Raw genomic sequence first — 57671 nt, 5'->3', positions numbered from 1 at the left:
AAGAACGTCGCGGCAAGCATCAGCGAACGCTCGACCAGGCTCTCCCAGTATTCGAGCCGGGCCAGCAATGCTCGCCAGTCCTGATCCCGGGTCGGCACCATCAGCGCTGCGGCATTGGCCAACGTGTGCCCGCGCCATTCATGGTAGGCGGCGTGCCAATGATTTTCGCGCAGGTCATTCAGGGCCCAGGCCACCTTGGGCACCGGGATCCGAATACGTCGGTGGTTGCCATCCTCTCCCCGCTCGCCGTCGCGCCAACCGGTGATGCGTGCGTAGATTTCCTGGAACAGGTTGGGGTTGTCCGTCACCGTCCACTCCACCTGATCGTGCAGGGCTGTACCCAGGCTGGCCTGCAAACGCAGCGGGAGGTATTGCATCAGGCTCTGGCGATAACGGCGTCTGCGCACCCGCCCGGTCAGCTCTGCCGACAGCGCCTGCAGGCTTGCGAACTGTTTGAGCGGTGCCACCGAATCGTGAGGCATGTACAGGATAACCGGGCGAACCCCTTCGGTATCACCCGCCACTCCCCAGTACACACGGGCGCCGAATAACGGTGCGGACAGCAACTCCAGCGCCTTGATCTCGCAGGCCAAGGGCGCCACGGGCCGCTCCTCGAGATGAACGCCGGCATGGGCCAGCAACCGCTCGCCGGTAGTATCCAGGCGTCCGGCCAGCTTCGCTTCATAGGCATCATGAGCCAACAAGCTGCGTGCATAGGCCATGTAGGCGCTAGCCACGCCGGGAGTCTCACGGGTGATGCGCGGCAGCCTGCGTTCGAGCATCTGTCGATAAGCTCCGCCGACATCCATGTGCCGGCAGAGGTTGGCGAAACTGGCCGGAGTCATGGGCAATGGCGCGCTGTTCGACGGGGTATCCCCAAGGTGGAACTCGCCCGGCTTACCTTGGATGAACAGTTCGCCCTTCTTATCGAAATCTCCGCCGACAACGGCATCGGCGGGAGGATAGTTGGCCATGGCCGCTTCGATCACCGACAGCGACGGGTCGATAACGAAGGGGCCACGTCGCACCCGTGCCCGGCGTACGGCGTCCGCGACATGGCCGCGGCCATTCACCTGGCTCCAGCCCTGCACCTGCGGCTGGACCTTGAGCCGGTCCAGGGTAAAGACGTAAGGCGACGGCAAATCGACAAGCAACGCATTCAATGCGTCGCTGTCGCGCTGCAGTTGCCGGGTAAGCACCCTGAAGCGTTCCTGCTGGGGCCGCGTGGCCCGTTTCAGCCAGGCAGGTAGCCTGGACTGGATGAAATCGACGTGAGCGTCGAGGGTAGACATGCTGGACCTCCATCCTTGGGGGCTTGGTCATTCGATCTGTAACGTACGCTCAACGGCGCGCGTTCGATGCTCCAAGAAGTGGCCGCTTTTTGAAACTGTCCAACCGTTGCAAAGGGTTGCGGCTCGAAGCGACCGTCACACCACCAGCGTGGCCCACGCCGACACCAGCAATAATACCGCCATGGCCCGGTTGAACCGTCCCATCGCCACAGCCGAGCGGCAGAACCTGGCGGCGCCACGGCCCAGGCAGGCCCAGGCAGTCATGCAGGGAATCGATATCGCAAAAAACGCCAGGGACAGCCAAAGGACCCGCACAGTGCGGTCGGCCTCGGCGCCGGCAAAGACGCTGACCACCGCCAGCGCCATCATCCAGGTCTTGGGATTGACCAGTTGCAAGCCGGCCGCGCCCGCCAACCCCAATCGCGGGCCCTCGACAGGTCGATCCGGGTCAATGGCCTCGGCCGGTGCCCGGAAAATCTGCCAGGCCATCCAGCTCAACCAGGCGATGCCGGCCCAGGAAAGCAGGGTCTGGATCGTGGCATGGCGGGCAAGCACATCCGCCAACCCTGTCCCCACCAGCAGCACCAGCAACGCCGCCGCCGCGCAGGCACCGAGGATGATCGGCAGCGTAGTCGCCAGGCCAAAGCGTGAGCTGTGGCTCAACACCAGGATATTGGTCGGGCCCGGGGTGATGGAAGCGACAAACGCGAACAAGGCAAACGGCAGTAATTGGTCCATGGAGCAACGTCTCGGTGAAGGATCGTAGCCTGATCCTCCCCTGTGAAGCCGTGCTCAGTCTGGAACAATTGAGCAGCGCTTGCGGTAGTCCGCCGGACTCAGTCGATAGGCGCGCTGGAACCAGCGGCCCAAGTGGCTTTGATCGGCGAACCCGAGCAGAGCTGCCACGGCCACGGCACTCTCGCCGCTGGCCAGCAAACGGCGCGCCCGAGCCAGTCGCAGCTGGATCAGATAGGCATGGGGAGCCAGGCCGAAGGCGGCCTTGAACGCGCGACTCAGGCGGAAACGATCAACGCCGGTGACCCGCGCCAGATCATCCAGCCCGACGTCTTCACTCAAGTGACTGTGCAGGTAATCACGGGCCTGCTGCGCAACCAATGGCAGGCGTGGGTCGGGATTGATCCGTGCGCGCCAGTGCAGGTGCTGGGTCAGATTGGCCAGCAGGGTGTCCAGCGCCGTCTGGCGCACGATGCGGATTTCCTGGTCATGCAGGCTCTGGAACGCCAGGGCCGTCGCGCTCGCCAACCGGGCGTCGTCGGCCAGGGTGGCGGCAAACCCCAGCTGCCCGTGGTCGGGCGCAACCTCGAACAACGAACGCAGCTCGCGCTCCAGCCAGTGGGGTTCGAGGTACAAGGTGCGGTAGGTAAAGCCGCCGACCCGGGGCGCATGCCCGTCGTGGAGTTCGCCGGGCTCCAGCAGGAAGACCTTGCCCGGCGTGCTGTTGTGCTGCTGGCGGCGGCAATGAAACTGCTGCACGCCCTGCTCCGTCACGCCGACCAGATACGCGTCATGCCAATGGGGATCGTAGGCGTGCCCCTCGAAATGCGCGCGCACGGTCTCGATGCCGGACGTGGCGTCCTGCTTGAGATCGATCCAGTTGTGCGCCGTCATGCCTTGCCCCGTTTGAGTTCTCTGCCTGGGCAGATTAACCGCTCATGGCGCGAATTGTCTGGAAGATTTGTGCAATTGCTTTCTTGGGAGCGGGCGTGCTTAAACGTTTTCAGTGGATCCATTGGTGCGCTAATCGCCCATAAAAACCTTGAGAACATTGACATCTAAAATAGTTAAGAGGGTTAATGGATCCATAGACAAGAACAACATCCGCCTGGAGATCCGTCATGTACCCGAAAAACGCCTGGTACGTTGCCTGCACACCTGATGAAATCGCTGACAAGCCCCTGGGGCGCCGGATTTGCGGCGAAAAGATGGTTTTCTATCGAGGTCATGCAGGCAAGGTCGCGGCCGCGGAAGACTTCTGTCCCCACCGTGGCGCCCCGCTTTCCCTGGGCTACGTTGAAAATGGCAACCTGGTGTGCGGCTACCACGGCTTGGTGATGGGGGGCGACGGCAAGACCGTCGAGATGCCGGGGCAACGGGTGCGCGGGTTTCCTTGCAACAAGACCTTCGCGGTCGAGGAGCGCCATGGCTTCATCTGGGTGTGGCCCGGTGACCAGGCGCTGGCCGACCCGGCACTCATCCATCATCTGGAGTGGGCCGAAAATGACGAGTGGGCTTACGGTGGCGGCCTGTTCCATATCCAGTGCGACTACCGCCTGATGATCGACAACCTGATGGACCTGACCCACGAAACCTACGTCCACGCGTCCAGCATTGGCCAGAAGGAAATCGACGAGGCGCCGCCCGTGACCACGGTCGAAGGCGACGAAGTGGTCACCGCCCGGCACATGGAAAACATCATGGCGCCGCCGTTCTGGCGCATGGCTCTGCGCGGCAACAACCTGGCCGACGACGTGCCGGTGGACCGCTGGCAGATCTGCCGTTTCACCCCGCCCAGCCATGTACTGATCGAGGTTGGCGTGGCCCACGCCGGCCATGGCGGTTATCACGCTGCGCCGCAGTTCAAGGCGTCGAGCATCGTGGTGGACTTCATCACCCCGGAAACCGAGACCTCGATCTGGTACTTCTGGGGCATGGCCCGGCACTTCCAGCCACAGGACGAGGCCCTCACTGCGAGCATTCGCGAAGGCCAGGGCAAGATCTTCAGCGAGGACCTGGAAATGCTCGAGCGCCAGCAGCGCAACTTGCTCGACCACCCGCAGCGCAACCTGCTGAAACTCAACATCGATGCCGGTGGCGTGCAGTCCCGACGGGTGCTGGAACGCTGGATCGCCCGAGAGCGCGAGCCGCAGGTGCAGGTGATCGCCGGAACCCAGCCGCCACACCACGCGGAGCAACGGCCATGATTGAAGTCCAGGTCATGGCGCGGCACAACGAAGCCTTGGACATCTGCAGTTATGAGCTGACCCGTGTCGATGGGCAACCGTTGCCGGCGTTCACGGCCGGCGCCCACATTGATGTGCACTTGCCGGGCGGGTTGGTCCGCCAGTATTCACTGTGCAACCACCCCGAGGAACGGCATCGCTACGTCATCGGCGTGCTCAAGGATCCAGCGTCGCGCGGTGGCTCGCGCAGCCTGCATGAGCAGATCCAGCCCGGCGCGCGGTTGCTTGTCAGCGAGCCGCGCAACTTGTTCCCCCCTGCCGTTGATGCCCGGCGCAATCTGTTGTTTGCCGGCGGCATCGGCATTACCCCGCTCCTGTGCATGGCCGAGCATCTGGCCCAGAGCGGCGCGTTGTTCGAGCTGCATTACTGCTGCCGTTCCCGGGAGCGGGCAGCGTTTGTCGAGCGTCTGCGTCGGTCGCCCTATGCGGATCGGGTGTTCCTGCATTTCGATGAAGAACCGGAAACACGGCTGGACGCTACCCGCCTGCTGGCTACGCCCGCTGAGGACTTGCACCTCTACGTGTGCGGCCCCGGCGGGTTCATGCAACACATACTGGACACCGCCAAGGTCCAAGGCTGGCAGGAACCCCGGCTGCACCGCGAATATTTCGCCGCCGCTCCCGTCGACACCCGCGCCGACGGCAGTTTCCGGGTAAAACTGGCCAGCAGCGGCCAGGTGTTCGACGTGCCGGCGGACCACAGTGTGGTGCAGGTGCTGGAAAGCCATGGCATCGAGATTCCGATCTCCTGCGAACAAGGCGTCTGCGGCACCTGCCTGACCCGCGTACTGGAAGGCGTGCCGGAACACCGGGACATGTTCCTGACCGAAGCCGAACAAGCCTGCAACGACCAGTTCACGCCCTGCTGCTCCAGGTCGAAAACCCCGCTACTGGTGCTCGACCTTTAACCCCTGCCGAAGCAAAAACCCTCTAAGAGCGAGCTTGCTCGCGATAGTGTCAACACCGTCGACATCGATGTTGCCCGACACACCGCTATCGCGAGCAGGCTCGCTCCCACAGGTGCCAGGCGTCACTCGGAACGGAGGATCACGGTCATCCGTTCATCGGCCAACGCCGAGCCGAACACTTCGGCGTAGCGCAGGGTGGCATTGGCATGTTCGCGCATGATCGCCTCGGCGCGGCCGCTCTGGCGATTGATCAGCGCGTCGAACACCGAATGGTGCTGCATATGGGCATAGTTGAAGCGGCGAAACTCACCGGCCATGTTCTGGCGATCCACCGCCAGGGCGGTGACGGAAGCGAATGGCAAATGATCGTTCCGAGCCAGGGCGACCGCAATCGCCGGGGTGTGGCTGCCTTCGACGATCACCTGGTGAAAGCGCATGTTGAGGTCGTGATAGACCTCCAGGTCATCCTCGGTCACATAACCCTTGGCGAACAACGCATCGCCCTGCACCAGGCAACCTTCCAGCGTCGCACGGGCCTCGTCGGACAAACCGTGCTCTGCCGTCTGCCGTGCGGCCAGGCCCTCCAGCACGCCGCGCACCTCCACGGCGCCGGCGATCTCATCGGCACTGACCGAGCGCACCTGGAAGCCACGACCGCCGAAGCGCACCAACAGCCCTTCCTGCTCCAACGTCCGAAACGCCATGCGCACCGGCATGCGCGAGACGCCGAACAACTCGGCGGTGGGGATTTCCATCAGTCGTTCCCCGGCGGCCAACTGCCCCGAGGCGATCATCTTGCGCAGCGCAACCAGCACCGTTTGGCCGGGCTTACTCATCCAGGCAATTCCCGATAAAAAACAGCGCTCATAGTAGAAGGCTTGCAGCAGTGTGTCACCGTAACAAGCCGGCCGCGCAGTGGCCTCTCAAGCCCCCTGAGCGACAGCCCTACGCCAGCGCCTGCAGTTGCGCCAATGTCTGCTCGTCCAAGGTGATCCCGTGTTCGTTGGATTTGCTGCGCTCGCGATGCCGACGGTCTCCCGGCAGCCGCCGCAAACCGACACCGTGCATCTGCCTGACCAGCTCCTGGCTGCGCTCGGCAAAGCCCTGGCCAGCGGCCTTGCTGGGGTCGATCACAATCAGCAACTGGCCGGTCCATGGCGTCTTGGCGCCTGGATGATTGCTCCAGTCGAACTCGAACGAAAAGTTGCCGCCGGTCAGGGCTGCCGCCAGCAACTCGACCATCATCGACAACGCCGAACCCTTGTGCCCGCCAAACGGCAGGAGCGCTCCACCCTCGAGAATCGCCTTGGGGTCGCGCGTCGGCTGGCCGAGGCTGTCCACGCCCATGCCCGGCGGCAACAACTCACCCTTGCGCGCAGCGATCTGCACATCACCATGGGCAATCGCGCTGGTGGCCAGGTCGAAGACGATCGGCTCGCCATCCGCCCGTGGCGCAGCGAAGGCAATCGGGTTGGTGCCAAACAGCGGACGGTCCGCGCCGTGGGGCACGACGCAGGTCATGCTGTTGACCACGCTCAACGCCACCAGGCCTTCGTAGGCAAACGGCTCGACATCCGGCCAGAGGGCGGCGAAGTGGTGGGAGTTACGAATAGCCAACACCGCAATCCCGGCACTGCGGGCCTTCTCCACCAATAACGGACGCGCCGCCGCCAGGGCGGGCTGGGCAAAACCGTTGGCGGCGTCGACCCGCACAAATCCTGACGCGACATCTTCAACCACCGGCACGGCCTGACCGTTCACCCAGCCACTCTTGAGTGTCGAGACATAACCGGGAATGCGAAACACACCGTGGCTATGGGCACCATCGCGCTCGGCGCGGGCGCAGTTTTCAGCCAGGGTCCGGGCGACCTCGACCGAGGTGCCATGGCGCAGGAAAATCTTCTCCAGCAGACTCACCAAGGCCTCAAGGGACAGGGTGCAAGAACCAGCGTGTTCGGATAGCGCAGACATCTGAAGCTCCAGAGTGATTGTTGGAGGTAGCAACAGCGTAAGTCGGACCAGCCCATGATTAAACACCGCTTCCCGAGCGCACTGTCAACTACGCGATAACTATGTACCACCCTCACGCCGTCGTCTTTGCCCACGCTGGCCGCTTCATCCATGGATGCGCCGCCCGGCGGCGCCTTGATCGAGAAGCAACGATGACGACCGCAACCACGCCCCTGCTCTTTTCCCACGTATTGGACGCCCATCGCCTGGACCAACTGGAGGGCCCCCACGAATTGACCCAGGCCGACCTCGACTGGCTGCACCACGCGGCGCTGTCCACCCACAGCTTGCGCGCGGCGCAGACACCCGCGATGTCGGCCGAGATGATTCGCCTGCACGCCGAGGGCAAGGCCCCGATCCCGCTGGCCGGTTGTTTCACCCTCAAGGTCTTGCCCGATAAAAGCGCGTCAGGCAGCAACCCCGCGTTCCTCTATACGCCGTATGGTGGAATCAAGAAGTTCGCCAGTCCCGAAACGCTGGATAACGCGATCGAGGATCTGCTGAAGAACGCCGCGGAACGTGACGAGCTGTTTCGATTTCTGTCGATTCCCCAGCGCACCGAGCTGAAGGGTGCGTCCGTCATTACCACGTCCAGGCAAGTCATCAGCGATGATGTTTTCAGCACCCTGGTTGAATCCATCGAGCATGCCCAAGGCCTCAATGCCCAGGCCATGGTGGATGAGCTGGTCAGACTGCCCTCGCTTGCCACGATGCTTGATCGGGTATTGAACGACGGGTTGTCGAATCTTGATCACAGACAAACCCGTGTCGCCCTGACCGTGGATGGCGAGCCGGGAACGACTGGAGCGCGCCCGGTCACCCGGAACCTGTCCCTGAGCGACGCGGTTCTGGCGTTCTTTCACCATCAGGGTCGGCCCGCCGGGCACGATATCGCTTTCATCCACCCAGACGTCACACCGTCGCCTCACAACGCGCAGCAGTGGCAAGCCATACTGAAGGACGCCGCCGCAAACCTGATCCCCAAGCTCACCGAGCGCCTTGATGATTACTGGGACGCGATCACTCCTTTCCATACCTCGCGCCGGGACTTCCTTGCCCAGGTCATCAGCGATGGGTTTCGCGCCGCCATCCTCATCAAGCGGGAAAAACGCCAGCTGACCGAAACCCAATGCCAGGAACTGCTGCGCCTGTACCGCTCGTCGCGGCCGGACGAGCCGCTGCTGTTCGTGGAGTCGGTCCGGCTCTGGGAATACGCTCCGCTTTACGTGGAGCTGGCAGGCGCGTTGATGATCAGTGGCAAGCAGCACTACCTCTACACGCCCAGTCACGGCCTGCTGGGCATCGACAACCACTTGGGCTTCAAGCAAGCGCTGCTCGGTGCGCCAACCACGCTCGCCCGAAAGGAAGCGCTCTATAGCCTGCTGAGCCTGGAGGAGCGCAACCGCTTCCTGCGCCTCGACGAGCCGCAGTTGTCGGGAAAGTCGCTCACCTATCCGGTGTTCGAGTCCCTGGCCGAGGCAATCATCAACAAGCAAATGAACAACCTTCAGTACGCCATGGAGATGTCCCGCCAAGGCGATATGGATGTTCACGCATTGCTCGACAAGGCCCTGGACATCCGCAGCCTGATCAATGAAAAGCTCTTGAGTCAGCCGACCCATGGACACTGGAACACCCAGCCGTCGTTCTATGGGGAACTGCGACCGTCCAACTTCCTGGCCGATAAACTGGAACGGCAGGTCAACAGCTATAACAGCGTCGAACACGCCTTCAATGGCCTGTTCAGCCAGTTACCGAAATCCACCGACATTGCTCTGGACAATGAACTACGGGACCTGCTGCCCGAACTGACCCACGTGTTTTCCCAGGGGTTGCGCGCAGAGGCCGAGCTCAGGGAGCGCAACGGATCACTGCCGCCCGCCGCGCATGACCTTATCCGCACAGTCTTTGCCTTTGATTCCCAATACCCTGGCCGCACCCGGCGCTTGAGCGTCAGGGGCTTTCGACCGGATGTCTATTCGTTGCGACTGGCCTGCACCGCAGAGGGCGTCACGGCGTCCCTGCCCCTCGCCAACTGCTTTCTATTGACCGAGCGCGGTGGGCTGGATACACCCTATTCAGGCTTGGGGATTGTCTGGACACCTGCCGGCGGCTTGCAGGCTTTCACCTCGGTCGAGTTGGCCACGCAGCAGTTGAACCGCTACCTGCTGGACGCTCGGAAGCGCTTCATCCTGCTCGCCAACCTGCCTGCCGCACAGCGCAAGCCCCACGGGCGCTATCGACTCGAGGCATTCGAACTGATCGAGGACAACCCGCTGAGGAACCGGATGACCTCGTTCATCGGTTATTTTGAAGCCGAACATGGCTACCTGAGGAACCTGAAGGCCGGTGACTGGCGTCTGGCCGGCCCGGCACTGGTTGACAGTCTTCAAGCCCTGACAAGGCAAGGCGCCCCTACCAATCTGGTGCGTGCTGCGCACATCGCCAAGGCCGACCGGTGGCAGCAGAAACTGCCCGCCTGGCTCGGCACCGCCTCCCTTGAGGATCAACGCCTGCACGTTGATCTACTGGAGCAATACAAGAACAGCGTAAGTGACGGCAAGGACTATCTGGACGGCATCGAACCCTTGCATGCCTACGTGAGCACCAGGCTCAAGGTGTTATTGGCCGCGCGATTCCCCGATAAGAACCTTGACCCGGCCACGCTTCAGATCACGCCGAAACTTGCCCTGACGGGACCCGCCAGCCTGTTGACCGACTTTGCCCTGAATCACGTCAACATCACGGCCATCCCGGGCTTCAAGGTGTCCTCCACCAATGGGCAAACGCTTCCGGACAGTTTGAACGAAACAGCGATCCGGCAAATCCTGTTGTCGTTGGATATTTCCACCACCTATAAAAACACCGTGCTGAACAAGCTTTCTGACACTGGCGCGGACGTCGAGGAACGCCAGCGGAGGTTCCGTCGGCAATTGCCCTGGCAACTGTTGCAGCATGCTCACGCACGGCATTTGCAACAGCACCTTTCGCCCAAGGCATTCGACCTGCTTCGACAGGTGTTGGACATCCCCGACGGCCTGGCGCGCCAAGCGGTGGAAGGTGCCAACGCCCTGATGCGCCCGCTGGAGCTGATCAAGACCGCAGGCGCCACGGCGGTCAAGGCGTTGGGCCTGTATCTGATCGGGCCGGACGCCAGCGCCGCAGGGCCGCACATTGTGTACGCGCCCTATCATGCCACCCACAGCTTCATCGAGTTCAAGGACGAAGCCAGCGTCATCAGCGCATTCAACACCCCGGGAGCGCTTCAGGACTTGCTGATCCGGCGACTTCCGGAGCACCAGCAGGCCACCTTCAAGAACCTGTTCGCCAGCACGGTCGGGCGTCTGTCGGAAATCAGCCTGGCGTCTAATCCGATCCAGACCAACCTGCTCGACACCTTGTTCAGCGACAATCGCCAGCTGGTAACGCAGATGCTGACCGCACAAGCCGATAAGAACCAGCAGGTTGATTGGGAAACCGTCCTCCATCTGTTCAGCGCCGGGGTCAAGTTCATTGGCAGGCAATTGCAGGGCAAGCTGACCTTCATCGAGACGCTTTGGGAAAGCTACCAGGACTTCAAGGCCTCCTCCGAAGCCTTGCAAGAGCATGATTGGAAAGCCGGCCTGCACAACTTCATCGCCGGCGCGGCCGAGATGGTGTCGCTAGGAATGATGAATCGCGACGATACCTTCGGCCTGCTTGATCCTGTGGCGCCTGCTGCGCAGGACGCCCGTGCGCTGACCCCGCCCCGATGGCAGGACATCGCCTCCACCGCTGCAACACGCACCCATCTGCAAGTCTTCGAAGCCCTGGGTGTCAGCCTCGCGAACCTCAAGACCACCGCCATCGACGGGATCTACAAGGCCGCGGAGTCGGGCAGGTTCTATACTTGCCTGGCCGGCAAGGTATTCGAGGTGGCAAAGGCCAACCAGGCTTGGCGCGTGGTCCATGAAAACGGCGAGGGCCCGCTGCTCAAGCGCTCCCACGACCGAAGAACGTGGCTGATCGATCCACAGCGACACACCATCCGCTACGGAAAAGTGCTATCGACCCTGGCCAATGCCTACAGCGACCACAAAGCGGGCGAGGCGCTGAACATTGAAGCCCGGGGCATGAATGAGATACGCCGAAAATACCCACAGCATGCCAACGTCATTGTGCAGGCCCTGGAAACGGCCCGCTATTACTGCGCCAATGCCCTCAGCAACCTCGATCAAGTCAAACAAGGGGTGCCTTCGGGTGCTCGCCTGGATACTTATCTGAAGCGTTTTTTTGGGGTCTACAGTGTTGACGCGGCGCTGATCCGCAAAGTGCACACGGCCGTCTCGCCTTTATGCCAGGCATTGGCGAATCCCGCCTGGGCCTTGCAGAACGGCACGCGCATCGTGATCGGCGACCTCAGGGACAATGCCGACAGAGCCACGGCCTTTGTGCTCGAGCCTCAAGCAAAAGGCCGGATCTACCTCACCCAACTGTTCTTTGATGCGGGGCTGGAAACCTACAAAGCGCTTGTTCCGGACACGTTCAATGTCGATGCCCATGCCCAGGCATCAACCCTCATCCATGAAATCTCCCATCAACTGTTCAACACATTCGATATCGTCTACCTGGATGCCGCACTGCCCTTCCTGGACCTGATTTCCACCGCAACTCATTTGGGTCGCACGGCTTATAACGAGCAGGAAGAACTTCAGCACAATGGGCTTTCCCTGAATACGCCACGGGCCAAGCTGTTCAGGGAATGGGACAGCGCCGCCAACGCACTCAAAAGCCTGGAGCGCCTCCCCCACCATAAGGAAACGGTCAAGGCCATTCTGGAAATGACCGGTGCGGCGAGCATGGAAGAAGCGCGCGACGCATTCCTGGATCCGCATCTGCCTGATAAACGCATCGACGTCATACTGCGCAATGCAGATTCCATGACCTTGCTCATTTGTGAGCTGGGGAGGCAGCTCGACCCCGCGTGATCGATCGCAGTGGGCTTGGCGGCTGGCGTTGAGCTTGTTCGGGCGGCCGCTCGACCACGGAGGTTTGACAAAGTCAGGGCAAATTTTTCACATCGGCACCTTCATGATGCCCACCCTCGCTCGTCCCGCTACAGGAGAGTATCCGTGACCTTTGCTGATCAGGCTGATAAGGAGTTTTTGCATGCGTAACGCGCAACGGTTCGTGGAGGGCAAGCCGCGGTCGACCGGCGTCTCCCTGGGCGGCTCCCACATCGCGTTCGGCAGGCCCACCGAGCGAGGCGGCAATGAACACATCCGGCGCCTGCTCAAGAGCTTCGGGCTCAGGACCAGCCTGATCCGCCTCAAAGTCATCGATGCCTTGCTCAAGGCCGCTGGCGAGAATCAGTGCCTGGGTGTGCGGGACGTCCACAGCCAGTTGCTGGGACTGGACATTCCGTCGTCCTTCCTCAGCGTACGCGAAGTCTTGAAGCGCCTGTGCAGCGAGGGGGTCGTCGTGCTCGATGCCGACAAGCGTTATCGCTTGCACCCCACGGCAATGGCGGTCATTGAAGCGGGCGAATGACGCCCGGCGTCAGGGCTTGACCTTGCGCCGCATCACCCCGTTGAGCACCACGACGATGACTGCCACGGCAATCGCGATGTATTGAAAAAGCTGCTCGCTGATCATCCCCTTGCCCTGCATCCAGGACAGTCCCAGCATGATCGCCAGGACAACGAGGACGATCAGGACGGAGTATTTCAAGCGTTGTGAATGAGTCATTGTCAATTTCCTGAATGTTGCCGTTCTGTATCCGGAGGCAACCGTCTTGACACCGGGTCGGGCCATGACGCGCAGCGCACGGGCGCCGCCATGTTACAGCCAGGGTGCCGGTTCGACCATCGCAGCGACCTGTCCACGATCATCTCCTGCACTTGACGGCACCGCCGTCGATATACGGCATTCAAGCTCCGCAGGGACTTGCCGATAGTAATTGGTACGCTTATTCCAACGACTCCCGAAAGACGCCTTCCTGCAAGGAACCACCCACATGCCCGCATTCCGAACGATTCAGGCTCGCTACACGCTGTTCCTGGTTCTATTTATCCTGGTGCTGTCCATCCTGACGGTCGTGGGCATCAGTTACCTGGTCGCGCCCAAACTGCGCCATACCGAGGAACAAGTGGTACTCAACCGTATCGCCGAGGTGGCGGTGCAGATCCAGGGCGAGCTGAACAAAGTGCAGGCACAGCAACGCAGCATCACCCAGACCATCCCGCTGCTCGACAGCGATGCCATCGACAAAGTGCTGCCCGGACTGGTCGATCAGTATGGCGAGCTGAAAGTCTTCGGCGGCGGCATCTGGCCGCTGCCTAACCAGCGCGCCGAGGGCCGCAGCAAGTTCAGCACGTTCTGGCACCGCGATGCTTCCGGCAAACTGGCGGTCAACACGTTCTGGAACAGCGACGCCGCACCGAACTATTACGAACAACCCTGGCACAAGGGCGGCATGGCCACCCCGCCCGGCAAATGCGCCTGGGCTGCCGCGTATAAAGACGATGCCAGTGCCGAGCCGCGCACCAACTGCGCCATGGCCATCCAGAAAAATGGCGTGCCGTACGGCGTATCGACCATTGACGTGACCCTGGGTTTCTTCAACGACCTGATCGCGCGCAAAGAAGCCGACCTGAGCGCAGAGATGCTGATCGTCGAAGGCGACGGCAAGATCATCAGCAACAGTACCCGCATCAGCGGGCCGATCGTGCTGAAGAACATCAGCGAACTGGCGGCCTCGTCGCCCTTCGCCGCTCAGGTCCAGGCTGGCCTGGCCCACCGTGACCAACCGCTGCAACGGGTCGAGTTCGACAATAAAGGTGAGGCCAGCACGTTTTTCATGCGGCCCATCGAAGGTTCTCCGTGGTTCCTGGCGACAGCATTGCCTACCCGCCTGATCACAGCCCAGCGCGACGACGTGCTGAACACGCTGAGCCTGCTGCAAATTCCGATGGTGATTCTGCTGGTGTTGATGCAGCTGTACGCGATCCGTCAGTTGACCAACCGCATGAGGATTCTCAAGGGCAACATCGACGCCTTGTCCGCCGGCGATGCCGACCTGACCCGGCGCATCACCATCCGCGCCGAAGATGAACTGGGCGCCATCGGTCATTCGGTCAACAGCTTCATCGCCTACTTGCAGAACATGATCGGCGAAGTCACCCAGGCCACGGGCGCCATGGCCTCGAGCCTGGAGAACCTGCAACGGACCTCGGCGCACACCAGCGAGATCCTGATGCGCCATGCCTCGGAAACCGACCAGACCGTGACGGCCATCACCGAGATGAGCTCTACGGCCGAAAGCGTGGCGCAGAATGCCGCCGAGACCGCGGCATTCACCCAGCGCGCCAACGAGCATGCCGATCGCTCTCGCGTGGTGGTTGGCGAGGCGTCCAACAGCGTTGTGGCGCTGATCGATGAGGTGTCCAGTGCCACCCGCAAGGTCGAAAGCATGCAGCAGGACGCCCAGCGCATCACCGAGATTCTTGGCGTGATCGGCGCCATCGCCGGACAGACCAACCTGCTGGCCCTCAACGCAGCCATCGAGGCCGCCCGTGCCGGTGAGCAGGGCCGCGGTTTCGCCGTGGTCGCCGACGAGGTTCGCGCCCTCGCCGCCCGCACCCAGGCCAGCACCTCGGAAATCAACGAAATGCTGACCCGCCTGACCCAAGGCGTGAGTTCGTCGGTGGCCGCCATGGAAAACACCCAGGCCAGTTGCCAGTCGGCCGCCGATGCGACCTCGCGCGTCAACTCGGGCCTGGACGAAATGGCCGGCTCCGTCAGCCAGATCAACAGCCTGAGCACCCAGATCGCCACCGCTGCCGAGCAGCAGAGCGCCGTAACCGAAGAAATCAATCGCAGCATGGTGCAGATTCGCCACATGGTGGAGGAACTGGTGGAAAGCGGCCTCGCCAGCGAAAACAACACCCGCCAGCTGTTGGACGCCAACAGCCGGGTGAACGCAATCATGAGCCGGTTCAAGGTGCGCTAAGCACTACTGCCATACGCCACCGCCATAAAATGTTGTGGGCGAATATGAAATCCCATATCCGCCGCACAATCCCTGTGGGAGCGAGCCTGCTCGCTCCCACAAGGGGCCAGCGGCACCAGCGTCGCTCGTGTGCTCATTTGCCACCTGACAATTCTGTAATCCCCGCCTCAGCCTCCTGTCAGTTGCCCCTCGCTACTCTGCTATCCTCCCGCCCAATCGTTCGACAGAGAGCCCTTCCATGGCCAAGCCCCTGCACCTGCTCGCCCTGAGCGCGCTGTTCCTGACCACCCTGGCCCAGGCCGTCGAGCCAGCCACCATCGACGTGCACCGCGATGCCAATTGCGGTTGCTGCAAAAAATGGATCTCGCACCTGCAAGAGAACGGTTTCAAGGTCAATGACCACATCGAGGCCGACATGAGCTCAGTCAAGCAACGCCTGGGCGTGGCGCCCAACCTGCGCTCCTGCCACACCGCCGAGATCAACGGCAAGTTCGTCGAAGGCCATGTCCCGGCCGATCAGGTGCTGGCGCTGAGCAAGCGCGATGACCTGCTTGGGGTCGCCGCGCCGGGCATGCCCATGGGTTCGCCGGGCATGGAAATGGACGGCATGAGCGACGCTTATCAAGTGATTGGCCTGAAAAAAGACGGGACGCAAACCGTCGTCGCGGATTACCCCGCCCACTAAGGTGGTTTGAACGTTCGGGCGGTTCGGTTGCCTGTGGTTAATGTCGCCATAATCGGAGCCCGCCAGGATCGGCGGCGGTCCCAAGGAGATTGACCATGTCCCATTCCACCGCCCGTTGGCTGCCCAGCCTGTTCCTGATCGCCGCCCTGCCCTGGTTCGCCCAGGCCGCCAATTCAATCGATGGCCCGGCCTATGGTGCGCAACTGGAGGGGTTCGAATACCCCTACACCCTCAAGCACTTCGCCTTCCAGTCCCAGGGTAAATCCTTGCAGATGGGCTACATGGACGTGCCGGCCCAAGGCAAGGCCAATGGGCGCACGGTGCTGCTGATGCACGGCAAGAATTTCTGCGCCGCCACCTGGGGCGACTCGATCAAGACCCTCAGCGAGCACGGTTACCGGGTAATCGCGCCGGACCAGATCGGTTTCTGCACCTCGAGCAAACCCGACCACTACCAATACAGTTTCCAGCAGCTGGCGAGCAACACCCAGGCCCTGCTCAAGGCCCTCGGTGTACAGAAAGCCATCGTGCTCGGCCACTCCACCGGCGGCATGCTCGCCACCCGTTATGCGCTGCAATTCCCTGATCAGGTCGAGCGCCTGGGGCTGGTCAATCCTATTGGCCTGGAAGACTGGAAAGCCCTCGGCGTGCCCTATCGCACGGTGGACCAGTGGTACGAGCGTGAACTGAAACTCAGCGCCGACGGGATTCGCGACTACGAGCGCAAGACTTATTACGGTGGCCGCTGGAAGCCTGAGTTCGAACGTTGGGTGGACATGCTGGCGGGCCTGAACAAAGGCCCGGGGCATACGCAAGTGGCGTGGAACTCGGCGCTGATCTACGACATGATCTTCACCCAGCCGGTCTATTACGAGTTCAAGGACCTGAGCGTGCCGACCCTGCTGCTGATCGGGACCGCCGACACCACGGCCATTGGCAGCGACATCGCGCCGCCCGCCGTGAAAGCCAGGCTGGGCCATTACGAAGTACTTGGCAAACAGGTCGCGCAGCTGATCCCGCGCTCAACGCTGGTGGAGTTCCCCAATCTGGGGCACGCGCCGCAGATGGAAGAGCCGGAGCAGTTTCACCAGGCCTTGCTCGGCTGGCTGGACAGGCCCATTCCCTGACGAGGTGTTCCATGGCGGTGCAAATAGCAGTCATCGACGATTGGCAAGACGTGGCGCGGGACGTGGTCGACTGGTCGGTGCTGGACAGCGTCGGTCCGGTAACCTTTGTTCATGACTACCCCGCCGACCGCGACACCCTCGGCGAGCGTTTGCAGCACTTCGACGTCATCTGCGTGATGCGTGAGCGCACGGTATTCGACGAGGGCCTGCTGCGGCGCCTGCCCAATCTCAAGCTGTTGCTCACCGGTGGCATGCGCAACGCCGCCCTTGATCTTCAAGCTGCCACCGAACTGGGCATCCAGGTCTGTGGCACCGAGAGCTACAAGCACGCGGCGCCCGAGCTGACCTGGGCGCTGATCATGGCCCTGACCCGCAACCTGGTGCAGGAGGCCAACGCCTTGCGCGCCGGAATGTGGCAACAAGGGTTGGGTGGCGACCTGCACGGCAAGACGCTGGGGATTCTCGGTCTGGGCAGCATCGGCACGCGGGTGGCGCAGTTCGGCCAGGCGTTCGGTATGCGGGTGATCGCCTGGAGCGAGAACCTCACGGCCGAACGCGCCGCCGAGGCGGGCGTGACCTATGTGAACAAGCAGGCGCTGTTCGAGCAGGCCGACATCCTGTCTATCCATGTGGTGCTCAGCGAGCGCAACCGCGGCCTGGTGGATGCCCAGGCGCTGGGCTGGATGAAGCCCGAAGCGCTACTGGTCAACACCGCTCGGGGGCCGATCGTCGACGAAACCGCGCTGATCGACGCCCTCCGGCACAAACGCCTGGGCGGCGCGGCCCTCGACGTATTCGCCCAGGAACCCCTGCCCTGCGACCATCCCTTGCGCACCCTGGAAAACGTCCTCGCCACGCCTCACATCGGCTACGTCACCCGGCAGAACTACCAGCGGTTCTATTCCCAGATGATTGAAGACCTGCAAGCCTGGGCCGCCGGCAAACCGATCCGCCTGCTGACCCCGACGGCCTGACCTGACCACACAATGATCCCGGGCATGTAACCGCCATCAAAATCACCGCAACCCCTGTGGGAGCCGGGCTTGCCCGCGAAGGCGTCAGCACAGCCAATATTAATGCCCGCAGACACGCTGCTTTCGCGAGCAAGCCCGCTCCCACACGTGATGCGGTACCGGCCAGGGCCATCAAAACGCCTCTAGCCAGCACGCCCTAAAAAGGTGCGCCGCGCCATCCAATCGCGCGCCTGGATAAAACACCTGCTCCCCTTACACACTTTTCATTTCAGTGAAGTGCATTTCGTCGGCGGGTGTTCCCCGCTGTTTTGTAAGACATTGCCGTCAAAAAACGTGATTGTCCGACAATTCGACGAAGCGCACCGCAGCGCTCTAGCTTCTGACCTAGACTCGCGAACCGGGGGTTTTACCGACCGGTCATCCAGACGAAAAAAAGTCGAAACTTTTCGCAACGGCGACGGGTCAGGTTAAAGGAAGGGCAACAGTGGCTGGTGCAGTCCTTGCAACGGCCCTCCCACCTGATTCGCTTCGCCGCATTGGGCAGCGCTTTGCTTTCCTTGCGTAGCGCTTGTGCGCCTGGCCGCAGGATTCGGCCAATGAAACAACAGCTCTGGCGCTTGCCGGAAACAGATCGAGAAACACAGGAGAGAGTTATGATCAGTGCTGCCTTGGAACCACAACAGGTCCGTTCTCAATTACCGCCGGCGGCCGAGTCGCCGACGGCTCCGGTGCTGGCCACCGGCGGCAAGGCACTGCTTCCCGTCGTTCGACAGAATCCCAATCGCAAGAAGGTCCTGTTCGTCACGTCGGAAATCGCCGACCTGGTCAAGACCGGCGGCCTGGGAGACGTGTCCTCGGCACTGCCACGGGCCATGGCCGGGCTGCATGATGTCCGGGTATTGATTCCTGGCTATCCGCAGGTGATGAACAGCGGCAATCCAATCCACATCATTGGCGAACTCGGCGGCCACGCCGCGCTACCGCCGTGCAAGATCGGTCGCATGGACATGGCCGACGGCCTGGTCATCTACGTCCTGATCTGCCCCGAGCTGTATGCCCGCGAAGGCTCGCCCTATGGCGCCAACAACGGTCGCGACTGGCCGGACAACCATATTCGCTTCGCCCGCCTGGGCCTGGCCGCCGCTGACATCGCCGCCAACCTCGCCCAGATCCACTGGTGCCCCGACCTGGTCCACGCCCATGACTGGCCGGCCGGGCTGGCGCCGGCCTATATGCATTGGCGCGGCCAACGCACGCCGACCCTGTTCACCATTCACAACCTGGCGTACCAGGGTGTAGTGAGCCTGGCGTGCTGCCCGGAACTGGGCATCCCCGAACACGCCTTGCAACAGGAAGGCATGGAATTCTACGGCAAACTGTCGTTCCTCAAGGCCGGCATGGCCTACTCCAGCCACATCACCACCGTCAGCGCCACCTATGCCCAGGAGATCACCACGCCCACGTTTGGTTGCGGGCTCGATGGCTTCCTGGCAGCCAAGACCCAGCAAGGCCTGCTCAGCGGTATTCCCAATGGCATCGATGAAAGCTGGGATGCAGCGACCGATTCGCACCTGTTCTGCAAATTTGCCATCGGTGACTGGAACGGCAAGGCGGTCAATGCCAACCATGTGCGCAACCTGTTCGGCCTGGACGACTCCAGCGGACCGCTGTTCGCCGTGGTCTCACGCCTGGTCTACCAGAAAGGTCTGGACCTGACCGAAGCGGTCACCGAATTCATCGTCGAGTCGGGCGGCCAGATTGCCATCATCGGCCGTGGCGAACCGGAGGAAGAACAAGCCATGCGCGAACTGGCCCTGCGCTTCCCGGGGCGGGTCGGCGTGCGCATTGGCTTCAATGAAACCGATGCACGGCGCATGTTCGCCGGCAGCGACTTCCTGCTGATGCCCTCGCGCTACGAGCCCTGCGGCTTGAGCCAGATGTACGCCCAACGCTTCGGCTCGCTGCCGGTGGCTCGCAATACCGGCGGGCTTGCAGACACCATCGAAGATGGCGTCACCGGGTTCCTGTTCGATGAGTCCACCGTCGACAGCTACAAACAAGCCCTCGCCCGGGCCTTCAAGGTCTTCGAATTCCCTGAACTGCTCAACGCCATGCGGTGCCGGGCGATGTCGGCGCCTTTCAACTGGAGCCAGGCGGTAGAACCCTACGCCGAGCTCTACGAACAACTGGTGGCTAAATCACTGGGTAAATCGGCCAGACAATGAGGTAACGATGTCGTCAAGGACGCCTGATACATGGACCCATGGTGCGGTCATGCTCGATGCCGAGCACACCCGCTTCGCCCTCTGGGCCCCTGATGCATTTTTTGTCAGTGTCGAGCTCGACACCGGAGAGTCAATACCGCTCCTGCCCCAGCCTGATGGCTGGTTCATGATCCAGACCCGCTGTCCCGCCGGCACCGGCTACCGCTACAACATCGACGGTGAACTGGAGGTGCCGGACCCGGCCTCCCGCGCCCAAGCCGGCGACATCGACCGCCACAGCGTGGTGGTCGATCCCCACGCCTATCAATGGCGGCACACCCATTGGTCCGGTCGGCCCTGGTACGAAGCCGTCATCTACGAACTGCACGTGGGCGCCCTCGGCGGCTTCGAAGGCGTCGAACAGCACCTCGCTCACCTGGCCGGACTGGGGGTCACCGCCATTGAACTGATGCCGCTGGCGCAGTTTCCCGGTGACCGCAACTGGGGCTATGACGGCGTCCTGCCCTACGCACCGCAGGCCTCCTACGGCACGCCGGAGCAACTCAAGCACCTGATCGATAGCGCCCACGGCCATGGTTTGGCAGTGATCCTGGATGTGGTCTACAACCACTTCGGCCCAGACGGCAACTACCTGCACCGCTACGCCAAGGGCTTTTTCCGCGAGGACAAGCACACCCCCTGGGGTGCGGCCATCGATTTTCGCCGCCGCGAGGTGCGGGATTTCTTCATCGACAACGCGCTGATGTGGTTGCTGGAATACCGCTTCGACGGCTTGCGGCTGGATGCCGTGCACGCCATCGAAGACCCGGACTTTCTCCAGGAACTGGCAGCCAGGGTGCGCGAACAGGTCGACCCGACTCGGCATGTCTGGCTGAACGTGGAAAACGAACACAACCAGGCCAGCCTGCTGGAGCAAGGCTACGATGCCCAATGGAATGACGACGGCCACAATGCGCTGCACGTCCTGCTCACCGGCGAGACCGACGCCTATTACGCCGACTACGCCGAGCAACCGACCGAACAACTGGCCCGCTGCCTGAGCCAGGGCTTCGTGTTCCAGGGCCACACCAACCGCCACGGCGAATCCCGCGGCGAACCCAGTGGCCACCTGCCGCCCAGCGCGTTCGTGCTGTTCCTGCAAAACCATGACCAGATCGGCAACCGTGCGCTGGGTGAACGTCTGCATCAACTGGCCCCGCCCCAGGCGCTGCAAGCCGCAACCGCCCTGCTGTTGCTCTCGCCAATGATTCCGCTGCTGTTCATGGGCGACGAGGTCATTGCAGAACAGCCGTTCCTGTTTTTCACCAGCCACCACGGCGAGCTGGCGGAGCTGGTACGTGAAGGTCGGCGTAACGAATTCAAGGCCTTCAGCGCTTTTAACGACCCGGAAAAACGCGAACGGATTCCCGATCCCAACGCGGCCCCTACGTTCGAAACATCACGCCCGAACCTGGAAGCCCGGCAACCGGAGCAACTGGTCAACGAGACGCTGTACCGCCGTCTGTTGAAAATCCGCCGCGAGGAAATCGTCCCGCGCTTGCCCGGCGCGCATTTCCTCGACACCGAAGTGCTCGGCTTCGGCGCGGTCTGCGCGCGTTGGCAACTGGGCGATGGCAGCGTGCTGCGCATCGACCTCAACCTCAGCGCCGAACCGGTGACGCATACCGTCGCCGAAGAACCGCGCATTCTTTTCGAACATCCGCCTCAAGCCATGGGTCTGTTGAAACAGGGCGTACTCGCGCCCTATAGCGCGCTGGTCAGTCTGACGCAAGCGACAACCTTGCCCCCTATCACTGGAGAGCGCCCATGAGCGATGCGCAACTGGAAATTCTCGCTGGCCGAGCGGGCCTGGCGGTGGATTGGATCGATGCCAATGGCAGGGCCCAGAAGGTCTCGCCGGCGGTCTTGCGCTCGGTCCTCACCGGCCTCGGACACCCCGCCGGCACGGCCCAGGAAATCGACGCCAGCCTGCTGCAGTTGCAGCAGGAACAACAGAATCATCAATTGCCACCGTTGCTCACCGCCGACGTCGGTGCCAGCGTGGATTTGAGCCGCCACTTCGAAGCCGGCACCCCCTGCGAAATCCGCCAGGAGGACGGCGCGATACTCAACCTGAAGCTCGACGCCGATGCCAAGCTGCCAGGTTTGTTGGCGGTGGGTTACCAGCACGTCAGCATCGAGGGGCAGCACTTCACGCTGGCGGTCGCGCCGGCGCGTTGCTACAGCGTCGCTGATGCGGTGGATAACAAGACGCCACGGGCCTGGGGCCTGAGCGCGCAGCTGTATGCCCTGCGGCGCCCCGGCGACGGCGGTTTCGGCGACACCCAGGCCTTGGAAGAACTGGCACGGGTGGCCGGCGAGCGCGGTGCAGAGGCCATTGCCATCAGCCCGATGCACGCGATGTTCAGCAGCGATACCGGCCGCTACAGCCCTTATTCACCGTCCAGCCGGCTGTTTCTCAACAGCCTGTACGCAGCGCCCGGGACTATCCTCGGTGAGCGCGCCCTGCGTACCGCCATCGATGCCACGGGCCTGACCAATCAACTGCGCATGCTGGAGGAACAGCCGCTGGTCGACTGGCCGGTAGCGGCCGAGGCCAAGCAGAAAGTCCTGCGCGCCCTGTACGAGGGTTTCAGCCAGGGCGAACACCCCTTGCATGAAGACTTCAGCAGCTTCCGTCACAGCAGCGGCGAAGCCCTGGAAAACCATTGCCGCTTCGAAGCCTTGCAGGCCGAACGTGCCGCCCGGGGCGAAAGCCTCGACTGGCGACAGTGGCCGGAAGAATGGCGCAACCCGCGCAGCGCGGTCCTGGCGTATTTTGCCGAAGAAAACGCTGACGAGATCGGCTTCTACGCCTTTTGCCAGTGGCTGATTGCGCGGTGCCTGGAGCGCGCCCAGAGTGCGGCCAAATCCAGCGGCATGGGCATCGGCCTGATCGCCGACCTCGCGGTGGGCGCCGATGGTGCCGGCAGCCAGGCCTGGAGCCGTCAGGATGAACTGCTTGCGTCGCTGACGGTGGGCGCACCGCCGGACATTCTCAATCGCTCCGGCCAAGGCTGGGGGATCTCGGCGTTTTCTCCCGAAGGCTTGGTGCGTAACGGCTTTCGCGCATTCATCGAGATGCTGCGGGCCAACTTCGCCCACGCCGGTGGCCTGCGCATCGACCACGTCATGGGCCTGCAACGCCTCTGGGTGATTCCCAACGATGCGCCGCCTTCGGACGGCGCCTACCTGTATTACCCCGTCGACGACCTGCTGCGATTGCTCGCGCTGGAGTCTCATCGTCATCAAGCCATCGTGCTCGGCGAAGACCTCGGCACCGTGCCGGAGGGTCTGCGGGAAAAGCTCATCGCCCGCTCGATCCTCGGTATGCGCGTGCTGTTGTTCGAACAGGACAACACCCACTTCAAGCCTATTCTCGACTGGCCGGACAATGCCCTGGCAACCACCAGCACCCATGACTTGCCGACGCTCAATGGCTGGTGGCACGGTCACGACATCGACTGGAATGCCCGGCTCGACCTGATCGATTCCCACACCGAAATGGACTGGCGCAAACACCGCGAGCGCGAACGCGAGGGCCTGCGCAGCGTGTTGAACCAGGATCCGCAGAACTTTCTTGAAGAACAACGTGAAACCGATCAGGTACTGGATGCCAGCGTGCGCTTCCTCGGCCACACCCGTGCGCCGCTGGTACTGCTGCCGCTCGAAGATGCCCTGGGCATCGAAGAGCAGGCCAACCTGCCCGGCACCATCGACACCCACCCCAATTGGCGGCGCCGCCTGACTCACGAAAGCCAGGCGTTGCTGGAACACCCGGACGCCGCCCGGCGTCTGGAAATACTCGCCTGCGCACGACTCCAGGCGAACGAGCGTGACCAATGAACGAACCGACAATCCAACCTTTGCGGGCGACGCTTCGCCTGCAATTTCATAAAGGCTTCACCCTGGACGATGCCATACCGCATGTGTCCTATTTCGCGGCGCTGGGCATCAGCCACATCTATGCGTCCCCGCTGCTCAAGGCCCGCGCCGGCTCCATGCACGGCTATGACGTGGTCGATCCGACCCTGGTCAACCCGGAGCTGGGCGGCGAAGACGCCCTGCGGCGCCTGGTGGCGACCCTGCGCGAGCATCGGATGGGACTGATCCTCGACATCGTGTCCAATCACATGGCCGTCGGCGGCCATGACAACCCCTGGTGGCTCGACTTGCTGGAATGGGGACGCTTGAGCCCTTACGGCGAGTTCTTCGACATCCAGTGGCACTCCCCCGACCCGTTGATGGAAGGCCAGTTGCTGCTGCCGTTCCTCGGCAGCGACTACGGCGTGGCGTTGCAGGAAGGCACGTTGCAACTGCGTTTCAACGCCGCGCAAGGCAGCTTTTACGTCGAGCACTACGAGCATCACTTCCCCATCTGCCCGATGCACTATGGCGAGCTGCTCAAGCCCGCTGAAGAACTCCCAGCGGAGCTTGCCGAAACGCTCAAGGGCCTGGCTGAGCGCTTCACCACCTTGAACTACCAGACCGACGCCCACGCACTCGCCCGTCCGCTACAAGGCGAACTGCGCGAACTGGCCACACAACCCGCCCTCCTCGCCGCCATCGAGGACAACGTGCGCCGTTACGACTCCACGCAAGCCGAGGGTTTCGCGCGCCTGCATCAGTTGCTCGAACGCCAGAGCTACCGGCTTGCGAGCTGGCGCACGGCTGCAGACGACATCAACTGGCGGCGGTTTTTCGATGTCAACGAACTTGGTGGCCTGCGAGTCGAACGCCCGGCCGTGTTCGAAGCCACCCACGCGAAGATCTTCGAGCTGGTCGAGGAAGGACTGGTGGACGGGCTGCGCATCGACCACATCGACGGGCTCGCCGATCCGCGCGGATACAGTCGCAAGCTGCGCAGGCGCCTCGATGCGCTTTCGCCAGGGCGTCACCTGCCGATTTTCATCGAAAAGATCCTCGGCGAGGGCGAGACCCTGCGTCTGGACTGGAACATCGACGGCAGCACCGGTTATGAGTTCATGAACCAGATCTCGCTGCTGCAACATGACCCGGCCGGTGCCGAACCGCTCGCCGAGTTCTGGAGTCAGCAGAGCGAGCGCCCCGCGCACTTCATCGAAGAGGCCCGCCTCGCTCGCCAGCAGGTCCTCAACGGCTCCCTGGCCGGGGATTTCGAAAGCGTCGCCCAGGCCCTGCTGCAAGTGGCCAGGGACGACGTGATGACCCGCGACCTGACCCTGGGCGCGATCCGTCGGGCCTTGCAGGAGTTGATCGTGCATTTTCCGGTGTACCGCACCTACATCAACCCCTTGGGCCGCTCCGCCGAAGACCAGGTGTTTTTCAACCAGGCGCTGGAAGGCGCGCGCCAGACCCTCAGTGAGGCCGACTGGCCGGTGCTCGACAGCCTGGCCGAGTGGCTCGGCGGCATGCCTTGGCGACAACGTCCACCTGGCCCCCAGCGCAAACGCCTGCGCCATGCGTGCGTGCGCTTCCAGCAACTGACTTCGCCAGCCGCGGCCAAAGCCGTGGAAGACACCGCGCTGTACCGCTCGGCGGTGCTGTTGTCACGTAATGACGTGGGCTACAACACCGAGCGTTTCAGCGCCCCGCCGCAGGAGTTCCACCAGGCTTGCATTGAACGACTGGAGCATTTCCCGGACAACCTGCTGACCACCGCCACCCACGACCACAAACGTGGCGAAGACAGCCGGGCCAGGTTGGCGGTGCTCAGTGAGCGGGCTGAGTGGTACACCGGCTGCGTCGAGCAGTGGCGCATCCTCTCGCCCTCGCTGCACAGCGACCCCGCGGCGCCGTCGCCTGGTGATGAACTGATCCTGTACAAGGCGTTGTTGGGGAGTTGGCCGCTGGACCTGGACATTCAGGACCACAGGGCCTTGGCCGAGTACAACGAGCGCCTGTGGCAGTGGCAGCGCAAAGCCCTGCGCGAAGCCAAGCTGCAAAGCAGCTGGGCGGCGGTCAACGAAGCCTATGAGCAAGCCACCCAAATGTTCCTCGAACGCCTGTTGCTGGGCGAGGAAGGACTGCCATTGCGCAGCGCCATCGCCGAAGCGGTCCAGGCCATCGCCCCGGCGGGCGCCTTGAACAGCCTGGCGCAAACTTTGCTGCGCATGACCGTGCCCGGTGTGCCGGACCTGTACCAGGGCAACGAGTTCTGGGATTTCAGCCTGGTGGATCCGGACAACCGTCGCCCGGTGGACTTCGACGCGCGTCGCGAGGCGTTGCAGGCCGACAGCCCCCCGGCAGCGTTGCTGGAGAATTGGCGCAGTGGTCGGATCAAGCAGGCATTGATCGCCAAGACGCTGGCCATGCGCGCCCAGTGTCCACAGTTGTTCCAGAAAGGTTGCTATCAGCCCCTGGAGGTGGTCGGTGAACAGGCCCATCGGGTGCTGGCGTTCATGCGCGAACATGAGCAGCAACGGGCGGTCATCGTGGTACCGATCCGGGCGGCGCGCCTGCTGGAAAACGGTGCGCAGCCAATGGTGGCCGCTTCGGCGTGGGGCGATACCCGCGTCTCGCTACCGTTCACCAGCCAGGAAGGAAAACTGAAGGGACTTTTTGCAAGCGCAGCAGTCACACCTCAAAGGGAGCTGCTGGTCAGCGCCGCGCTGGGGGATTTCCCGGTCAATGTCTTTATCCAATCTTGAGTTGTCAGGAGCACTGCGATGAGTACCGACGATAAACGCATTCGAGAATTCGCCTATCAGATCTGGGAGTCCGAGGGTAAGCCTACCGGGCACGAGGAGCGCCACTGGGAGATGGCGCGCAAACTGGCTGAAGCCGAAGCCCTGGCACCGAGCAAACCGGCCAAGGCAACGGCCAGCAAGGCCGCCGCCAAGGCTGACGGCACCAAGCCTGCCGCGCCGAAGAACGCTGCGGCCAAGCCGGCCGCAAAAAGCGCCGTCCCCAAGGCAAAGCCGGCAGCGGCGAACTCGGCGGTTGAAAAGCCCGCCGACAAGAAACCACGGGCCGTACGCAAGCCACCGGCGGTTTGATCATTGGGCCACGCAACTTCCTTGCTGGTGTACACCGTGGCGAGGGAGCTTGCTCCCGCTGGGCTGCGCAGCAGCCCCAGGATCCGCGGGTGCTTCGCGGCCAAGCGGGGTGGTATGGCGTTTCGCTAGCCCCCCTCGCCACGGGCGCTTACAGGCGCGCTGTCAGGTAAATCACAACCTTTTAATCCCCCCGCTTTACCGTATCTGTCTTTTGCAGGAGCAACTATGACCCGTCCAAAAAAAACCACGCCGCCGCCGGTTATCGAGGCTTCGCGGATTCGTGAAGGGCTGCCTTTTCCACTCGGTGCGACCTGGGATGGCCTTGGGGTCAATTTCGCGCTGTTTTCAGCCAACGCCACCAAAGTCGAACTGTGCATTTTCGATGACACCGGCGAGGTCGAACTCGAACGTATCGAGTTGCCGGAGTACACCGACGAGATCTACCACGGTTATCTGCCCGATGCCCACCCGGGGATGATCTATGGCTACCGGGTCTACGGCCCTTATGACCCGGAGAACGGCCATCGCTTCAATCCAAACAAGCTGCTGATCGACCCGTATGCCAAGCAACTGGTCGGTGAATTGAAATGGTCCGAAGCCCTGTTTGGCTACACCATCGGCCACCCCGACGGCGACCTCAGTTTCGATGAACGCGACAGCGCGCCGTTCGTGCCCAAGTGCAAAGTCATCGACCCTGCGCATACCTGGGGCCACGACCACCGCGTGAGCGTGCCATGGGACAAGACCATCCTGTATGAAACCCATGTGCGCGGCATCAGCATGCGTCACCCCTCGGTGCCCGAGAACCTGCGCGGCACCTTCGCCGGGTTGATGGTCGACGACGTGCTCGAGCACATCCGCAAGCTGGGTGTGTCATCGGTGGAACTGTTGCCGATCCACGCCTTTGTCAACGACCAGCATCTGCTGCAAAAAGGCATGACCAACTACTGGGGCTACAACAGCATTGCCTTCTTTGCCCCGGATCCGCGCTACCTGGCCAGCGGCAAGATCGCCGAGTTCAAGGAGATGGTTGCGCACCTGCACGAAGCCAACCTCGAAGTCATCCTCGACGTGGTCTACAACCACACCGCCGAAGGCAACGAACAAGGCCCGACCCTGTCCATGCGCGGCATCGACAACGCCTCGTACTACCGGCTGATGCCCGACGACAAGCGCTACTACATCAACGACTCCGGCACCGGCAACACCCTGGACCTGAGCCACCCGTGCGTCTTGCAGATGGTCACCGACTCCCTGCGCTACTGGGCCACGGAAATGCATGTCGACGGGTTCCGCTTCGACCTGGCGACCATCCTGGGCCGTTACCATGACGGGTTCGACGAGCGCCACAGTTTCCTGGTCGCCTGCCGGCAGGACCCGGTGCTGCGCCAGGTGAAAATGATCGCAGAGCCTTGGGATTGCGGCCCCGGTGGCTATCAAGTGGGCGGCTTCCCACCCGGCTGGATGGAATGGAACGACAAGTTCCGCGACACCATGCGTGCGTTCTGGAAAGGTGATGACAGCCAGTTGGCCGACTTCGCGAGCCGTATGACCGCCTCCGGCGAGATGTTCAACCAGCGCGGCCGACGCCCCTACGCCTCGGTGAACTTCGTGACCGCGCATGACGGTTTTACCCTCAATGACCTGGTGTCATACAACGACAAACACAACGAAGCCAACGACGAAAACAACCAGGACGGCAGCGGCAACAACCTGTCCTGGAACCACGGCGTCGAAGGCCCGACCGACGACCCGGAGATCAACGCGCTGCGCCAGCGGCAGATGCGCAACTTCTTCGCGACGCTGCTGTTTGCCCAAGGCACACCGATGATCGTCGCCGGTGACGAGTTCGCCCGCACCCAGCACGGCAACAATAATGCCTATTGCCAGGACAGCGAGATCGGTTGGGTCAACTGGGACCTGAGCGAAGACGGCGCGGCGCTGCTCAAGTTCGTCAAACGCCTGATCAAGCTGCGCCTGACCTACCCGATCCTGCGGCGCGGTCGCTTCCTTGTGGGCAATTACAACGAGGACATCGGCGTCAAGGACGTGACCTGGCTGGCCCCTGACGGCAACGAGATGACCATCGAGCAGTGGCAGGACAGTCACGGCCGCTGCCTGGGCATGTTGATGGACGGTCGCGCACAGGAAACCGGCATTCGACGCAAAGGCGGCGATGCGACGTTGTTGTTGGTGGTCAACGCCCACCATGACATCGTCAATTTCCGCTTGCCGGAAGTGCCGGAAGGCAGTTTCTGGACGTGCATGGTCGACACTAACCAGCCGACGGTACGCGGGCAGGAGCGTTTCGACTTCGACGCCGAATATTCCGTCACCGGGCGTTCGCTGCTGCTGTTCGAGCTGCACCGTGAGGAAGAGGATTAAAAACTGGCGCTAAACCATTTAAGATAGAGGCCTGCATGGACGCAGGTCTCCTATTCATGCGGCCCAGTCCAAAGAAAAAAATGCAGCTCAGACGCAGATGTCACGCGACGAATCGGCCGCCATGGTCAATACTTTGCTTGCGGTAGATTCCAGGATTCGGAGCACCGCGAATCGCAGTCATGCCCGCACGGGCCCATCGGGTAAGTAGGCCCGGTGCAAGACTGCAGGATTGAATACAACAAGGACGTCACCCATGAAACCCGCCTCTCGCCTGCACAGCCGGCAGCACCCGCAAATATGGAACAGCGCACCGCAACTGGCCGACATTCCCATTATCAGCACCCAGACGCTCGTGCCTTCAGGCGCCCGCGCGGTGATCCTTGCCCCGCATCCGGGCGATGAAGTCGGAGCCTGTGGTGGCCTGCTCCAGCTGCTGAGCAACCTGAACCAGCCCACGTTGTTGATTTCGGTCACCGACGGCGCCCTCAGCCACCCCGGTTCGCCACTGAGGAACGATGAGCGCTTGCGCACCCATCGCCCTCACCCCCAGGAAAGCATCGACGCCCTGCACCGCCTGGGCATACCCGCCCATGGCCTGCAATGGGTGCGCGGTGGTTTTCCGGAAACGGTCCTGGCCGAACATGAGGGCGAACTGGCGGTCTTCATTGGCCAACATCTGCGACCGGGTGACGTGGTGTTCGGCACCTGGCGCCAGGACGGCGACAGCGACCACGACACGGTGGGTCGCGCCGGGGCCCAGGCCGCGGAGGCCGTCGGGGCCATATTCAACGAAATGCCCATCTGGGCCTGGCACTGGCCCGTGCGCGAACAGAAGAAAATCCCCTGGCACCGGGCCCGCAAACTGCGCCTCGACGTCTGGACCACCGCCCGCAAACGCCACGCCATGTACGCCTATGCCAGTCAACTCAACGGCGAACCCGCCAACGGCATAGCACCCCTGGTCCCACGGGTTATCCTTGATCGCATGGGCATGCCGTATGAGATTGTCTTTATCTGAAGTACCCCGGTGGGAACAAGCCTGCTCGCGACAGCGGTGGGTCAGTCGGCATCTTTATTGGATGTAAGGCCGCCTTCGCGAGCAAGCCCGCTCCCACACTGTTTTCTGCATGACCCAAAACTTCGACCCGCCACAGATCCCCTGTGGGAGCGGGCTTGCTCGCGAAAGCGGTGGGTCAGGCAATGACAAGCCCCATGAAAAATCCGGAACTGCCGAAGCTCCCCATCAGTCGCATGAACAGGTACGACTGATTCAGGAGTGAACGTGACTCGAGATCCCGATTGGCGGGCCGTCGAAACCCTGCCGTTGGACACGCCGGCGGCGGTTCACCGGCTGCGGATTCTGACGGTCAATACGCACAAGGGCTTTACCGCCCTCAACCGTCGCTTCATTCTGCCCGAGTTGCGCGAAGCGGTGCGCAGCACCGGCGCCGACCTGGTGTTCCTGCAGGAAGTGCTGGGCGAACATGACCGCCACGCCACGCGCTATGACAACTGGCCGCAAACGTCCCAGTACGAATTCCTCGCCGACAGCATGTGGAACGACTTCGCCTACGGCCGCAATGCGGTGTACCCCGACGGTCATCATGGCAACGCACTGCTGTCCAAATACCCGATCCGCCAGTTCCGCAACCTCGACGTGTCCATCACCGGCCCGGAACGCCGCGGCTTGCTGCATTGCGTGCTCGACGTACCAGGCCACGCCGAAGTCCATGGGATCTGCGTGCACCTGAGCCTTCTGGAAAGCCATCGCCAACTGCAGTTGAAACTGCTCTGCCAGTTGCTCGATTCCCTGCCCGAAGACGCCCCGGTGATCATCGCCGGCGACTTCAACGACTGGCAGTTGCATGGCAACACCACCCTTGCCCGCCGTGGCTACCTGCATGAAGCCTTCGAGCACCACCACGGCCGCCCCGCCCGCACGTATCCGGCGCGCTTTCCGTTGCTGCGCCTGGACCGCGTGTACCTGCGCAACGCCAGCAGCCACGCGCCGCAGATACTCGGCACCAAGCCATGGACACACCTGAGCGATCACCTGCCACTGTCGGTGGAAGTGCATCTGTAACCCGGGTTTTCCCGCCCCGCGCTGCGCAGGCACCTGTAAGTTCTGACAGTAGCGACGCTCGTTATTCGTTGTTAGGGTCACCTCCCATACAGCGAGCGTTGCCAGGCCCTGTGTGCCATCTGTTGTGCAACCGACGCTGAAACCGGCACTCAACGGATGCTGATGCAGAGGGAAAGCACATGAGCTTGCGTGATCGCGGATTCAATCGGCTGTTCAACGCCTTATCGGTTTCGACCCTTTTCTTGCTCGACGCCCCGTCCGCCCTGGCGGCTTGCACCCTGACGCCCACCGCCGGCGATGATGCCTACGTGTGCGACAGCGGCAGCGCCCCCGCGCTGACAGACCTTTCGGGTAACAACCGCCTGACGATGCCGGCCAATGGCAGCGGAGCCATAGCCGGTGACGTCACCTTCGGCGCGGGCACCGACTACGTCGAGATCAACGCCAATGGCACCATCGGCGGCGAGGTCCAGCAAGGTTCGGGCATCGATGATTTCGTCATGCGCGGCGGCAGCCTCCAGTCCCTGGCCCAGGGTGATGGCCTGGACACCTTCCTGATGACCGGGGGCACCATCGTCGGAGCGTTCGAAGACGGCGACGTGGCCCGCATGACCGGCGGCACGATTGGTCGGGTTGACATGAAACTCGACGACAACGTTTTCGACATGTCGGGCGGGCAGATTCTCGGCAACCTGGTGACCGGCTTCGGCGAAGACACCATCATTCTCTCCGCCGGGCGCATCGGCGGTAACGTCAGTGTCAGCGGCGGCAACGACAGCGTGACCGTGAGCGGGGGCGAAATCGTCGGCGAGGTCCGCACCAGTTTCGGCGATGACCAGTTTCAATGGAGCGGCGGCATCATTCGCTCGGCCATCCTGATGGGCGATGGCACGGATACGGCGCTGTTGCGTAACCTGGATGAAACGCTGCTCGCCACCACCCCCAGCCTGAACGGTGGATTGGGCCAGGACAGCCTGACGTTCGAGGCCACGACCTCCAGCACTGGCGCCCGCTATGTCAACTGGGAAACGGTCAACCTCGCCCAGGGATCGCGCCTGGACCTCGGCGACTCGCTGGTATTGGGCGACTCCGCCACGGCCACCGGTGTGCTGAACATCGACAGCAGCAGCGTCTTGACGTCGACCCAGGGCAGCATCAGCCCGTTTACCGTCGGCCAGCTCGTGACGCTCAACAACAGCGGGACCATTGACCTCACCCGCGATAACACGCGCACCAACGACAGCCTCACCGTGCAAGGCAATTACGTCGGTAGCAACGGTCAACTGCGCCTGCAAACGGTGCTTGGCACCGACAGTTCCCCCAGCGACAAACTGGTGGTCAATGGCGGGACGCTTACCGGCAGCACCGCCATCGCAGTTACCAACCTGGGCGGTGCTGGCGGCTTGACGACCCAGGATGGCATCGAACTGGTCCAGGCCCAGGGCGGCGCGGTCAGTGACAGCAACGCGTTTTCACTGGCGCAATCGGTCTCGGCGGGGGCGTTCGATTACCGCTTGTTCAAGGGTGGCGTGACTGGCAATGAGAACAACTGGTACCTGCGCTCGACGGTGGTCGCCGGGCCGCTGGCGGCGCCCCCCGCTCCGTCGCTGCCGAACTCACCCGCCCTGCCACCCTTGCCGCCCTTGCCGGTGCCCATCCAGGGCGCTGCGCCGATCCCGTTGTATCGCCCGGAAGTGCCGACCTGGTCGGTATTGCCGCCGGCGGCGGCGCAATTGACGCTGATGGCCCTGGGCACCTTCCACGACCGCCAAGGCGACCAGCGCCTGCTCACAGAGAACGGTGCCTTCGGTGCGGGTTGGGGCCGGGTCTATGGCAAGGACCTGGACCAGACCTGGGCCGGCACGGTCACGCCGCGCTTGGACGGGTCGATCAAAGGCTTCCAGGTGGGCAACGACCTGTACAGCGCGCCGATGTCCGGTGGGCAGACACAACGCGTCGGCTTTTTCGTCGGCCATACCGAATTGAACGGCCATGTCGATGGCTTCAACCTCGGTTTCCAAGGGCGACGCGCCGGCAAGATCGAACTCGATGGTGACAGCTATGGCCTGTACTGGACGCTCACCGATCCCAGCGGCGGCTACGTCGATGCCGTCGTGATGGGCACGCGCCTGGACGGCGACAGCCGTTCCGAGCGCGGCCTGAAAATCGATAATCGCGGGCACGCGCTGACGCTTTCGGCGGAAGCCGGCTACCCCTTCGCCGTGGCGAACGACTGGGTGCTCGAACCCCAAGTCCAGATCATTCATCAAAAAGTGTCCCTGGACACCCAGGACGACGGGATCTCCCGGGTCGAATTCGACTCCGACAGCGCCTGGACCGGCCGTGTCGGGGCTCGCCTCAAGGGCCGCTACCAGGTCAGCGGCCTGCCGGTGGAACCGTATCTGCGCGCCAACCTCTGGCACACGTTTTCCGGCACCGACGCGGTGACATTCGATAACAGCGACCGGGTCGAGACTCAACAGCGTGCATCCACCGGCGACCTGGGCGTGGGTGTCATTGTCAGCCTCGCGCCCGCGGTCAGCGTGTACGCCGCCGCTGACTACAGCAACAACCTCGACAGCAACCAGCAACGCAGCGTGGCGGGCAACCTGGGCGTGAGAATCAGTTGGTAGGCCATCTCTGGCACGGTTTCGTCCAGGCCCCTTAAAAAACACCTCCATTAAGGCGTATAACCCTAAAAGCGTTTTACGTCTGTAAGCCTCTGGCTCATTTCCTTGATGGAGTAACGACATGACCACCGCCACCCTGCTCGCCCACCTGTTCCCCAGCGCCGCCGAGATCCCGGAGGCCTATCGGCTTGAGGGCCGGATCGAGCAACGCGAATACCTGGTCGATGGCGTCCTGAAAACCTGGGAAGGACCACTGGCCGTGGTCCGCAGCCCGGTGTACCTGGCCGGCGAGCACGGCGATGAGCAAGTGATCCTGGGCAGCACACCGTTGCTGGATGCCGAGACCGCCCTCACCGCCCTCGACGCCGCGGTCCGTGCCTATGACCGGGGCCAGGGCCAATGGCCGACGATGCGCGTGGCGGAGCGTATCCGCCATGTGGAAACCTTCCTGGCGCGCATGCGTGAGCAACGCGAAGCGGTGGTCAAGCTGCTGATGTGGGAAATCGGCAAGAACCTCAAGGACTCCCAGAAGGAATTCGACCGCACCTGCGACTACATCGTCGACACCATCAATGCCCTCAAGGAGCTGGACCGACGCTCCAGCCGCTTCGAACTGGAACAGGACACCCTCGGGCAGATCCGTCGCGTGCCCCTCGGCGTGGCCTTGTGCATGGGCCCGTACAACTATCCGCTGAACGAAACCTTCACCACGCTGATTCCGGCCTTGATCATGGGCAACACCGTGGTGTTCAAGCCGGCCAAGCTTGGCGTGCTGCTGGTGCGGCCGCTGCTCGAAGCCTTCCGCGACAGCTTCCCGGCTGGCGTGATCAATGTGATCTACGGCAGCGGCCGCGAAACCGTCAGCGCGCTGATGGCCAGCGGCAAGATCGATATCTTCGCGTTCATCGGCACCAACAAGGCTGCCAGCGACCTGAAGAAACTCCACCCGCGCCCACACCGCTTGCGTGCCGCCCTCGGGCTGGATGCCAAGAACCCCGGGCTGGTGTTGCCGGACGTCGACCTGGACAACGCCGTCAGCGAGGCGCTGACCGGCTCGCTGTCCTTCAACGGCCAGCGCTGCACCGCGTTGAAGATCCTCTTTGTCCATGAAGACGTGGCACCGGCGTTCATCGAGAAATTCAACGCCAGGCTGGCGGCCCTGAAACCCGGCATGCCCTGGGACGACGGGGTGGCACTGACGCCGTTGCCTGAAGCGGGCAAGGTCGACTACCTGCATTCGCTGGTAGCCGACGCAATTGCCAAAGGCGCAGAGGTGAAAAATCCCCATGGCGGCGAGTCCCGCAGTTCGTTCTTCTATCCGGCGGTGCTCTATCCGGTGAACACGGCGATGCGGGTCTACCACGAAGAACAATTCGGCCCGGTGGTGCCCATCGTGCCGTACCGCGACCTCAACACCGTGGTGGACTATGTGCTGGAGTCCGACTTCGGCCAGCAACTGAGCATTTTCGGCACCAACCCGGCGGAGGTCGGCAAGCTGGTGGACACCTTCGCCAACCAGGTCGGACGGATCAACATCAACGCCCAGTGCCAGCGCGGGCCGGACACCTTCCCGTTCAATGGCCGGAAGAATTCGGCCGAAGGCACGTTGTCGGTCCACGATGCGCTGCGCACCTTCTCTATCCGCACCCTGGTCGCAACCAAATTCCAGGAAAGCAACAAGGCATTGATCAGCGACATCATCCGCGAGCGCGATTCAAACTTCCTGACCACCGACTACATCTTCTGATTCGTTCAAAACGGTGCGTCACGACAGGACCGGGCGGCGCAATCGGCTGCCCCAGCCTTGTTGCATGCCGGCCGCCGCCAGCAGGATCGCCGCCACGCCCAGCCATTGCAGCGGTTCCAGGCGATGGCCAAAGGCGAACCAGTCGACGAAGATCGCCGCGATCGGATAGATGAACGACAGCGCACCGGTCACTGCCGTCGGCAAGCGCTGGATGGCGCTGTACAACAACACGTACATCACACCCGTGTGCAGTATGCCGATGCTCACCAGGCTGGCCCAGGCCGTGCCCTGTTGGGGCAACGCCGAGAAATTCGCCCAAGGCGCCAACAGCAACACGCCGGTGCTGACCTGGATAAGCGCGATCAGGTGCGGTGGCGTGCCGGTCAGGCGCTTGATGATCAGCGCCGCGATGGCGTACAGCAGCGCTGCTCCCAACGCCAGCGCAATGCCCAGCAGATATTCCTGACCACCCTGCCCTTGCTCACCGTGGGCACTGACGATGGCCAGCATTCCGAGAAAAGACACCGCCAGCCAGAACAGTTTCTGTGCGGTGATCTTTTCCCCCAGGAACAGCGCCGCCAACCCCACCAGCATGAACGGTTGGACGTTGTACACCGCCGTACCGATGGCAATCGATGCCCGCGAATAAGAGGCAAACAACAACACCCAGTTGCCAACGATCGCCACGCCACTGACCACCGCCAGCAGGAAGGTGGTGCGCGTCAGGATGCCGGGACGCAAGAAGCCGAAACCAGCGCAAATCAGCAGCAAGGTGACAGCGCCAAACACACAGCGCCAGAACACCACGTCCGGCACCGGCAGGCCCGAGACCAGCACGAACCAGCCTATGGTTCCGGAAATCAGCATGGCGGCGGTCATTTCCAGCGAACCGCGACGTAAGGTCTTGTCCATCTTCAGTCTCCCTCAGCAAGTGCGCACAGTATGCGCAGCCAACAGGCACCTTCTCCATGGCTTGAAAAAGGCTAAACTGCCTTTCGGCCTTTTTTATCAAGGCCACTTCACGTATTCGCCTAACGGAGCTGACATGACTGACGACATTGACCAGGTTCTTATCAGCGCCCTGATGGAAGACTCCCGGCGCTCCCTCAAGGCCCTGGCGAACCTCAGCGGCTTGTCCTCGCCCAGCGTTGCCGAGCGCCTTCGCCGCCTCGAAGAACGCGGCGTGCTTCGGGCCTATACCGTGGAAGTGGACCCGAAGTGCTTCGGCTATCAACTCCAGGCGATTGTGCGTATCCGCCCGTTGCCGGGGCAGTTGCAGGAAGTGGAGCGACAGATCCAGGCCATCGCTGAATTTACCGAATGCGACAAGGTGACCGGCGACGACTGCTTCATCGCCCGGTTGCACGTGCGCTCGATGGAACAGCTGGACACCTTGCTGGACAAGCTCAATGTCCATGCCGAAACCAATACCGCCATCGTCAAGAAGACACCGGTCAAACGGCGATTGCCGCCGATGGCGTGAGCAAAGCTTGCTCGCGACAGCGGTGGTCCTGCCAGCAAATGTTGAAGTGGCTGGCCTCGTCGCTAGCAAGCTGTGCTCTCGCAGTGCTCGCACGCGCCCTGCTGCGGCACCAGGCGAATATCCACCCGCCGATTGGCCATCCGTCCGGCCTCGGTGTCGTTGTCGGCAATCGGCTGGCTCGCGGCGAACCCCTGCACGGCGAAACAGCCGGCAGCGATGTTGCCCATACGCTGCATCCAATCGCGCACCGCCGAGGCGCGGGCGTGGGAAAGTTGAAGATTATCGGCGTCGAGCCCCGTCGCATCGGTATGCCCGGCGATCACGATCAACCAGCCCGGCCGGGCTTTGATATTGACCAGCGCATTGACCAGCACATCGGTGGCCCCGGGGTTGAGCGCCGCGCTGCCAGGGTCGAACAATGAGAGGCTGTCCAGGCGCACCGGCTCAGGCACGGCAGGCCCATCGGCAGGGCTCCGCCAGGCCCGCCAACCCACCCCAACGGCCAGGGCAACCATGAGCGCCGCCGCGCACAACCCCAACCTGCCCGGGCGCTTGATAGCCTTGACTGCTGGAGGCGGCACGAGCATGACAGGCCTGACAAATGCCGGCTCCGCCAGCCGCGCTGTCAGTTCGTACACCGCAGGCTTTGGCTGCAAACGCTGGGTCAGGATGCTGACCTGCTGGCGCAGGACCAACAGCGAGCGCATCGGTATGGACGCCTGGTTCAGCAGATGCTCATGCAAACGCGCCAGCACACGGTCAAGTTGCAGCAATGTCGCCTGCTGGTGTGCCGCCACCGAAAAGCCACGCAGCAGCGATTGCAGTTGGGCGAACAACCATTCCAGGACATCCAGGCGCATCGAAGTGCTCGGCGGCCATAACGTCGACCATTCGTGACTCAGCGTCTCAAGCAGAATCATGCCCTGGACCATGCCCTCCAAACCGTTACGCTGCCCACTGGCCAAGGTATAGAAACTCACGGTTTGCAGTTCCGCCCCATTCTGCCGGAGCAATATCAGGCACAGCTGCTCCACCTTGCCCCAGTCCACGTCGGGACAAGCGGGATGACCCAGCTTCGCCAGTTCATCGCCCAGGGCGGTAAATTCCTCGTAGCCGCGTGGATCCCCGCCGACTCGAACATGCATCTCGAACAGCGCGGTCATCCTCTTGTCCTTTCGTTATCCGTCAACGGCTCCAGCACGTTGTTCTGGCTCGCCGGATAACGCACCTGGGTCTTGCCTCCGGGTGCCAGCGTCGTACCGAAACTGGCTCGTCGCCCGCCTTTCAATTGCACCTCCAAGGCCAGCTCCACGTACCCCGGCAGTGCCTGGGGCAGTAGCTCGATCGAGACGCTTGCCAGACGCGGTTCATACTTGAGCAAAGTGGCGGCCATGGCTTCGATCAAGGTAGGGGTGCCAGCCGGCACGCCCTGCAGCCCCGCGCCCAGATCCGGCAGCCCGTAATCCGGCAGGTGACTGAGCGCACCAGCCCGGCTGCCAAGGATGCGTTGCAGATTATCCAGGACTGAAAGCACCGGCTGGTCTTGCTCGCTGACCTGATCGAGGTCCAGCCCGCCGGCGAAATTTTGCAGCAGCGTTTCGTAGAGCGAGGGATTGAGTTCGGTCATGGTTCAGTCCTTTTCCAAGGGCGATAACGTCAACCGGTTGTCATCCAGCTCGATCACCCGTGCGCGGTCCAAGGCGAACTCATCGCGTGTGAGCATCAGCCGCCATGTATCGATCGTGACATCCGGGTCGTGAAACAACGCCGCCACCGCGACAGCTTGGGTGCCCTTGTCCAGGGGCACGTTCAACTGCGTTTTTTCGCCGGGCTTCACCACCACGATTCGCTTGTCCAGCAAAGTGCTGTCGAGCAGGCGCTCGTCATCGCTCAGCAAACCCTCGTAAGTCGCCTGGTCCATGTTTTTTCTGGCGCTTAGTTGGTACACCCGCACCCGTGTCGGCACTGACAGTGCGCCGGAATTCGCCCGGCCGCTGTTGTCGGCCAGACGGGCGCTGAAATCCAGCTGCAGGGTTTTCGCCTGTTTATGGAAAATGGCTTGGGTCGTGGACGCGGAGCGGTCTGTTATCGACTGGGTCAGTCCACAGCCGCCGAGCGATAAGCCGACCGCAGCCAGCGCCAATAGATTAATAACGGTACGTGACATGGTGGGCCTCCTGGCTCCGGGGATTGTTGGTCAGGCCCAGATATCGGCCCAGATTGATCGTGATGACGTCGTGCTTCTGCGCTTGCCAGGCATCCGCGCCCAAACCCAGCACGCCGGTCATGCCCAGCTGGATGGGCGCTTGCCCCAATAGCGGCACCGGCAAGCTGCGCACCGGCAGTGACAAGGTCAGCTTCGCGCTGCAACGCCAGCCCAGATACACCCGCAACAGGACCAGCAGGTCGCCATGCAATGGCCCACCGGGTAACCATCCACGGGCCTCCAGCAGGTCTTCGGTAGACAGGGTCAGGTGCAGCTGGCTGTTGACGTCGTTCCCGACACGGCCCAACGGCGTGCCCTCGGACAACGCCACCGGGCGTGTTGCACAGAGGCTGGCGGCTTGCGGCAAAGCAATCTTGCGGGGCCAATGGGGGGTGATTCGGGCCTGGGTATGAGGCGCCAGCAACCTGACCAGCGCTTCGATGCCTTCGGCGTTGCGGGTGGGTAGGCGCATCACGCCCAGCAACGCCAGGAAACGCGAGATCGGCGTGGCAATCTGCCGGGCGGTGCCGGGAATGCCCAGGCCGATCAGCCCCAACAGGCACTGCGACGTCGCATCAGTGCCGCCCGCCTCGAAGGTGGCTGGGTAGGTGTACTTGCGCCAGATCCGATAGAACTGAGTGAAAATCCGATGGTTGAAGATGTCGAGAAACGCCTCCAAGGCCTCATGGCCTTCCCGGCGTTGGGCGATATCGTCCAGAAACGCCGTCGGCATGGGCGAGTCGACACCGTACAAACCCAGCAAACGGGTGCGCACCGTGGCCGGACGCTCTGGGTGGCGGTCATCGGTTTCAATCGCTTTCAGTTCGCCGGCCGGAAAGCCCATGCCGGGATCCGGTCGAAAGCGCACCGGGTCGTCTGCCGGGCGCGTCGTGCTGCCCAAGAGAGGGTGACCGGGCAACGCCTGTTCCAGCAGTTGGCAAAACCGGTACAGGCTGGCCTCGGCCACCTGCCCTTCAAGCGCATCCAGCAGACCACTGGCCTTCAACCGGGAATACGCTGACTGTGATTCTCGTTCCATTGCAGGCATTTTCCAGTGGGTTGCAGGATGAGGGTGAGCCGAGTGAACAGGTGGATGTCGGCATACAGGGCGAAGAAGCGATTGAGCATCTCGCCGAACAGGCTGATGTCGCCCTCCCCCAGGAAGCCGTTGGCGTCGAGGGTGATTTCGATGTCCACCCCACGCAACAGGAAGCCCTTTTCAAAGCGCTGGATCAGGTGATGACGCACCTCGACGATCGCCTCCAGCCGCCGCCGGTTCAGCTCGCTGCCGGTCCAGTCGTACAGCGCCAGGGTTCCGCGCAACACTTCAGCGCTGTCGAGCATCGGCAGGAAGTTCGAGCCCAGGTGACTGAGGACGCGCCAGTGGAAACGGTCGCGATTGGGTGGATAGCACGGCAACGTCGGCGCGCACAGGTTGCGCACCCGCAACCCGACCTGGGCAGACTGCACCACCGTATCGAGCAAGGTGCGCTGCAACGCCTTGCGCGGGAGTTGCCCATGGGTACCGGTCAGGCGTAGCGACAGGCTTGTCTGACTGTGCAAACGGTCCTGGTCAAAACCGTCGCCGCCCAGCACCAGCCAGGTGTCGTGCAACCCATTGGCCGCCCGTTTCAAGCGGGTATGAAAATAACGCTCGGGCGCCCCGTCACGGAGCATTCCACCCTTGTGGCGAAAGCTGGTGAAGGGCACGTAGTCCAGGCGCTCGGTACTCTTCGAAGCGGTGACGCTGTCCACTGAATAGATTTCCAGGTGGCCGTCCTGTAAGCGCATGGGCCGCAGCAGGTAATCGGTCTGCAACGGCTCCAGCGCCATCGGGTCGGCTTCGAGCGCGAACAGGTTGATGACCGGCGCGCAATGCAGGCGGATATGTTCGGCGCTCAGGTTGAAGGTCGCCGGCCAGGACTCGCGCAACACCACCTCCAACTCGAACCAGGGCGTTTCCGGCCCGATGACCAGTTGCTCCAGCCCACAGAGGGTGACGAACATGAATTTCTCGCGGAAGGTGAAGTATTCAAGCAGCAGCTGATAACCGCTGAAGGCGCTATCCGCTTTCGGCCACAATCGGTCCTCGCCGGCAAAACCCTTGGCCTTGAAATACCCCTCCAGTGGTTGGCGCTCCTGGCCGGGCATACGCACATACATCGCCTGGCAGTTCAATGTCAGCGCATGGTGCAACGCACTGGCCAGAGGGCCATCGGCGTTGAGGTACAACGGCAAATGGCTCAGGTCGACAGGGCGCCAGTCGGTGAGCGCGCCACAGGTGAAGCGCAGGCGCAGCAGCGTGCGCCCGTCCGGCTCATGGTCACGCCGCACCGAGGTCAACGCCAACGGCTGCAACGTCAGCGCTTGCGTGGTGGTATAGCGGCAGCGGGTGCCTTGCGGCCCGATGGGTTGCGACAGGATCTCGAACCCCTGGCCGATCCGTTCGCTACGCTTCATCTGGCCCAGGTCGGGCATCAACTCGATGATCGACAGCGATGGAATGGTCCGCAAGTAATGTGGCCACAACAAACTGACCAGGCCTTCGGTCAGCTCCGGCAGATCATCGTCGAGCTTTTCCCGCAGGCGTCCCATCAGGAACGCAAAGCCCTCGAACAGCCGCTCCACATACGGGTCTTGGGCCCCGGGTTTGTCCAGGTTCAGTTGCGCCGCCCGGTCTGGAAACGCCTCGGCGAACTCCTTGCCGGCCTCGCGCAGGTAACGCATTTCAGCGTCGAAATAGCGCAGTGTCAGGTTGTCCATGTTCAAGGAAATAACTCCTGTTCAATAAGCGTCAGCCGCAAAGCACAGCGGCTCGTACCGGATCGGCGGCGACCAGCGCCGCCAGCAACCCCTCCATCCGGCGGGCCAGGGCGGGTTTGTCGGCATCGTTGCGCTGGGCTTTCAGGCGCAGCAATTTGAGCAGCCGGGCCTTGACCTCGAAGTACAGCTCGGGCTCCCAGGCGCACAGATCATGGTGCTGAACCGTGGCATCCAGCTCCCCCAGCAGGTGGATGGCCAGATCACTTTTGCCGAACTGTTCGGCCACCCGCACCATGAGCAGGCGCAGCAACCAGCGCTGGCGGGCGGTCCGGATGTCCGGCCGTGCCGCCAGCCAGGCCAGCGCCTGGTCCACACCGTCCCGGTCGGCCTGGGCCAGGGCTTCGCCCTCCAGAGAAAAAATGTCGATGTCACCCGCCGTGGGTGGCGACGAAGATGCGGGCAGCCATGGCTCGGGGGGTTTGTCGCTGACATGCCGGGCGATCCATTCGCGGGTGATCTCATCGGCAAACGGGCTGCCATCGTTCCAGCAGAGCATCTCCAGGCCCGGCAGCCGCCCAAGGAACATGCCCAGGTCCCGTTGGGTGATATCGGCCCAACGGTCCTGCGGCGGCGGCTGTTTGCTCAATGCCTGGAACACATACCATTGCAGGTCCAGCCAGAAATGATTCACCCCTTCGGCATAGATGCGCTCCACCTGATCAAGCAATTGCGTCCAGCCCTGTTGCAGGTACAAACGCTTGAGCTGGGCCCGGTAGTCCGCGCGTGGCGGCGCCAGGCGCGTGTTGCCGTTGGCGTCCAACGGCGGTGCCTGATGCACCGTGTCCCAGCGCAGACTCTTCATCAGTCGATGGGCGGCCAGCCAGCCGTGGGGTTGATCGCGCAGATAACCGGCCAGGGCCCTGCCGCCGTCCAGCAGATCCCGTCCTGACTTGATCGCCGCGACCGGCGCGGCGCCGGCATGCACATGGCTGGTCTGGCTCGCCGTGTTCTGGGGGACCAACGCATCGACACCACCGGACTGCACCAGGCGTGCCGACAGCGCGGCATACAAGGGTTCCAGGCTGGGACGCTGTTCCTGCGGCCACGCAGCCAGACCCTGTTCCAGCCATGCCAATGCGGCCACCGTCCGCTCGGCCTCGGCTCTCACCACCTCGGGAAACATTGACAGCGTATCCAGCAGCTTGCTGCCGGCCAGCCACTGCACCGCCAATTTGCGACTGTTGGCCCGCACCGGCAGCAGCGTATCGGCGAAGTGATCGACCAGCGCCGCCATCAGGCTCAGGCCTTCAGCCAACCCCGCCTCCCCGTCCCGGTGCAGGCGTGCCCACAAATAATAGGTGGCTACGCGCAGATCCTTGCACGTATGGGTGAGCAGTTTCTCGGCCAACGCGATGACCCGTTCGGTATCGGCACCGGACAACTTGTTGACCTCCTCGCGCAGACTCTGGAAGTCATCGTCGTAGCCGGGGTCCTCGCCGACAGCTGAGTCCGCGCTGACAGGTCGCAACCAGGGTGCCCAACGTATGGCCTGTTCCCGGGCAATGGGCAGTGGGTCGCGCCCGCCCAGGCAACGTTCGATCAAACCGGGCAAGCTCATTCGAACACCTCGTTGCGCGCATTGGCCCCGCCTGCGGCCAGGAATATCTGCTGCGGCAACCTGAAGCCGCGCAGCTTGAGCAGTGCCAGCGGCCCGGCGTCCAGTTCGGTGCGCAGGTGCCAGATCATGTTCGCGCCGTCGGGGGCCTTGATCAGCATGCGGTAGTGGCTGCCACGGTCATCCAAGGGCGTGAGCTGGGCTATTTCCAGCAAGCGGATCAGGCCCCAGGTGCCGGCGTAGTCGCCGAACAGCTGTTCGTTGCCGACCAGGCCGGTCCAGGTCAGGCGCGCGCCGGGGTACTCGCTGCGGCCCGGCCAGTTGAAGCGCTGCCAGCGTTCCCGCTGGTTGAAGTAATGGTGCTTTTCGCCGTTGAGGGTGAAGGTGCTGTCGACCACGTCGGGCCGCGGCTTGCCGCGCAACTCGAAACTCAGGCCCAGGCCGCCGTCGGTGTAGAGCACGTCGGCCAGTTCACTCAGGTGATTGACCGCGGTCAGGAACTGCGGATTGATGCGCAAGCCCTGGCCATGGCGCGGGTCGGCCACCCAGCGGTTGCCTTCCTTGCGCAGCACGCCGCTCAGTTGCTCGTGCAGAAAGCGCTCGATGCGCCCGGAGTCCGCTCGGATCATCTGGCCCAGCATCGGCAACGAGGCATCGCTGCTGGTCGCGGCAAACGGGTAGCGCCCGCTGAAGGCCGCGTCCCAATGGTTGACGATCGAGCGCTGCCACTGGCTGTTGAGGCCTGCCGCCGAGGGTTGCAACACCCGCTGCCAGGCCTGTTCCAGCGGCTGTACGAACAGCGTGTCACCGACACCGGCCCATTGCGCGCCGAGGCTGGCGGCCATCAGCCGCGCATAGGCCTGGCTCTCGGAGAGGTCGATGCCGCGCCCCTGGAACACTGTCTGCGCCAACGCCTGGGTCATTTCCAGCGGGTCGGCGGCGGTGCTGATCTGTTGCAGCTTCAGGCGCACGCGGGTTACCCGGGTGAGGAAGGCTTGCAGGCTCAGTTCGTCACCGCCGTGCTTGCCCTCGGCGCCCTTGCCCAGCAGGGCCAACAGCGGCCCGAACGTGGCGTCCAGCGGACTGCCCGGCAGGTCGGCCAACTGATCGATCACCGGCGCCTTGTCCGGCCCCATGAGCTTTTGCGCCGACTTCATCAGCGAGTCGGCCAGGGCCTGGCCGCGAGTGCCGGCCTGCCCCTGGTAGGCCAGGGTATTGACCAGCGCAATCAGCGGTGACTGACGCACGTCGCTCATCAGCGTCAACTGGTCGATCACCTCGCTCAGGCTGCGCGGTTGACGCGTGCGCAGGCTGTTGAGAAACACCAGCCAGGCGCTGGCGTAATCCTGGAAATAGCGCTCGGTGAGCCGTTGCTTGAGCAGCTCTGGCGACAACTGCGCATCGACATCATCGGGCCGGTCGCTGAGCACCCAGTCGATTTCCTCACGGCGCGCCTGGGCAATGTCATCGATGGCCTGGCGCACCCGGCCCTCCCAGGCCTGACGGGTGAACACCCCCGGCACGCTGGCCTTGCTGGAAAACAACGCCGCCGCCTCGGTGTCGCCCACCATCTGTTGCAGGCCCAGCGCCGGGTAATGATGAGCCGCCTCGTCGAGGACCTGTTGATACAGGCTGGCTTCGGCGTTGCGTTGCCCCAACTGGCCGAGCAGCACCTGGCGGACCTGCGCCACCCAGCGCGGATCGGCCTCAATGCGCCACTGCGGATGCGCCGCCAGTTGCTCGCCATAGAACTGCCACAGGTTGGGCGCGAGGAGTTGCCACAGCCCCGGCGAAATACCGTCACGGCGGGTGTCGGTTTTGCCCAGGGTCTGGACCAGATAATCGGCGTCGGCTTTTTCCGGGTGCGCCATCATCAGATAGGCCTTGAGCTGCGCGTAGGCCTCGCGGGCCCGTTCGGCGCGTTCAGAGCTGTTCGGTGGCAGCTTGACCAACGCATCCAGTTGCGCGCGCAACTGCGCTGCCGCCGGGTCGCGAATCAAACGGTTATTGGCCTCGACATAGCGCGGCCACACCGCGTCACGCACGACCTCATTGCGGTTCAGGCCAAAGCGCTGATACCAGGGCGCACCGTGCACGATCCGGTAATCCAGGCGCGCCAATTCGCGAACCAGTTCGTGCAACGCCAGCAGTTGCTCATCGGGCCGCGACGACTGCTGCAATGCTGTCAGCAAGGTATTCACCTGAATAACTTGCGCACGGTTACTGATAAAAGACAGCCCCATCCCCGTGCCCCACACCAGCGCCAGGCCCAGGACCAGCGCCTGGACACATCTCGGCGCACTCCAGCCCAGCCGCGCGGTGACACTGCGATCCCCTCGCACGCCGTGCCACGCCGGGTCGGGCAACCACAAGTGCTCGGCCCCCGGTGCCTCCCGACGCAGCGGCAAACTGAACCACAGCCCGCGCAACGGCACGCCACGAGCAAAACCACTCCACAACGGCGCCAGCGCCCGCCGCCAACGGGCGATGCCCTCATCGCGCAAATCACGGGACAGGCGCAGCAGAAAGTCATGCTGCATCTGTACCTGCATCTGCTCCAGGCCTTCGCGGCGCAGCGGCGCGCGCAACGCTTCCAGACAGCTTTCCAAACTTTCCGGCGTCATTCGCGCAGGCAACACACACCCCACCGGCTGGGTCTGGCGCCCGTCCTGGGACCAGGCACTGGCACAGACCTGCCACAAGTGCAGCGGCAATTCCCAGCCCACCTTGCGAGCCAGCGCCTGCAAATGCCACAGGCCCACACTCATCGCCTGGTCATCTGTGCACTGGGTTTTGTCCAGCGCCCAAACCACACCGTCCAAGGCCCGGCCACGGCTGTGCTTGAGCCATTCAGTGAGCAGCGGCGCGTTCAGTTCAGCCTGCACGCTGCCGCCCCAGAGGAGCACGGTGTCCTGGCCTTCGAGCCAGTGCTTTTCCGCAAGGTCGGGGGCGATGGCGGTGATTGGCTCGGGTCCGCCGACGACCAGCAGGATGCGGATTTTGCGGCGCCAGAAGAGGCCGTGTTGGTGACGCAGGTGGTTGCGCAGTTCGGCGAGCTGAACATCCACGCTGCGCAATACCAACTCCGCGTCCGGTTGAGGATGAACTTTATTCACCAGCCCCTGCTCACGGTAGTCTTGCCGTTTAAGGTGTATCAACAAACGGGGTATCAGATACCCCAGCATCGCCATGGTCATGACCAATAGCGATGCCAACAGTTTGTGAGCGGGCTCCAGCAAACCTGCCCGTTCGCCATATGTCCAGACGATCCATCCCAACATAGCCGTCAGCATGATGCTCCACACCGCAGCACCCGCGCGGCGCCATGAGTTATTCAAGGTTCTCATGCCCTTTCTCCGGTCGTAACGGTGCTGATCCAATGTCGCGATTCTTCCTGGGTCAACATCAGCAGCGGTCGCTGTTGATGCCTGGCCATTTCGACCCCGAAAGCGGCCAGCAGCCAATGGCTGAAAGGCCCCGGCAACCCGCACAGACGCTCCTGTGTCCATTGTTGATTGACTTTCAGCGACGCCCCCTGAGTGCGGCCTGCAGCAAAAATCTTGTTTATCAATGGCTGCCAATCGGCGCGATCAGCCAACAAGCCTGTGGCTTCACGAGCACGGGTCTGCGATTGCAGGAACACTGGCAATTCCCGAGGCAGGTCGTTGATGTCCAGCGGCATCGGACGCAGCAATCCTCCCGTCAGCGGCATCTCACACGCGAGCGCCAGCCGGTCCGGGCGAAGCAGCAAAGCCGCCAGACCGTCGGAATACGCATCCCCACCGCTAACCTGTAGCACCAGGATTAGCTCCGCTGCCGAACTGGCGGTCTTCAGCGTTTCGTCGATCCATTGGTACGACAATTCGGCCGTCAGGGTCAGTTTCTCTGGTGAGGTCAGCTCAATCTCGGTGGCCCAGATTTGTCGCCAGGCATCGCGCAGGGCGTCGTATTGGCCGGGCTCGATATCGGTCAATAGAGTGACGCGCAATGACTGCCTCCTAGGCAACGCCCGCACTGTCGGAGCCATTGCCGATAGCAGCAGTCGAAGCCCTTCCTGCGCACGCTCCTGCTCCGGCAGAGCGGTGATACGCCTTGCCTCCCCGGTTCTGGGCGGCCTGTTGGAGTTTTCCTGGGTAAGCACACTTGCGGATACCTGATCCGGCAGAAGCACACAACTGCCCTGCACCGCCAGATACCGATGAGCCCAGTCCTGCCAGGCCTGCTGTGCTGCGTGCGCCTCCTCTGTCAGAAACTGGCAATGACTCAGAGCCCCTCCGTAGACGTAGGCGCGGGTGCCGAACGCCAATACCCAGCCCAGCAATGGCAAACCGAGTACCGCCCAGACGTTGAGTGCTCCTAGCGCCGGCACACGTTCAGAGGCATGCAACAAAAACAGCAGCACAGCGGCCAGCACCGCCATGCACGCTGCCAATAGCCATCGGCTCAGCACGATGGGGGCCGGGGCTTTCGCCACTTCGGCTACCTGACGTTCCCATCCCATGGCTCAGCCCACCGCGCAATCGGGGGCGGTGGAAATCACTCGGCAGCCGCACTCACTCCGGCAACCGTTGACCACCATTTCCCGGCCATTCTCGGACCATGTCCCACAGCCCTCGACAATGGGATTGACCCCGTGCCCCGGAACAGGACACCTGACCTCGTCGCCCACCAGCGCCACGGGCTTGCCGTTAATGATCATGGTGGAAGAAGCCATTATGACTTCGCCTTCGTGAGTGGTTTTATCACCTAACAAAACAAATCCTTGTGACATTCGCAGAAACTCCGTTAGTTCAAGCATGGCCGATACAGCAGCGGCCTTCCGTTAGTGAGAAGTTAGATAAATCCAGAGCATGATGTTGCGACAGGCGATTCGCAGGTACATGTTTCATTGCTTGTCCTCCGCAGCTTGGCGAATGGCTTGTAATTTGCGGAAACTTGGTTTGTAGCTACCGTCGGTAAGGATGCTGCCATCAGGATAAGTAAAGGACATGAAAGAGCCAATTTTCTGCACCCTTGGTCCAGTTGAATACGTCACAAAATCCGAATGCAGGAGGGGCTCGAAATAGACACTGCGTGCTTGTAACGCTCGATAGACCAAATAAATGTCACCCTCTCCTGCGAGGCTAACGCGCTTACTGTACCCATCCGCAAAATTTTCTATTATCCAAGGGTAGTAGTCTTTTTTAAGTACTATATCCCCCTCTACTTTGATGCCCGTCCCACCGCGTGGCGAATTGTTGTGATCAAAAATCGCGACGATGCCCCCTCCCGCCCCTGACATCACGTCCTGACCAAAACGTGCAGGGTCCTTGTAAGTAACGCCAAACGTCACGTTGCTCAACCGCCATTGGCATACCCCGCCGCCATCCTTCGGCAGGCTCGCCTGATAAAGATCACTTTGCCCTTGCCGCACAGGCTGTATATCGGTGCTCTGATAGCCGTCACGTTGATAGGGTCTGCCTCCGGCGGTGTGGTCGGTGAACGTGCAGAGTGTTGAGCGATACATCACCTGCATCACTTCGGCTTCCAACTCCTCCGGCACTTTTACCGTCACGGTGATCTGCTCGCTATCAGGCGGTGGCGACAGGCTATAGTCCTTGGCACAACCGCTCAGGCTGACGAAAAGAGTAAATACCGCGATACGCAGGCCGCCGTTCATTGCTTGCCCTCCGCAGCGTGGCGAATGGCTTGTAGTTTGCGAAAATTAGGCATGTGGGTCCGATCGTCAACGACGCTGCCGTCGGGGTAGGTATAGGCAGTGTAATGACCGTCTTTCTTTACTTTTGGTCCTACTGAATGCAATACGAATTCAGAATGCAGGACGGGTTCGAAGTAGACTCGGCGGGCCTGTAGTACTTGATATTTAACATGGGTCTTGCCTTCGCCAGTGAGGCTAATAAATTTTTGATATCCACCCAAAAAATTCTCTGATATCCAAGGGTAATAATCTTTTTTAAGTATCAAGTCTCCAGCGACTTCGAAGTCAGCACCTCCCCGTGGCGAATTGTTGTGATCGAAAATCGCTATGATTCCCCCGCCGCCTCCGAAAGTCGCATCCTCACCAAAACGTGCAGGGTCCTTGTAAGCAACGCCAAAAGTCACATTGCTCAACCGCCACTGGCAGGCGCCGCCGCCATCCTTCGGCAGGCTCGCCTGATAAAGATCACTTTGCCCTTGTCGCACCGGCTGTATATCGGTGCTCTGATAACCGTCGCGCGGGTAAGGTCTGCCGCCGGCGGTGTGGTCGGTAAACGTACAGAGCGTTGAGCGATACATCACCTGGAAGGTTCTCGCTTTCAACTCCTCCGGCACTTTCACCGTCACGGTGATCTGCTCGCTATCAGGCGGTGGCGACAGGCTGTAATCCCTGGCACAACCGCTCAGGCTGACGAAAAGAGTAAATAACGCGATACGCAGGCCACCGTTCATTGCTTGCCCTCCGCGGCTTGGCGAATGGCTTGTAATTTGCGGAAACTTGGTTTGTAGCTACCGTCGGTAAGGATGCTGCCATCAGGATAAGTAAAGGACATGAAAGAGCCAATTTTCTGCACCCTTGGTCCAGTTGAATACGTCACAAAATCCGAATGCAGAATGGGTTCGAAATAGACACGGCGTGCCTGTAGGGCCTGATATTTGGCATAAATACCGCCTTCACCTGTAAGGCTGATACGTTTGCTGTATCCATCCAAAAAATTCTCTTTTATCCAAGGATAATAGTCTTTTTTAAGTATCAAATCCCCGCCGACTTCGAAGTCAGCACCTCCGCGTGGTGAATTGTTGTGATCGAAAATCGCGACGATGCCACCTCCCGCCCCTGACATCACATCCTGACCAAAACGTGCAGGGTTCTTGTAAGTAACGCCAAACGTCACATTGCTCAACCGCCATTGGCATACCCCGCCGCCATCCCTCGGTAGGCTCGCCTGATAAAGATCACTTTGCCCTTGTCGCACAGGCTGTATATCGGTGCTCTGATAACCGTCGCGCTGATAGGGTCTGCCCCCGGCGGTGTGGTCAGTGAACGTGCAGAGTGTTGAGCGATACATCACCTGCATCACTTCGGCTTCCAACTCCTCCGGCACTTTCACCGTCACGGTGATCTGCTCGCTATCGGGCGGCGGCGACAGGCTGTAGTCCTTGGCGCAACCGCTCAGGCTGAAACACAGGGCCAGCAGTGCTACGGATAGCTTCCTGGTCATAATCTGGCCTCTCAAATGAAGGTACCGGTGTGATACATATCGGGATCGGCCACGCCATCGAAACGCTGCAGCGCCTCGATACCGCCCTCAGCTTCCCAGGTGCTGCCCAAGGCCAGGCCCAGCAGGCCCTGCAAGTGGAGAAACACCCGATTACGGTTCCGTTCATCCTCATGGATGCGGTCGCAGTGCTCTCTCATCTGCTCTACAAACATCTGCCGCTCCTGCTGCTCCCTCATCAGGGGCTTACGCTCAGCATTGATGGCCTCCAGCAGGTGGTTGTGCAGGTAGGGCTGATACTTCTTCATGAAGTGCTGGCCGATGCCCGAAACCCGCCCGATCTTCGGGTTGCTGTAGCGCGGAAAGAATGCCGCGCGCTCATCGGGCTTGAGCGAGCCGACCAGGCTTTTTTGTGCCGCTTCAGCCTTCTGTTCTTCCTCGGGGCTCAGGCTGGGCACCAGGTAGAACTTGGCCTTGTGCGGCAGGCGCCGGGAGATGGGCGTGTGATAAGGCGCGCCGAGCCCTTCCTTGTTGCGATACGCCGGGTAAAACGAACCGCGCTCCTGGATATGCTGCTCGGCGCGGAAAAACATCGCGACTTCGCCATGATGACAGTAGGGGTCGCCGTGCTTGACCACGGCAGTGGCCGCCAGTTGGGCCAACGACCAGGTAAACCCCAGTGTCGTGCCCAAGGGGCCATACAGGTCGTACAAATAGTTGTCCAGGGCCGCCTCGGGCGGGACGCTGGGAATAAGGTCGGTGTCGTTGACGTGACGGAAATGCACCAGCTCGCTCAGGCCCTGCACGGCCTTGAGGCTGAAGGTGCGGGGCATGCCGTAGGTGTAGAGCACTGGATTGCGGTTTTTCAGCGACGCGGCATGGACCAGTCCGAGGGCACCGCCTAGGCTATGGCCACAGATAAACAATTTTCGGCCTAGCGCGCTTTCTGGAATCGTTTCGCCCAGCTCCTTTACGTAAATCCTCCTAGCCACCTCGAAGGCGTTGCGAAAGCCCAAGTGCATGCTCCCCTCCGGTGCCAAACCGTCACAGGGCACCATGGGCTTACAGAGAGCCGCCACCTCGGGCGCGACCGGACGAAAGGTCACATCGGTGAGCAGGTCATCAAAACCTTGGGTTTCGGTGCCGCGCCAAGCCACCAGCACCTGGGAACCACTGATGGCATAGAACAGCTGGGTATGCCCTTCCGGTGGAACGGCCTTGCTGGTGTCCAGCAGCTCGAAACTCGTGTAGCGCTCATTGAACGGCACATCCCTGACCAAGCAGAGCCAGTTGGCACCGTCGTCCCATACCCGGGGTGTACGTGACAGATCCAGGCACTGCTGGGAGAAAAATTCCTCAATGGAGCCATGCTCCTTCTTGGGTTTGGAGCTGTAAGCCAGAATACTCATCAGCCCAAGGTTGTAGGCATTGGCCAAGCTGTACCCCGGCTGGTGATGCAACACCAGAGCCCAAGCCCGAAGCGGGCAGATTTCCAGTACGTGGCGACGATTCAACCGCTCGAAACTGAAGGTAAAACCGCTGAAGGTCCGATCCGGAAAGTGGAATTCCGGGGGGTTGGCAGGGTCCTCCAACGGCGGGTTGAAGGTCGGCAACCGATCGCACAACTGGCCGATGCGCAGGTAGTGATAATCGTGCTTATCGGCCAAAGCCCGCTCCTCGATGCACGAGAAACCGGCGCACTGCGGTTGATGCAACGGGGAGCGATCAGCGAAGCCTGGACGAGACGGCTCAGACCGCTTAGTACGCAAGCGTCGGGTTTGCAGTTGCTCGGCCAGCGGGTCGGCTGCCAGCATCAAGGTGATGGGCAGCGGGTGCAGGCCCTCGATGCGGATCAGTCCCTGGGCATCGCTTTGGCCGCTGTACTCGGGGATGTAGCCCGTGCAGGTGGCTTCGTTCAGCGCCCGATAGGGCATGTTCGCCAAGGGGTCGCCCTGCTCATCCACCAACTGGAACTCGATCCAGTATTTTTTCTGTTCGCCCACCACAATGACTTTGCAGGGGTTGAGTGTGTCCGTACGGTGCCGGGTGTCGTTCATATCGATCCTTGAAATATTGAGTTTAAAGTGACTGACAAAAAGGTTTTATGACGCGTCCGTTCTGCTCATCTTGGTATTGCAGGTACGCAAACTTCCTTCCAGGTTTCTCCGTTACACAAAAAACCGCGTCATAAAACAGAATGCTCTGACGGACTGGGCTGGCAACAATGGCTTCTATCCTCACGTAATAGCTGTCGCCCACCGTGAAAGGTTTCGCCGCTGTTTGTTGCCGATATCCGACTGGTAGAGTGCCATAGGCAATACAATCGCCAGGCTTCAATGAAAGAGGTGTGCCATCGGCCCTTAATTCAAATCCCCACATCAGTAATCGCCGTCCATCGCGCAGAGTACTTTGCACGATGGACACAGAACTAACCCTTACAGGGGTTGGCGCGTTCAATGATGTACAGATCAACAACTTTTCATCGATCGATTTAATTATAGCCTCGCCTGGAATACCCCAAGGCGTGGCTTCAGCCGAGCAGGCCATCACGTTCAATATCAAGCCAAGAAGAACGATGAGATTTCTCATGTGCGCACTCGACCGGGCCATGGTGACTTCGCTAGGGGCTCGCCTTGCTCAGGCACGTTCCCATTAAGTTTGGCATCGCAAGAGGGAACGATTTCCGCCCCATCAGCCAACCGATCATACTGCAGATACTCATACGTCCCGTCAGTGGATTGGCTAACACAAAAAACGGCTGTATAGCTATCTCTTGGTCGGTAGGCGTCAGTCAGTCGAAATACATAAGTTTTATTGGCTTGGAGTTTCAATGGCCGGACCTTTACCTTATCGTCGTCCAGCTCATAGCCTTCCGGCACTACTCCGAACACGACGCAGTTGCCGGCTTTCAGCACTAATGGTTCGGCCTCGGCCTTGAGTGCAACCCCCCAAGCGCCTGGATTCTGTACATGGCTTTCGTATACAGATATCCAGCCGACTGAAAATGCCTTCTCGTCATCATTTGGCAAGCAAATAGCCGGCTTGTTGTCAATCGAAGTCATATTGGCACTCGCTATACGCCCAAACGATGTCGCATTGGCAAAAAACGCTAAGAGTCCAATTAGTACAAACATCAAATATTTCATGCTTTTTCGCTCAGCGGGGCAGATTGCGCTTGTCGGCAGGGTTTACAAAAAGACCCGCCAATGTTGAAGCAAGCAGCTCGGGGCTCTTTTTGTAGTTACTTTGATTCCATACGGCGAGAGGGTTACCTACGACACAGATCATGTAGTAATCAGAAATTATCTCGCCCTGCTGCTCCATGTTGTAATCAGAGAGCGCCCCCTTCTTTTTCAAATCATAGGCGTACGCTTCAGCCCCGCGACTGCTAACCGTCAGCCCGTTCTTCTTCACGGGGTAGCCAAGTTGGTACTGCCATACATGGGTCATCTCATGCATGAACAGAGCCTTGTCCCTATCATCCCTGGTATTGGAGAAATCATCTCTGTAGTACTGAGTGCTCGCCGGGTAATACATCTCGCCATTAGGCGTAACAGCCGTATTCTGAAAGCCAAAGAACAACCACCAGCCACCATGGTGGACTTTGACTATCTTGTAATTGATCGCGTCCTTGAATACGGTCCTGGCCATGGCGATTTCACCCTCCGTCAACACGCGTGTCTTGCCTTTGGGCAAAGGAATGGTTTGGACGGATGTGCCCACGCCGGTATCGTTGGTGGTGATATTCATGCCGCTCAAGTCGACTTCCAGCGGCGATTGGGTATTGCTCGCCGCGCAACAGGAGGGTGCCCCTTCCGGGGGGAAGAGTTTGAGCTGGCTGATCCGGGTCGGTTTGTCGGTCACGAAGCGCTGGGTATAACCCTGTTCGTCAGTCATGCCGTCAAACGTGCTGTCATCCGCCAGGGTTACGCGGTATTTCAGATTGCGCGCCGGTTTGCCGTTCGGATCAATCAGGCGAAGTTGTTCGTCAAACAACGAATCCGGCATGTCGATCTTCAGGTCCCCGGGCACCAGCGTATTGACGCTCATGGTCCGGCCATTCCTGTCGGTCACTCCGGTGAAAACCCCGCCTTGTCCGGTCGTGACCTGATAGCGGGAAAATGGCTTCGGCGCCTGGGCTTGATCGTTAAGCTCATAGACGCCGCTATAGCCGGCTGGCAACGGGGTCACTGGGGTATCGAGCGTGGCGCCGTCGAGTTTTTCTACATTGGACGCCTTGAGGTAGATATTGCCGGGCGCGCCCAGCTCGATTTCGCCGTCCTTCAGGCGGATGTAGGCACCTGCGCAACGTAAAACCAGTTCCTGCGCTGCGCTGATTTCGACACGGCCCTCGGTACTTTCGATCTTGACGTCGGTTTTCGCCAGCGCCTGGAGACTGCTGTTCAGGGCATGCAATCGAACCTGGCCCTCGGCCGCCTTGAGTTGCAAATCGGCTTTGCGAGCCAACACGCTGACGGCGCCTTGCGCTGTGGCGGTGATGTCGCGCCCGGCGCTGATATCGGCATTGTGCGCTGCCATGATGCCCACGCTTTCCGCCCCCGAGGCCAAGCAGACGGCCTCGGGGCTGACCACGCCGATTCCACTCGGGGCATGGACCAGTACGCCAGGTTGCGTCAGATTCTTGAGTGCCTGACTCAAGCGTTGCTGGCTCTCGATATCGCTGGGTGTCGATTCAGCGCTGCGTGCGGCATCGGCCATGGAGCGCGCCAGGGCCAAGGCACTTTCCAGCTGAAGGATGGCATCGGCCATATCGAGCTGCGCTCCCCTGGCGCGAGGCTGCTCATCCGCACTGATAAACACCCCCTTGCCCCCGCGAATCGCCCCCCATCCATCGCTGCGCAGTTCAAACCCTTCGCCGCGCTTTTTCTTCCCGGCGTCCACCAGGTGCCCGAGGTTGAGCTGGCTTTTGCCGCTGTGTTCGGTGCTGAGCTTGACGTGCTCCTGGCCGCGGGTGTCTTCCATGCGCAGTTTGTTGTTGGCCGGGGTGCGCAGCACGTTGCGCTTGTAGTTGCGCAGGGTCACCGGGTCGGGGTGTTCGTCGTCGTGCAGGGCGTGGGCAATGTAGGGGCGGTCGGGGTCGCCCTGTTCGAAGGCGACCGCCACTTCGGTGCCGGCCAGCAGCGGCAGGTGCAGGCCGTAGGTGTCGCCGGCGTAGGGCCGGGCCAGGCGCATCCACAGGCTTTCCTGGCCGGGGTTCCAGGTGTCGCGGTCGAACAGGAAGTGCACGCGGTAGCGCCCGTCGATGTCGATTTCGGCGTAGGGGTCGTTGGCCTGCGGGTTGCTGACCCGGGCCGGCAGGGTGCCGGCGATTTTCGGCTTGGGTGGCACCGGCGGGCGAAAGCACACCTCGTTGGCATAGGGAATCGCGTCAAAGGTGACGACGAGGCTGCGGTCGCGGGCGGCGGTGGTGGTCAGTTGGACGATCACCGCGCCGGGGGCAAAGGCCTGGGGCGCGCCGCTGATATTCAGCAGTTGGCCCGGCGCCAGGGTCGCGCTGCTGCTGGTGCCGCTGAGGCGGGTCTGGTCGTTGAGGTAGCGTTCGTGGCGCAGGCGCGCGTAGAAAAAGCCGCTTTCACTTTCCAGGTCTTCGTCCTGGTCAAAGCGATCGCCCAGCACCCGATACGGTTCGGCGTAATGGTAGGCCTCGCCGTACGTGCCCTTGCCGCGCCGGGTCTGGTCGACTTCGCCGTCGAGAAACGCCCGGGAGTCGCGGTAGTGATAGGCGCGAAAGTGGATGTGCTGCTCCACCACCTGATGGGCGGCTTGCAGGCCCCAGACACTGTCCGGCCCGGTGCTGGACAGCCCGGATGGCGGGGCACAGGCCAGTTCGACGCCACGCTGGTAATGACGCTGGTCGTCGCGAAACTCGACCACGTCGATGTGCAGGCGGTCGTCGCTGACGAAGCGGTACCAGATGCCGACCTCGGCGAGCAGGCGGTCGATGAAGGCCAGGTCGCTTTCGTCGTACTGCATGACCTGCTCGCGCCGGGGGTACTCGCGCACCAGCTTGAAATAGAAGTGCTGCCCCAGGAAACCGTGGCGGCTGCGCAGGATGTGCTCGACGATCTGCGGCACCGATTGGTGCTGGTAGATCCGGAACTGCTTGCCCCGGGCGAGCAACGCCAGGCACGGCTGCAAGGTGACTTCGTAACGGGTTTCGTCCTTGCCGCTGGAGAGTCGCTTGAACCCGCACACCGCGCTGTAGAAGGTGCGCAGCGGTTTGCTCTGCGGCTTCGGAACACCGCGCGGCAGTCGCGGCGGCAAGGGGTGCAGGCTGAAGCAGGCGTATCGGTTGAGCAGGTCGTTGGGCGAAAGGTCGCGTTCGGGGCAGGTG

At 61.9% G+C, this 57671-nt stretch carries 41 protein-coding genes and 1 pseudogene (1 of these 42 running past the window's edge); 19 read left to right on the top strand and 23 right to left on the bottom strand.

Annotated features, from left to right (window positions below; all coding sequences use genetic code 11):
- The 3 genes from J7E36_RS11605 to J7E36_RS11595 form a co-directional block, all read right to left on the bottom strand.
- Positions 1–1292, bottom strand: the beginning of a protein-coding gene (locus J7E36_RS11605) for a dermonecrotic toxin domain-containing protein (RefSeq protein WP_215002940.1). 3832 nt of this gene lie to the left of the window's left edge; 1292 of the gene's 5124 nt are visible here — the first part of the coding sequence; the start codon lies at positions 1290–1292; its stop codon lies off the left edge, out of view.
- Positions 1293–1427: 135 nt separating this feature from the next.
- Positions 1428–2030: a LysE family translocator gene (locus J7E36_RS11600; protein WP_215002938.1), complete on the bottom strand. Its 603-nt coding sequence runs from the start codon at positions 2028–2030 to the stop codon at positions 1428–1430.
- Positions 2031–2084: 54 nt separating this feature from the next.
- Positions 2085–2921: an AraC family transcriptional regulator gene (locus J7E36_RS11595; protein WP_215002936.1), complete on the bottom strand. Its 837-nt coding sequence runs from the start codon at positions 2919–2921 to the stop codon at positions 2085–2087.
- Positions 2922–3148: 227 nt separating this feature from the next.
- Here J7E36_RS11595 and J7E36_RS11590 point away from each other — a divergent pair, with 227 nt between their 5' ends.
- Both J7E36_RS11590 and J7E36_RS11585 read left to right on the top strand, forming a co-directional pair.
- Entirely contained in the window at positions 3149–4234 is a 1086-nt protein-coding gene (locus J7E36_RS11590; protein WP_215002933.1) for an aromatic ring-hydroxylating oxygenase subunit alpha, read from the top strand.
- The gene (locus tag J7E36_RS11585) at positions 4231–5181 is read left to right on the top strand and encodes a PDR/VanB family oxidoreductase (RefSeq protein WP_215002932.1); all 951 of its coding nucleotides are present in this window, start codon (positions 4231–4233) and stop codon (positions 5179–5181) included. Before J7E36_RS11590 ends, J7E36_RS11585 begins: the two co-directional genes overlap by 4 nt.
- A 122-nt stretch (positions 5182–5303) precedes the next feature.
- On the opposite strand, the gene J7E36_RS11580 is transcribed toward J7E36_RS11585, so the two are convergent.
- Positions 5304–6017 (bottom strand): GntR family transcriptional regulator, encoded by a 714-nt coding sequence (locus tag J7E36_RS11580; RefSeq protein ID WP_215002930.1) that lies wholly within the window; start codon positions 6015–6017, stop codon positions 5304–5306.
- A gap of 109 nt (positions 6018–6126) precedes the next feature.
- Positions 6127–7152, bottom strand: coding sequence for an Ldh family oxidoreductase (locus J7E36_RS11575; RefSeq protein ID WP_215002927.1), 1026 nt, complete (start codon positions 7150–7152; stop codon positions 6127–6129).
- Positions 7153–7343: 191 nt separating this feature from the next.
- Between J7E36_RS11575 and J7E36_RS11570 the strand changes: the two genes are divergently transcribed.
- Positions 7344–12158 carry a M35 family metallopeptidase gene (locus tag J7E36_RS11570; protein ID WP_215002925.1) on the top strand — a complete coding sequence of 1605 codons (4815 nt, stop codon included), beginning with the start codon at positions 7344–7346 and terminating at the stop codon, positions 12156–12158.
- Between the two features lie 181 nt (positions 12159–12339).
- Positions 12340–12720 carry a fe2+ zn2+ uptake regulation protein gene (locus J7E36_RS11565; protein ID WP_215002923.1) on the top strand — a complete coding sequence of 127 codons (381 nt, stop codon included), beginning with the start codon at positions 12340–12342 and terminating at the stop codon, positions 12718–12720.
- A gap of 9 nt (positions 12721–12729) precedes the next feature.
- Here the strand turns inward: J7E36_RS11565 and J7E36_RS11560 are convergent, their stop codons facing one another.
- A complete protein-coding gene (locus J7E36_RS11560) occupies positions 12730–12918 on the bottom strand; it encodes a hypothetical protein (protein WP_215002921.1) in 189 nt (62 codons plus the stop codon).
- Between the two features lie 268 nt (positions 12919–13186).
- Here J7E36_RS11560 and J7E36_RS11555 point away from each other — a divergent pair, with 268 nt between their 5' ends.
- From J7E36_RS11555 to J7E36_RS11490, 14 genes are all read left to right on the top strand, one after another.
- Positions 13187–15181, top strand: coding sequence for a methyl-accepting chemotaxis protein (locus J7E36_RS11555; protein ID WP_215002919.1), 1995 nt, complete (start codon positions 13187–13189; stop codon positions 15179–15181).
- Positions 15182–15419: 238 nt separating this feature from the next.
- Positions 15420–15866, top strand: a complete 447-nt coding sequence (locus J7E36_RS11550; protein ID WP_215002917.1) for a DUF411 domain-containing protein — start codon at positions 15420–15422, stop codon at positions 15864–15866.
- Between the two features lie 95 nt (positions 15867–15961).
- Positions 15962–16993, top strand: a complete 1032-nt coding sequence (locus J7E36_RS11545; RefSeq protein WP_215002915.1) for an alpha/beta fold hydrolase — start codon at positions 15962–15964, stop codon at positions 16991–16993.
- An 11-nt stretch (positions 16994–17004) separates the two neighbouring features.
- Positions 17005–17967 carry a D-2-hydroxyacid dehydrogenase family protein gene (locus tag J7E36_RS11540; protein WP_215002913.1) on the top strand — a complete coding sequence of 321 codons (963 nt, stop codon included), beginning with the start codon at positions 17005–17007 and terminating at the stop codon, positions 17965–17967.
- A 653-nt stretch (positions 17968–18620) separates the two neighbouring features.
- Positions 18621–20192 (top strand): glycogen synthase GlgA, encoded by a 1572-nt coding sequence (gene glgA, locus J7E36_RS11535; RefSeq protein WP_215002911.1) that lies wholly within the window; start codon positions 18621–18623, stop codon positions 20190–20192.
- Positions 20193–20199: 7 nt separating this feature from the next.
- On the top strand, positions 20200–22002 hold the full coding sequence (gene treZ / locus J7E36_RS11530; RefSeq protein WP_215002909.1) for a malto-oligosyltrehalose trehalohydrolase: 1803 nt from the start codon (positions 20200–20202) through the stop codon (positions 22000–22002).
- Positions 21999–24077: a 4-alpha-glucanotransferase gene (gene malQ, locus J7E36_RS11525; RefSeq protein ID WP_215002907.1), complete on the top strand. Its 2079-nt coding sequence runs from the start codon at positions 21999–22001 to the stop codon at positions 24075–24077. Before treZ ends, malQ begins: the two co-directional genes overlap by 4 nt.
- A complete protein-coding gene (locus tag J7E36_RS11520) occupies positions 24074–26860 on the top strand; it encodes a malto-oligosyltrehalose synthase (protein WP_215002905.1) in 2787 nt (928 codons plus the stop codon). Before malQ ends, J7E36_RS11520 begins: the two co-directional genes overlap by 4 nt.
- Before the next feature lie 18 nt (positions 26861–26878).
- Positions 26879–27208, top strand: coding sequence for a DUF2934 domain-containing protein (locus tag J7E36_RS11515; protein ID WP_215002903.1), 330 nt, complete (start codon positions 26879–26881; stop codon positions 27206–27208).
- A 225-nt stretch (positions 27209–27433) separates the two neighbouring features.
- Positions 27434–29593 (top strand): glycogen debranching protein GlgX, encoded by a 2160-nt coding sequence (glgX, locus tag J7E36_RS11510; RefSeq protein ID WP_215002901.1) that lies wholly within the window; start codon positions 27434–27436, stop codon positions 29591–29593.
- A gap of 253 nt (positions 29594–29846) precedes the next feature.
- A complete protein-coding gene (locus tag J7E36_RS11505; protein WP_215002898.1) occupies positions 29847–30611 on the top strand; it encodes a PIG-L deacetylase family protein in 765 nt (254 codons plus the stop codon).
- Between the two features lie 264 nt (positions 30612–30875).
- Complete coding sequence (locus tag J7E36_RS11500; protein ID WP_215002896.1) at positions 30876–31676, top strand: endonuclease/exonuclease/phosphatase family protein; 801 nt, start codon at positions 30876–30878, stop codon at positions 31674–31676.
- 179 nt (positions 31677–31855) lie between these two features.
- Entirely contained in the window at positions 31856–34309 is a 2454-nt protein-coding gene (locus J7E36_RS11495; RefSeq protein WP_215002894.1) for an autotransporter outer membrane beta-barrel domain-containing protein, read from the top strand.
- 118 nt (positions 34310–34427) lie between these two features.
- Positions 34428–36053, top strand: coding sequence for an NADP-dependent glyceraldehyde-3-phosphate dehydrogenase (locus J7E36_RS11490; RefSeq protein ID WP_215002892.1), 1626 nt, complete (start codon positions 34428–34430; stop codon positions 36051–36053).
- An 18-nt stretch (positions 36054–36071) separates the two neighbouring features.
- Here the strand turns inward: J7E36_RS11490 and J7E36_RS11485 are convergent, their stop codons facing one another.
- Positions 36072–36965 carry a DMT family transporter gene (locus J7E36_RS11485; RefSeq protein ID WP_215002890.1) on the bottom strand — a complete coding sequence of 298 codons (894 nt, stop codon included), beginning with the start codon at positions 36963–36965 and terminating at the stop codon, positions 36072–36074.
- A 133-nt stretch (positions 36966–37098) separates the two neighbouring features.
- Here J7E36_RS11485 and J7E36_RS11480 point away from each other — a divergent pair, with 133 nt between their 5' ends.
- On the top strand, positions 37099–37536 hold the full coding sequence (locus tag J7E36_RS11480) for an Lrp/AsnC family transcriptional regulator (RefSeq protein ID WP_215002889.1): 438 nt from the start codon (positions 37099–37101) through the stop codon (positions 37534–37536).
- 62 nt (positions 37537–37598) lie between these two features.
- Here J7E36_RS11480 and J7E36_RS11475 read toward each other — a convergent pair whose 3' ends face one another.
- From J7E36_RS11475 to J7E36_RS11400, 16 genes and pseudogenes are all read right to left on the bottom strand, one after another.
- Positions 37599–38699, bottom strand: a complete 1101-nt coding sequence (locus tag J7E36_RS11475; RefSeq protein ID WP_215002886.1) for an OmpA family protein — start codon at positions 38697–38699, stop codon at positions 37599–37601.
- The gene (gene tssE, locus J7E36_RS11470; protein ID WP_215002884.1) at positions 38696–39163 is read right to left on the bottom strand and encodes a type VI secretion system baseplate subunit TssE; all 468 of its coding nucleotides are present in this window, start codon (positions 39161–39163) and stop codon (positions 38696–38698) included. Before tssE ends, J7E36_RS11475 begins: the two co-directional genes overlap by 4 nt.
- 3 nt (positions 39164–39166) lie before the next feature.
- Positions 39167–39703, bottom strand: a complete 537-nt coding sequence (gene tssJ / locus J7E36_RS11465) for a type VI secretion system lipoprotein TssJ (RefSeq protein ID WP_215002882.1) — start codon at positions 39701–39703, stop codon at positions 39167–39169.
- Entirely contained in the window at positions 39684–40781 is a 1098-nt protein-coding gene (gene tssG, locus J7E36_RS11460) for a type VI secretion system baseplate subunit TssG (protein WP_215002880.1), read from the bottom strand. Before tssG ends, tssJ begins: the two co-directional genes overlap by 20 nt.
- Positions 40745–42511 carry a type VI secretion system baseplate subunit TssF gene (tssF, locus tag J7E36_RS11455; RefSeq protein WP_215002878.1) on the bottom strand — a complete coding sequence of 589 codons (1767 nt, stop codon included), beginning with the start codon at positions 42509–42511 and terminating at the stop codon, positions 40745–40747. Before tssF ends, tssG begins: the two co-directional genes overlap by 37 nt.
- Positions 42512–42536: 25 nt before the next feature.
- Positions 42537–44123: a type VI secretion system protein TssA gene (gene tssA, locus J7E36_RS11450; RefSeq protein WP_215002876.1), complete on the bottom strand. Its 1587-nt coding sequence runs from the start codon at positions 44121–44123 to the stop codon at positions 42537–42539.
- On the bottom strand, positions 44120–47467 hold the full coding sequence (locus J7E36_RS11445; RefSeq protein WP_231286370.1) for an ImcF-related family protein: 3348 nt from the start codon (positions 47465–47467) through the stop codon (positions 44120–44122). The genes tssA and J7E36_RS11445 overlap by 4 nt, the downstream gene beginning before the upstream one ends.
- A complete protein-coding gene (locus tag J7E36_RS11440; RefSeq protein WP_231286369.1) occupies positions 47464–48621 on the bottom strand; it encodes a hypothetical protein in 1158 nt (385 codons plus the stop codon). Before J7E36_RS11440 ends, J7E36_RS11445 begins: the two co-directional genes overlap by 4 nt.
- A 3-nt stretch (positions 48622–48624) precedes the next feature.
- Positions 48625–48891, bottom strand: a complete 267-nt coding sequence (locus tag J7E36_RS11435; RefSeq protein WP_215002874.1) for a PAAR domain-containing protein — start codon at positions 48889–48891, stop codon at positions 48625–48627.
- 114 nt (positions 48892–49005) lie between these two features.
- A complete protein-coding gene (locus tag J7E36_RS11430) occupies positions 49006–49779 on the bottom strand; it encodes a hypothetical protein (protein WP_215002872.1) in 774 nt (257 codons plus the stop codon).
- Positions 49776–50549: a hypothetical protein gene (locus J7E36_RS11425; RefSeq protein ID WP_215002870.1), complete on the bottom strand. Its 774-nt coding sequence runs from the start codon at positions 50547–50549 to the stop codon at positions 49776–49778. The genes J7E36_RS11430 and J7E36_RS11425 overlap by 4 nt, the downstream gene beginning before the upstream one ends.
- Positions 50546–51319, bottom strand: coding sequence for a hypothetical protein (locus J7E36_RS11420; RefSeq protein ID WP_215002868.1), 774 nt, complete (start codon positions 51317–51319; stop codon positions 50546–50548). The genes J7E36_RS11425 and J7E36_RS11420 overlap by 4 nt, the downstream gene beginning before the upstream one ends.
- 11 nt (positions 51320–51330) lie before the next feature.
- On the bottom strand, positions 51331–53373 hold the full coding sequence (locus tag J7E36_RS11415; RefSeq protein ID WP_215002866.1) for a lipase family protein: 2043 nt from the start codon (positions 53371–53373) through the stop codon (positions 51331–51333).
- A gap of 22 nt (positions 53374–53395) precedes the next feature.
- A complete protein-coding gene (locus J7E36_RS11410; protein WP_215002864.1) occupies positions 53396–53905 on the bottom strand; it encodes a hypothetical protein in 510 nt (169 codons plus the stop codon).
- On the bottom strand, positions 53902–54462 hold the full coding sequence (locus J7E36_RS11405) for a hypothetical protein (protein ID WP_215002862.1): 561 nt from the start codon (positions 54460–54462) through the stop codon (positions 53902–53904). The genes J7E36_RS11410 and J7E36_RS11405 overlap by 4 nt, the downstream gene beginning before the upstream one ends.
- A 1078-nt stretch (positions 54463–55540) precedes the next feature.
- Positions 55541–57671, bottom strand: a pseudogene (locus J7E36_RS11400) (type VI secretion system Vgr family protein); the annotation flags it as partial.

This window comes from Pseudomonas fluorescens (genome assembly GCF_018614775.1).
Classification (GTDB): Bacteria; Pseudomonadota; Gammaproteobacteria; order Pseudomonadales; family Pseudomonadaceae; genus Aquipseudomonas; species Aquipseudomonas fluorescens_BY.
The sequence above is the reverse complement of the archived record's forward strand: the minus strand, read 5'-3'. Positions and strand labels throughout refer to the sequence as shown.

Coding starts and splice junctions, on each gene's coding strand:
- glgA (WP_215002911.1), top strand. CDS start 18,621: ATGATCAGTGCTGCCTTGGAACCACAACAGGTCCGTTCTCAATTACCG.
- treZ (WP_215002909.1), top strand. CDS start 20,200: ATGTCGTCAAGGACGCCTGATACATGGACCCATGGTGCGGTCATGCTC.
- malQ (WP_215002907.1), top strand. CDS start 21,999: ATGAGCGATGCGCAACTGGAAATTCTCGCTGGCCGAGCGGGCCTGGCG.
- J7E36_RS11545 (WP_215002915.1), top strand. CDS start 15,962: ATGTCCCATTCCACCGCCCGTTGGCTGCCCAGCCTGTTCCTGATCGCC.
- J7E36_RS11505 (WP_215002898.1), top strand. CDS start 29,847: ATGAAACCCGCCTCTCGCCTGCACAGCCGGCAGCACCCGCAAATATGG.
- J7E36_RS11540 (WP_215002913.1), top strand. CDS start 17,005: ATGGCGGTGCAAATAGCAGTCATCGACGATTGGCAAGACGTGGCGCGG.
- glgX (WP_215002901.1), top strand. CDS start 27,434: ATGACCCGTCCAAAAAAAACCACGCCGCCGCCGGTTATCGAGGCTTCG.
- J7E36_RS11590 (WP_215002933.1), top strand. CDS start 3,149: ATGTACCCGAAAAACGCCTGGTACGTTGCCTGCACACCTGATGAAATC.
- J7E36_RS11415 (WP_215002866.1), bottom strand. CDS start 53,373: ATGAACGACACCCGGCACCGTACGGACACACTCAACCCCTGCAAAGTC.
- J7E36_RS11565 (WP_215002923.1), top strand. CDS start 12,340: ATGCGTAACGCGCAACGGTTCGTGGAGGGCAAGCCGCGGTCGACCGGC.
- J7E36_RS11515 (WP_215002903.1), top strand. CDS start 26,879: ATGAGTACCGACGATAAACGCATTCGAGAATTCGCCTATCAGATCTGG.
- J7E36_RS11490 (WP_215002892.1), top strand. CDS start 34,428: ATGACCACCGCCACCCTGCTCGCCCACCTGTTCCCCAGCGCCGCCGAG.
- J7E36_RS11475 (WP_215002886.1), bottom strand. CDS start 38,699: ATGACCGCGCTGTTCGAGATGCATGTTCGAGTCGGCGGGGATCCACGC.
- J7E36_RS11425 (WP_215002870.1), bottom strand. CDS start 50,549: ATGAACGGTGGCCTGCGTATCGCGTTATTTACTCTTTTCGTCAGCCTG.
- J7E36_RS11600 (WP_215002938.1), bottom strand. CDS start 2,030: ATGGACCAATTACTGCCGTTTGCCTTGTTCGCGTTTGTCGCTTCCATC.
- tssE (WP_215002884.1), bottom strand. CDS start 39,163: ATGACCGAACTCAATCCCTCGCTCTACGAAACGCTGCTGCAAAATTTC.
- J7E36_RS11485 (WP_215002890.1), bottom strand. CDS start 36,965: ATGGACAAGACCTTACGTCGCGGTTCGCTGGAAATGACCGCCGCCATG.
- J7E36_RS11480 (WP_215002889.1), top strand. CDS start 37,099: ATGACTGACGACATTGACCAGGTTCTTATCAGCGCCCTGATGGAAGAC.
- J7E36_RS11570 (WP_215002925.1), top strand. CDS start 7,344: ATGACGACCGCAACCACGCCCCTGCTCTTTTCCCACGTATTGGACGCC.
- J7E36_RS11550 (WP_215002917.1), top strand. CDS start 15,420: ATGGCCAAGCCCCTGCACCTGCTCGCCCTGAGCGCGCTGTTCCTGACC.
- J7E36_RS11410 (WP_215002864.1), bottom strand. CDS start 53,905: ATGAGAAATCTCATCGTTCTTCTTGGCTTGATATTGAACGTGATGGCC.
- J7E36_RS11435 (WP_215002874.1), bottom strand. CDS start 48,891: ATGTCACAAGGATTTGTTTTGTTAGGTGATAAAACCACTCACGAAGGC.
- J7E36_RS11580 (WP_215002930.1), bottom strand. CDS start 6,017: ATGAGTAAGCCCGGCCAAACGGTGCTGGTTGCGCTGCGCAAGATGATC.
- tssG (WP_215002880.1), bottom strand. CDS start 40,781: ATGGAACGAGAATCACAGTCAGCGTATTCCCGGTTGAAGGCCAGTGGT.
- J7E36_RS11575 (WP_215002927.1), bottom strand. CDS start 7,152: ATGTCTGCGCTATCCGAACACGCTGGTTCTTGCACCCTGTCCCTTGAG.
- J7E36_RS11495 (WP_215002894.1), top strand. CDS start 31,856: ATGAGCTTGCGTGATCGCGGATTCAATCGGCTGTTCAACGCCTTATCG.
- J7E36_RS11595 (WP_215002936.1), bottom strand. CDS start 2,921: ATGACGGCGCACAACTGGATCGATCTCAAGCAGGACGCCACGTCCGGC.
- tssA (WP_215002876.1), bottom strand. CDS start 44,123: ATGAGCTTGCCCGGTTTGATCGAACGTTGCCTGGGCGGGCGCGACCCA.
- tssJ (WP_215002882.1), bottom strand. CDS start 39,703: ATGTCACGTACCGTTATTAATCTATTGGCGCTGGCTGCGGTCGGCTTA.
- J7E36_RS11440 (WP_231286369.1), bottom strand. CDS start 48,621: ATGGGATGGGAACGTCAGGTAGCCGAAGTGGCGAAAGCCCCGGCCCCC.
- J7E36_RS11555 (WP_215002919.1), top strand. CDS start 13,187: ATGCCCGCATTCCGAACGATTCAGGCTCGCTACACGCTGTTCCTGGTT.
- J7E36_RS11405 (WP_215002862.1), bottom strand. CDS start 54,462: ATGAAATATTTGATGTTTGTACTAATTGGACTCTTAGCGTTTTTTGCC.
- J7E36_RS11420 (WP_215002868.1), bottom strand. CDS start 51,319: ATGACCAGGAAGCTATCCGTAGCACTGCTGGCCCTGTGTTTCAGCCTG.
- J7E36_RS11585 (WP_215002932.1), top strand. CDS start 4,231: ATGATTGAAGTCCAGGTCATGGCGCGGCACAACGAAGCCTTGGACATC.
- J7E36_RS11445 (WP_231286370.1), bottom strand. CDS start 47,467: ATGAGAACCTTGAATAACTCATGGCGCCGCGCGGGTGCTGCGGTGTGG.
- J7E36_RS11560 (WP_215002921.1), bottom strand. CDS start 12,918: ATGACTCATTCACAACGCTTGAAATACTCCGTCCTGATCGTCCTCGTT.
- J7E36_RS11430 (WP_215002872.1), bottom strand. CDS start 49,779: ATGAACGGCGGCCTGCGTATCGCGGTATTTACTCTTTTCGTCAGCCTG.
- J7E36_RS11520 (WP_215002905.1), top strand. CDS start 24,074: ATGAACGAACCGACAATCCAACCTTTGCGGGCGACGCTTCGCCTGCAA.